Annotated in this window: 58 protein-coding genes (1 of these 58 only partly in view); 34 read left to right on the forward strand and 24 right to left on the reverse strand. The window is 54.9% G+C overall.

Annotated features, from left to right (window positions below; genetic code table 11):
• A protein-coding gene (locus tag INF86_RS00515; protein WP_022649671.1) for a DUF2500 domain-containing protein crosses the window boundary here: on the reverse strand, positions 1-105 show its 5' portion. It extends 255 nt beyond the left edge of the window; only the first 105 of its 360 coding nucleotides appear in the window; its start codon is at positions 103-105; the stop codon falls past the left edge of the window.
• A gap of 129 nt (positions 106-234) precedes the next feature.
• On the opposite strand from INF86_RS00515, the gene INF86_RS00520 reads away from it, so the two are divergent.
• Together INF86_RS00520 and zntA are read left to right on the forward strand one after the other, a co-directional pair.
• Positions 235-861 (forward strand): lysoplasmalogenase, encoded by a 627-nt coding sequence (locus INF86_RS00520; RefSeq protein ID WP_022649672.1) that lies wholly within the window; start codon positions 235-237, stop codon positions 859-861.
• 76 nt (positions 862-937) lie between these two features.
• Positions 938-3109 (forward strand): Zn(II)/Cd(II)/Pb(II) translocating P-type ATPase ZntA, encoded by a 2172-nt coding sequence (gene zntA, locus INF86_RS00525; protein ID WP_193543128.1) that lies wholly within the window; start codon positions 938-940, stop codon positions 3107-3109.
• A gap of 89 nt (positions 3110-3198) precedes the next feature.
• Here the strand turns inward: zntA and INF86_RS00530 are convergent, their stop codons facing one another.
• From INF86_RS00530 to tusA, 4 genes are all read right to left on the reverse strand, one after another.
• Positions 3199-4485, reverse strand: coding sequence for a TRAP transporter large permease (locus INF86_RS00530; RefSeq protein ID WP_022649674.1), 1287 nt, complete (start codon positions 4483-4485; stop codon positions 3199-3201).
• 10 nt (positions 4486-4495) lie between these two features.
• The gene (locus INF86_RS00535; RefSeq protein ID WP_003861278.1) at positions 4496-5005 is read right to left on the reverse strand and encodes a TRAP transporter small permease; all 510 of its coding nucleotides are present in this window, start codon (positions 5003-5005) and stop codon (positions 4496-4498) included.
• Between the two features lie 12 nt (positions 5006-5017).
• Positions 5018-5989, reverse strand: coding sequence for a TRAP transporter substrate-binding protein (locus tag INF86_RS00540; RefSeq protein WP_193543129.1), 972 nt, complete (start codon positions 5987-5989; stop codon positions 5018-5020).
• 234 nt (positions 5990-6223) lie between these two features.
• A complete protein-coding gene (gene tusA, locus INF86_RS00545) occupies positions 6224-6466 on the reverse strand; it encodes a sulfurtransferase TusA (protein WP_023307136.1) in 243 nt (80 codons plus the stop codon).
• 169 nt (positions 6467-6635) lie between these two features.
• Here tusA and INF86_RS00550 point away from each other — a divergent pair, with 169 nt between their 5' ends.
• The 20 genes from INF86_RS00550 to acpT all read left to right on the forward strand — a co-directional run bounded on the left by INF86_RS00550 (position 6636) and on the right by acpT (position 23287).
• Positions 6636-7301, forward strand: coding sequence for a 7-cyano-7-deazaguanine/7-aminomethyl-7-deazaguanine transporter (locus INF86_RS00550; protein ID WP_193543130.1), 666 nt, complete (start codon positions 6636-6638; stop codon positions 7299-7301).
• 72 nt (positions 7302-7373) lie between these two features.
• The gene (locus tag INF86_RS00555; protein ID WP_022649677.1) at positions 7374-7931 is read left to right on the forward strand and encodes a DcrB family lipoprotein; all 558 of its coding nucleotides are present in this window, start codon (positions 7374-7376) and stop codon (positions 7929-7931) included.
• A 135-nt stretch (positions 7932-8066) separates the two neighbouring features.
• Entirely contained in the window at positions 8067-9116 is a 1050-nt protein-coding gene (locus INF86_RS00560) for an AI-2E family transporter (RefSeq protein WP_003861270.1), read from the forward strand.
• Positions 9117-9241: 125 nt separating this feature from the next.
• Positions 9242-9964, forward strand: a complete 723-nt coding sequence (locus INF86_RS00565; RefSeq protein WP_023307137.1) for a beta-ketoacyl synthase chain length factor — start codon at positions 9242-9244, stop codon at positions 9962-9964.
• On the forward strand, positions 9961-10776 hold the full coding sequence (locus INF86_RS00570; protein WP_048966280.1) for a 1-acyl-sn-glycerol-3-phosphate acyltransferase: 816 nt from the start codon (positions 9961-9963) through the stop codon (positions 10774-10776). The genes INF86_RS00565 and INF86_RS00570 overlap by 4 nt, the downstream gene beginning before the upstream one ends.
• Positions 10757-11014, forward strand: a complete 258-nt coding sequence (locus INF86_RS00575; protein WP_193543131.1) for a phosphopantetheine-binding protein — start codon at positions 10757-10759, stop codon at positions 11012-11014. The genes INF86_RS00570 and INF86_RS00575 overlap by 20 nt, the downstream gene beginning before the upstream one ends.
• Before the next feature lie 11 nt (positions 11015-11025).
• Entirely contained in the window at positions 11026-11277 is a 252-nt protein-coding gene (locus INF86_RS00580; RefSeq protein ID WP_022649680.1) for an acyl carrier protein, read from the forward strand.
• Positions 11249-11848 carry a hypothetical protein gene (locus INF86_RS00585; RefSeq protein WP_045622193.1) on the forward strand — a complete coding sequence of 200 codons (600 nt, stop codon included), beginning with the start codon at positions 11249-11251 and terminating at the stop codon, positions 11846-11848. Before INF86_RS00580 ends, INF86_RS00585 begins: the two co-directional genes overlap by 29 nt.
• On the forward strand, positions 11841-13187 hold the full coding sequence (locus INF86_RS00590; protein ID WP_193543132.1) for an AMP-binding protein: 1347 nt from the start codon (positions 11841-11843) through the stop codon (positions 13185-13187). The genes INF86_RS00585 and INF86_RS00590 overlap by 8 nt, the downstream gene beginning before the upstream one ends.
• Positions 13174-13524, forward strand: coding sequence for a (3R)-hydroxymyristoyl-ACP dehydratase (locus INF86_RS00595; protein ID WP_022649683.1), 351 nt, complete (start codon positions 13174-13176; stop codon positions 13522-13524). The genes INF86_RS00590 and INF86_RS00595 overlap by 14 nt, the downstream gene beginning before the upstream one ends.
• Positions 13515-15206, forward strand: coding sequence for a glycosyltransferase (locus INF86_RS00600; RefSeq protein ID WP_022649684.1), 1692 nt, complete (start codon positions 13515-13517; stop codon positions 15204-15206). The genes INF86_RS00595 and INF86_RS00600 overlap by 10 nt, the downstream gene beginning before the upstream one ends.
• 3 nt (positions 15207-15209) lie before the next feature.
• Entirely contained in the window at positions 15210-15632 is a 423-nt protein-coding gene (locus INF86_RS00605; protein WP_006812302.1) for a thioesterase family protein, read from the forward strand.
• Positions 15629-16234 (forward strand): outer membrane lipoprotein carrier protein LolA, encoded by a 606-nt coding sequence (locus tag INF86_RS00610; protein ID WP_108367959.1) that lies wholly within the window; start codon positions 15629-15631, stop codon positions 16232-16234. Before INF86_RS00605 ends, INF86_RS00610 begins: the two co-directional genes overlap by 4 nt.
• Entirely contained in the window at positions 16203-18524 is a 2322-nt protein-coding gene (locus INF86_RS00615; RefSeq protein ID WP_193543133.1) for an MMPL family transporter, read from the forward strand. The genes INF86_RS00610 and INF86_RS00615 overlap by 32 nt, the downstream gene beginning before the upstream one ends.
• Positions 18521-19099: a DUF3261 domain-containing protein gene (locus INF86_RS00620; RefSeq protein WP_063146804.1), complete on the forward strand. Its 579-nt coding sequence runs from the start codon at positions 18521-18523 to the stop codon at positions 19097-19099. Before INF86_RS00615 ends, INF86_RS00620 begins: the two co-directional genes overlap by 4 nt.
• A 1-nt stretch (position 19100) precedes the next feature.
• A complete protein-coding gene (locus INF86_RS00625; RefSeq protein WP_193543134.1) occupies positions 19101-20267 on the forward strand; it encodes a beta-ketoacyl-[acyl-carrier-protein] synthase family protein in 1167 nt (388 codons plus the stop codon).
• Positions 20264-20740, forward strand: coding sequence for a 3-hydroxy-fatty acyl-ACP dehydratase (locus tag INF86_RS00630; protein WP_193543135.1), 477 nt, complete (start codon positions 20264-20266; stop codon positions 20738-20740). The genes INF86_RS00625 and INF86_RS00630 overlap by 4 nt, the downstream gene beginning before the upstream one ends.
• A complete protein-coding gene (locus tag INF86_RS00635; protein ID WP_032626847.1) occupies positions 20734-21465 on the forward strand; it encodes a 3-ketoacyl-ACP reductase FabG2 in 732 nt (243 codons plus the stop codon). Before INF86_RS00630 ends, INF86_RS00635 begins: the two co-directional genes overlap by 7 nt.
• Positions 21462-22691: a beta-ketoacyl-ACP synthase gene (locus INF86_RS00640; RefSeq protein WP_023298820.1), complete on the forward strand. Its 1230-nt coding sequence runs from the start codon at positions 21462-21464 to the stop codon at positions 22689-22691. Before INF86_RS00635 ends, INF86_RS00640 begins: the two co-directional genes overlap by 4 nt.
• Positions 22692-22693: 2 nt before the next feature.
• Positions 22694-23287 (forward strand): 4'-phosphopantetheinyl transferase AcpT, encoded by a 594-nt coding sequence (acpT, locus tag INF86_RS00645; RefSeq protein ID WP_022649693.1) that lies wholly within the window; start codon positions 22694-22696, stop codon positions 23285-23287.
• A gap of 59 nt (positions 23288-23346) precedes the next feature.
• Here the strand turns inward: acpT and INF86_RS00650 are convergent, their stop codons facing one another.
• The gene (locus INF86_RS00650) at positions 23347-23853 is read right to left on the reverse strand and encodes a phenolic acid decarboxylase (protein ID WP_022649694.1); all 507 of its coding nucleotides are present in this window, start codon (positions 23851-23853) and stop codon (positions 23347-23349) included.
• A 99-nt stretch (positions 23854-23952) separates the two neighbouring features.
• On the opposite strand from INF86_RS00650, the gene INF86_RS00655 reads away from it, so the two are divergent.
• From INF86_RS00655 to INF86_RS00665, 3 genes are all read left to right on the forward strand, one after another.
• Positions 23953-24834 carry a LysR family transcriptional regulator gene (locus INF86_RS00655; protein WP_023298821.1) on the forward strand — a complete coding sequence of 294 codons (882 nt, stop codon included), beginning with the start codon at positions 23953-23955 and terminating at the stop codon, positions 24832-24834.
• Positions 24835-24866: 32 nt separating this feature from the next.
• Positions 24867-25661, forward strand: a complete 795-nt coding sequence (locus INF86_RS00660; protein ID WP_022649696.1) for an SDR family NAD(P)-dependent oxidoreductase — start codon at positions 24867-24869, stop codon at positions 25659-25661.
• Positions 25662-25767: 106 nt separating this feature from the next.
• Positions 25768-26430, forward strand: a complete 663-nt coding sequence (locus tag INF86_RS00665; protein WP_063201337.1) for an HAD family hydrolase — start codon at positions 25768-25770, stop codon at positions 26428-26430.
• An 83-nt stretch (positions 26431-26513) separates the two neighbouring features.
• Here INF86_RS00665 and INF86_RS00670 read toward each other — a convergent pair whose 3' ends face one another.
• On the reverse strand, positions 26514-27539 hold the full coding sequence (locus INF86_RS00670; RefSeq protein WP_023298822.1) for a TerC/Alx family metal homeostasis membrane protein: 1026 nt from the start codon (positions 27537-27539) through the stop codon (positions 26514-26516).
• 328 nt (positions 27540-27867) lie between these two features.
• Between INF86_RS00670 and INF86_RS00675 the strand changes: the two genes are divergently transcribed.
• Positions 27868-29202, forward strand: a complete 1335-nt coding sequence (locus INF86_RS00675; protein WP_193543136.1) for an MFS transporter — start codon at positions 27868-27870, stop codon at positions 29200-29202.
• 36 nt (positions 29203-29238) lie between these two features.
• On the opposite strand, the gene INF86_RS00680 is transcribed toward INF86_RS00675, so the two are convergent.
• Entirely contained in the window at positions 29239-29976 is a 738-nt protein-coding gene (locus INF86_RS00680; RefSeq protein ID WP_022649700.1) for an IclR family transcriptional regulator, read from the reverse strand.
• Between the two features lie 169 nt (positions 29977-30145).
• On the opposite strand from INF86_RS00680, the gene INF86_RS00685 reads away from it, so the two are divergent.
• Together INF86_RS00685 and INF86_RS00690 are read left to right on the forward strand one after the other, a co-directional pair.
• Positions 30146-30838 carry an RraA family protein gene (locus INF86_RS00685; RefSeq protein WP_193543137.1) on the forward strand — a complete coding sequence of 231 codons (693 nt, stop codon included), beginning with the start codon at positions 30146-30148 and terminating at the stop codon, positions 30836-30838.
• Positions 30838-31782 carry a hydroxyacid dehydrogenase gene (locus INF86_RS00690; RefSeq protein WP_063152543.1) on the forward strand — a complete coding sequence of 315 codons (945 nt, stop codon included), beginning with the start codon at positions 30838-30840 and terminating at the stop codon, positions 31780-31782. Before INF86_RS00685 ends, INF86_RS00690 begins: the two co-directional genes overlap by 1 nt.
• Before the next feature lie 368 nt (positions 31783-32150).
• Here the strand turns inward: INF86_RS00690 and pcoE are convergent, their stop codons facing one another.
• The 7 genes from pcoE to pcoA all read right to left on the reverse strand — a co-directional run bounded on the left by pcoE (position 32151) and on the right by pcoA (position 39002).
• The gene (pcoE, locus tag INF86_RS00695) at positions 32151-32585 is read right to left on the reverse strand and encodes a copper resistance system metallochaperone PcoE (RefSeq protein WP_000723069.1); all 435 of its coding nucleotides are present in this window, start codon (positions 32583-32585) and stop codon (positions 32151-32153) included.
• 217 nt (positions 32586-32802) lie between these two features.
• Positions 32803-34203, reverse strand: coding sequence for a copper resistance membrane spanning protein PcoS (gene pcoS / locus INF86_RS00700; RefSeq protein WP_193543138.1), 1401 nt, complete (start codon positions 34201-34203; stop codon positions 32803-32805).
• Entirely contained in the window at positions 34200-34880 is a 681-nt protein-coding gene (gene pcoR / locus INF86_RS00705; protein ID WP_001188930.1) for a copper response regulator transcription factor PcoR, read from the reverse strand. Before pcoR ends, pcoS begins: the two co-directional genes overlap by 4 nt.
• A gap of 54 nt (positions 34881-34934) precedes the next feature.
• A complete protein-coding gene (pcoD, locus tag INF86_RS00710) occupies positions 34935-35813 on the reverse strand; it encodes a copper resistance inner membrane protein PcoD (protein WP_229692861.1) in 879 nt (292 codons plus the stop codon).
• Positions 35814-35868: 55 nt separating this feature from the next.
• A complete protein-coding gene (gene pcoC, locus INF86_RS00715; protein ID WP_000025662.1) occupies positions 35869-36249 on the reverse strand; it encodes a copper resistance system metallochaperone PcoC in 381 nt (126 codons plus the stop codon).
• 39 nt (positions 36250-36288) lie between these two features.
• The gene (gene pcoB / locus INF86_RS00720) at positions 36289-37179 is read right to left on the reverse strand and encodes a copper resistance outer membrane transporter PcoB (RefSeq protein WP_001378118.1); all 891 of its coding nucleotides are present in this window, start codon (positions 37177-37179) and stop codon (positions 36289-36291) included.
• Between the two features lie 5 nt (positions 37180-37184).
• Positions 37185-39002, reverse strand: a complete 1818-nt coding sequence (pcoA, locus tag INF86_RS00725) for a multicopper oxidase PcoA (protein WP_000925240.1) — start codon at positions 39000-39002, stop codon at positions 37185-37187.
• 234 nt (positions 39003-39236) lie between these two features.
• On the opposite strand from pcoA, the gene INF86_RS00730 reads away from it, so the two are divergent.
• Together INF86_RS00730 and INF86_RS00735 are read left to right on the forward strand one after the other, a co-directional pair.
• Positions 39237-39686 carry a copper resistance protein gene (locus INF86_RS00730; protein ID WP_001023257.1) on the forward strand — a complete coding sequence of 150 codons (450 nt, stop codon included), beginning with the start codon at positions 39237-39239 and terminating at the stop codon, positions 39684-39686.
• 288 nt (positions 39687-39974) lie between these two features.
• Entirely contained in the window at positions 39975-40712 is a 738-nt protein-coding gene (locus tag INF86_RS00735) for a peptidoglycan DD-metalloendopeptidase family protein (RefSeq protein WP_023314989.1), read from the forward strand.
• Positions 40713-40745: 33 nt separating this feature from the next.
• Here the strand turns inward: INF86_RS00735 and INF86_RS00740 are convergent, their stop codons facing one another.
• The 7 genes from INF86_RS00740 to silC form a co-directional block, all read right to left on the reverse strand.
• The gene (locus INF86_RS00740) at positions 40746-40943 is read right to left on the reverse strand and encodes a DUF2933 domain-containing protein (RefSeq protein WP_000843494.1); all 198 of its coding nucleotides are present in this window, start codon (positions 40941-40943) and stop codon (positions 40746-40748) included.
• Positions 40944-40983: 40 nt separating this feature from the next.
• The gene (gene silP, locus INF86_RS00745) at positions 40984-43431 is read right to left on the reverse strand and encodes an Ag(+)-translocating P-type ATPase SilP (protein WP_023314990.1); all 2448 of its coding nucleotides are present in this window, start codon (positions 43429-43431) and stop codon (positions 40984-40986) included.
• A 126-nt stretch (positions 43432-43557) separates the two neighbouring features.
• On the reverse strand, positions 43558-43998 hold the full coding sequence (locus INF86_RS00750) for a DUF411 domain-containing protein (protein WP_000758225.1): 441 nt from the start codon (positions 43996-43998) through the stop codon (positions 43558-43560).
• Between the two features lie 86 nt (positions 43999-44084).
• The gene (gene silA / locus INF86_RS00755; RefSeq protein ID WP_000574029.1) at positions 44085-47231 is read right to left on the reverse strand and encodes a Cu(+)/Ag(+) efflux RND transporter permease subunit SilA; all 3147 of its coding nucleotides are present in this window, start codon (positions 47229-47231) and stop codon (positions 44085-44087) included.
• A 10-nt stretch (positions 47232-47241) separates the two neighbouring features.
• A complete protein-coding gene (silB, locus tag INF86_RS00760; protein ID WP_000157620.1) occupies positions 47242-48534 on the reverse strand; it encodes a Cu(+)/Ag(+) efflux RND transporter periplasmic adaptor subunit SilB in 1293 nt (430 codons plus the stop codon).
• A 113-nt stretch (positions 48535-48647) separates the two neighbouring features.
• Positions 48648-49001 carry a cation efflux system protein CusF gene (gene cusF, locus INF86_RS00765; protein WP_001246155.1) on the reverse strand — a complete coding sequence of 118 codons (354 nt, stop codon included), beginning with the start codon at positions 48999-49001 and terminating at the stop codon, positions 48648-48650.
• Positions 49002-49028: 27 nt separating this feature from the next.
• Positions 49029-50414, reverse strand: coding sequence for a Cu(+)/Ag(+) efflux RND transporter outer membrane channel SilC (gene silC / locus INF86_RS00770; protein ID WP_000475506.1), 1386 nt, complete (start codon positions 50412-50414; stop codon positions 49029-49031).
• 189 nt (positions 50415-50603) lie between these two features.
• Between silC and silR the strand changes: the two genes are divergently transcribed.
• From silR to INF86_RS00790, 4 genes are all read left to right on the forward strand, one after another.
• Positions 50604-51284, forward strand: coding sequence for a copper/silver response regulator transcription factor SilR (gene silR, locus INF86_RS00775; protein ID WP_000697968.1), 681 nt, complete (start codon positions 50604-50606; stop codon positions 51282-51284).
• The gene (silS, locus tag INF86_RS00780) at positions 51277-52758 is read left to right on the forward strand and encodes a copper/silver sensor histidine kinase SilS (protein WP_000555736.1); all 1482 of its coding nucleotides are present in this window, start codon (positions 51277-51279) and stop codon (positions 52756-52758) included. Before silR ends, silS begins: the two co-directional genes overlap by 8 nt.
• A gap of 244 nt (positions 52759-53002) precedes the next feature.
• On the forward strand, positions 53003-53434 hold the full coding sequence (gene silE, locus INF86_RS00785) for a silver-binding protein SilE (RefSeq protein ID WP_000790485.1): 432 nt from the start codon (positions 53003-53005) through the stop codon (positions 53432-53434).
• A gap of 147 nt (positions 53435-53581) precedes the next feature.
• Positions 53582-53932, forward strand: a complete 351-nt coding sequence (locus INF86_RS00790; protein WP_000647571.1) for a DUF305 domain-containing protein — start codon at positions 53582-53584, stop codon at positions 53930-53932.
• A gap of 168 nt (positions 53933-54100) precedes the next feature.
• Here the strand turns inward: INF86_RS00790 and INF86_RS00795 are convergent, their stop codons facing one another.
• Both INF86_RS00795 and INF86_RS00800 read right to left on the reverse strand, forming a co-directional pair.
• Positions 54101-55927: an AAA family ATPase gene (locus INF86_RS00795; protein ID WP_001239419.1), complete on the reverse strand. Its 1827-nt coding sequence runs from the start codon at positions 55925-55927 to the stop codon at positions 54101-54103.
• A gap of 563 nt (positions 55928-56490) precedes the next feature.
• On the reverse strand, positions 56491-56790 hold the full coding sequence (locus INF86_RS00800; RefSeq protein ID WP_001097216.1) for a helix-turn-helix transcriptional regulator: 300 nt from the start codon (positions 56788-56790) through the stop codon (positions 56491-56493).
• Positions 56791-56804 lie beyond the last annotated feature (14 nt).

Raw genomic sequence — 56804 nt, forward strand, 5'->3', positions numbered from 1 at the left:
GGCATCGTTGTCGGCCTTCTCACGGCGCTGCTGCACGAAGCGAAACGAGGCGGCAATGACGATAATCGCCAGCACGACAATAAAAAACAGCGGCATCTTGCTCATTGAAAAATCCCATCAGATTATGCGGAATTCAGGATACCTCGCCTGCCCCGGCATTGCCAAACGCCCGCTCGCGTCACTACACTGGATCAGAAACTGATCATTCAGCCTCAACAGTTACAGGGAGTTAATATGCTTTGGTCATTTATCGCTGTCTGTTTTTCCGCATGGCTTTACGTCGATGCGTCTTACCGTGGCCCAGCCTGGCAGCGCTGGTTGTTTAAACCCGTCACGCTATTGCTCCTGCTGTTGCTTGCCTGGCAGGCACCGATGTTTAACGCCATCAGCTATCTTGTCCTCGCGGGGCTGTGTGCGTCCCTGATTGGCGATGCCTTAACCCTGCTGCCGCGCCAGCGTCTGCTGTACGCCGTGGGGGCATTCTTCCTGTCGCATCTGCTCTATACCATCTACTTTGCCAGCCAGATGACGCTCTCCATCTTCTGGCCGCTGCCGCTGGTGCTGCTGGTGATTGGCGCCCTGCTGATCGCGGTGATCTGGTCGCGTCTGGAAGAGATGCGTCTGCCGGTGTGTACGTTTATCGCCATGACGCTGGTGATGGTGTGGCTGGCGGGCGAGCTGTGGTTCTTCCGTCCGACAGCGCCTGCGATGTCCGCGTTCTTCGGTGCCGCACTGTTGCTGTTGGGTAACATCGTCTGGTTGGGCAGCCACTATCGCCGCCGCTTCCGTGCGGATAATGCGATTTCTGCCGCCTGTTACTTTGCCGGACACTTCCTGATTGTGCGTTCGCTGTATATCTAAATAACGCTTGACTCTGGAGTCGACTCCAGAGTGTATGCTGCGGTTAATGAGAAAATTATCATTACCGGAGACTGCCATGTCGACTCCAGAAATACCTAAAAAAGTTCCCCAATTCTCGGCACTTAAGCTCAGCCCGGTTCCGCCAAAAGAGGACTGCTGCTGCGAGGGCGCATGCGAAACGCAAACTCAAACGCTGCCTGAAAGCGGCAATCACTACAGCTGGGTCGTCAACGGCATGGACTGCGCGGCCTGCGCCCGCAAAGTGGAAAACGCGGTGAAGCAGGTGCCGGGCGTGAGCCACGTTCAGGTGCTGTTCGCTACCGAAAAGCTGCTGGTCAGCGCCGAAAACGACGTCAGCAGACAGGTTGAAGCCGCCGTCAGCAAAGCGGGTTATACCCTGCGCAGCGAAACGGCGCCCGCAGAAAAAACGTCCCCGCTAAAAGAAAACCTGCCCCTTATCACCCTCATCATGATGATGGCCCTGAGCTGGGGGCTGGAGCAGATCAACCACCCGTTCGGCAACCTGGCGTTTATCGCCACCACGCTGGTTGGCCTGTTCCCGATTGCCCGTCAGGCGCTGCGTCTGATGAGAAGCGGCAGCTGGTTTGCCATCGAAACGCTGATGAGCGTGGCGGCTATCGGGGCGCTGTTTATTGGCGCGACGGCGGAAGCGGCGATGGTGCTGCTGCTGTTCTTAATTGGCGAACGCCTTGAGGGCTGGGCGGCGAGCCGGGCGCGTAAAGGGGTGAGCGCGCTGATGGCGCTAAAGCCGGAAACCGCCACGCGGGTTATTGATGGTCAGCGTGAAACGGTCGCCATCAACACCCTGCGACCGGGTGACGTGATTGAAGTGCCCGCAGGCGGACGTCTGCCAGCCGATGGGGCCCTCGTTACCGCCACCGCAAGTTTTGACGAAAGTGCCCTGACCGGGGAATCCATCCCGGTTGCGCGCGCGGCGGGTGAAAAGGTGCCTGCGGGCGCCACCAGCATCGACCGACTGGTGCAGTTGACGGTCCTTTCCGAACCGGGCGACAGCGCCATCGACCGCATCCTCAGGCTGATTGAAGAGGCCGAGGAGCGCCGCGCGCCGGTAGAACGCTTTATCGATCGCTTCAGCCGGATTTACACCCCCGCCATCATGCTGGTGGCGCTGCTGGTCACCGTCGTCCCGCCGCTGTTCTTCGGCGCGCCGTGGGAGGGCTGGATTTACAAAGGGCTGACGCTGCTGCTGATCGGCTGCCCTTGTGCGCTGGTGATCTCCACCCCGGCGGCGATTACCTCCGGGCTGGCGGCGGCGGCACGTCGCGGGGCGCTGATTAAGGGCGGCGCGGCGCTGGAACAGCTGAGCCAGATTCAGCACATCGCCTTCGATAAAACCGGCACGCTGACCGTCGGCAGGCCGCAGGTGACCGGCGTGTATCCGCAGGACATCAGTGAAGACGCCCTGCTGACGCTGGCCGCTGCCGTGGAGCAGGGTTCCACCCACCCTCTGGCGCAGGCGATTGTGCGTGAAGCACAGCGCCGCGGGCTGAACATCCCTCCGGCAACGGCCCAGCGAGCGCTGGTCGGGTCAGGGATTGAAGCTGTGGTCGAAGGCAAAAAAGTGCTGATCGCCGCGGCGGACGCGCGCTCTACTCCACAGGTTGAGGCGCTGGAGCAGTCCGGGCAGACGGTCATTACCGTGATGCAGGACGGTGTGCCGATGGGCATGCTGGCGCTGCGCGACACCCTGCGTGACGATGCGAAAGACGCCGTCGACGCGCTACACAGGCTGGGAGTACAGGGCGTGATCCTGACCGGCGATAATCCGCGCGCGGCGGCGGCGATTGCAGGCGCGCTGGGGCTGGAGTTTAAGGCCGGATTGTTGCCTGCGGATAAAGTCAGCGCGGTAACCGAGCTGAACAGCAACGCCCCGCTGGCGATGGTCGGGGACGGAATAAACGATGCCCCGGCAATGAAAGCTTCCAGCATCGGCATTGCGATGGGCAGCGGCACCGACGTGGCACTGGAGACCGCCGACGCGGCGCTGACGCACAACCGCCTGACCGGGCTGGCGCAGATGATAGAACTTGCGCGGGCAACGCGCGCCAATATTCGGCAGAACATCGCCATTGCGCTGGGTCTGAAGGGGATTTTCCTGGTCACCACGCTGCTCGGCATGACCGGACTGTGGCTGGCGGTACTGGCGGATACGGGGGCGACGGTGCTGGTTACGGCGAACGCGTTGCGGTTGTTGCGTCAAAGGTAAAAGTGAAACGGCAACCGGGTTGCCGTTTCTCGTGTTTGCCCCCTCTCCCCGCGGGAGAGGGCCGGGGTGAGGGCATCAGGCCGCACGTGTCACTGCATCCCTAACAGCCCCGGCAACCACAATGAAATCGCCGGAATGTACGTCACCATCCCCAGCACGACCAGCAACATACCGTAAAATGGCAGCATCGCCCGCACCACGTGTTCGATCTTCTGCTTACTCACCGCACTCGCCACGAACAGCACCGACCCGACCGGCGGCGTTATCAGCCCAATCCCCAGGTTAACCATCATGATCATCCCAAAATGCACCGGGTCGATACCCAGTGCATTGGTCACCGGCAGCAGCACCGGCGTCAGGATCAGGATGATCGGCGCCATGTCCATCAGCGTGCCAATCAGCAGCAGCATGATGTTGAGGTACATGAGGATCACGTACTTGTTATCGGAGAGCGATGTGAAGAATTCGGTGATGCGCATCGGCAGCTGCATGTAGGTCATCACCGCCCCAAACGCCGCGGCAAAGCCGATTAAAATCATCACGATGGTGACGGTTTTCACCGTGCGGCACATCAGCTTCGGCAGTTCGCTCCACTTGTAGTCGCGGTAGATAAACATGGTGACGAAGAACGCCCACAGGCAGGCCACGGCGGCAGATTCGGTGGCGGTAAAAATCCCGGACAAGATCCCGCCGAGGATAATCACCACCGTCATCAGCCCCCACAGGGCATCGAGCATAATTTTCAGCGCCTGCCTGAACGGGATTTTGTCCCCCTTCGGGTAGCCGCGCTTGCGGGCGAAGCACAGGCAGAGCACCATCAGGCTCACGCCCAGCAGCAGGCCCGGCAGCACGCCCGCGATAAACAGCGTGGCGATGGAGACCGTTCCCCCGGCCGCCAGGGAGTAAATCACCGAGTTGTGGCTGGGCGGGATCAGAATCGCCTGCACCGACCCGCTGGCCGTCACCGCCGCCGCGTATTCGCGCGGATAACCCTTCTTCTCCATCTCCGGGATCATCACGCTGCCGATAGACGCCGTATCCGCCACCGACGAGCCGGAAATCGCGCCGAAGAACGTCGAGGCGACAATGTTCACCAGCGACAGCCCACCGCGGATAAAGCCGACGAACACGTAGGCGAAATTCACCAGCCGTCGGGCAATGCCCCCTTCCGCCATGATCGCCCCGGCAAGAATGAAGAACGGGATCGCCAGCAGGGTAAATTTATTGACCCCGCTGGTGATCTGGATCATCAGCGCCTCCAGCGGCAGGTCAATCCACAGCGCGCCCGCCACGGCGCTTAAGCCGACGGCGAAGGCCACCGGCATCCCCAGCGCCAGCAAAATGGCGAGGGTGAATAACAAAACAAAAGCATCCATTGTTCACCCCTTAACTGTGATTGCCGATCAGCACGACCGGACGGTTTTCCTGCGAGCCAAACAGCAGGCGTTCAAGCACAAACAGGATCAAAATGGCCGACCCGACAGGCAGAGGCAGATAGCTTTCGCCGGAGGTCAGGAGCGGAAACTCCGCCACCGGCTGCTCCCACAGCTCGACGCACAGCCAGTAGCTGTACCAGCACATCAGGCCAGAAATCAGCAGCATCAGCAGATCCACCACTCGCGCGCATACTCTTTGCAGCGACGCGGGCAGGCGGTCGGTGAGCATGTTGACCGCGATATGCGACCCGGCGCGATAGCTCACCGCCGCGCCGATAAAGGTAAACGTCACCATGCAGATAATGGCGATCGGCTCCGGCCAGGATTCGCCGCGATTGAGCACATAGCGAGAGAAGATGCCAATGGGGATCACAATCGTCATCACCAGTAGCGAGAGACCCGCCACCACCATTGCGAGCAGGTACAGACGATCCATCCACTTCAGGTAGAGTTCGGACATACGTACTCCGGATTACTGAACGTCAGCGATGGCTTTCATCAGATCCTGATGCTTGTCGCCATACTGCGCGCGCACCGGCTCAGTGGCTTTGATGAACACCGTTTTATCGATATCGTGGAACTTCACGCCGCCAGCCTTCATTTTTGCCAGCGCCTGGTCGTTATACGCATTCCACAGCTTGCGCTGCTCGAACTGCGCTTCGCGGGCCAGCGTCAGGATCTTTTGCTGTTCGTCAGCGCTGAGCTTGTCCCATTTCACTTTGGAGTAGAGCAGCATTTCCGGAGTGATAAAGTGGCCGCTCAGCGTGTAGTTTTTGGCGATCGGCATGTAGTTGTGGGCGATAAAGGTTGGCGGGTTGTTCTCCGCGCCATCGATCACCCCGGTCTGCATGCCGCTGTAAACCTCGCTGACGCCCATCGCCACCGAGTTCGCCCCCATCGCTTTCAGCGTGGCCAGCGCCACCGGGCTACCCTGAACGCGGATCTTCTTCCCTTTCAGGTCTTCCGGTTTAACGATTGGCTCTTTGGTGATCAGGTTGCGGGTGCCGGAATCCATCCAGCCGAGGAAGACCAAGCGCGATTTCGGGTTGGCGGTCAGCTTGTCGCCAATCTGCTTGCCGATATCCCCGTCGATCACCTTGTGCATGTGGTCTTCATCGCGGAATACGTAGGGCAGCGTAAACACTTCGATATCCGTCAGGATGGCGGCAACCGGCGCCATAGAGACGCGGATCATGTCTATCGCCCCCATCTGCGCCTGCTCAATCATCTGCTTTTCATCCCCCAGCACGCCGCCGGGGAAGACTTTAATCTCCAGCTTGCCATCGGTTTGTTGTTTGAGTTTTTCACCCATCTGCTGAACCGCCACCACGTTCGGGTAGCCTTCAGGATGCACATCGGCGGCTTTGATGGTCTGGGCAGAAACGGTGCAGGTAAAAGCAGACAGGCACAGAGCAGCCAGTAACGGCTTGAGGGTCGTTTTCATTGAGTCAACTCCAGGGTAGTGAAATAAGCGTTAAAACGATGTTTTAGTTTTTGACGTTTAAAAATTAGACTACGGCTGGAAAAAGGAGGGTGAAGCGCCTCACAAAAAGCGCGAAATTTTGAAACGATGGTTCGAAATTGTGATGGGTGCTTGTCGGGTGGCGGCTGCGCCTTACCCGACCTACTACACCCGTAGGCCCGTGCAAGCGAAGCGCCGCCGGGCATCAGGCCGCACTTACCCCTTACGAATCACATACCGGTACGGCAAGGTCTCGGTTTGCTGCGCTACCAGTTCATGTTCCATAAAGGTACAAAAACCGGGAATATCGCGGGTAGTGGCCGGGTCATCGGCGACGATCAGCAGCGTTTCGCCGCTCTGCATGTTACGGACGGTCTTACGCACCATCATTACCGGCTCCGGGCAACGGAGGCCCTGAGCATCAAGCGTGTGGTCTGGGCTGGAAAACAGGTCGGTCATGTTCTTCTCGTTCAGGTAAAAACGGCTGTAGTTTACGCCCCGCTATCGCCAATGCAAACCAGGTTAACGATTGCGTGAAAATTAGCCATTGCAAAGTGTCGTCAAAGCAGTATCATGCGGCGGCTTTATTGGGTTCCCTCACCCCAAATATTAATCAAAAAGGTACAATATGAACTCCTTTACACAATCGCAGCGCGTCAAGGCGTTGTTCTGGCTTTCGCTATTTCATCTGCTGGTGATCATCTCCAGTAACTATCTGGTGCAGCTCCCTATCTCCATTTTGGGTTTCCATACCACCTGGGGCGCGTTCAGTTTCCCGTTTATTTTCCTTGCGACGGATTTAACCGTGCGTATTTTTGGCGCACCGCTGGCGCGGCGGATTATTTTTGCGGTGATGATCCCGGCACTGTTTGTCTCCTACGCCATCTCCTCGCTGTTTTACATGGGAAGCTGGCAGGGCTTCGAAGCCCTGACGCATTTCAACCTGTTCGTCGCGCGTATTGCCACCGCCAGCTTTATGGCCTATGCCCTGGGGCAGATCCTCGATGTCCACGTGTTTAACCGCCTGCGTCAGAACCATCGCTGGTGGATGGCACCAACGGCTTCCACGCTGTTCGGTAACGTGAGCGATACGCTGGCCTTCTTCTTCATTGCCTTCTGGCGCAGCCCGGACGCCTTCATGGCAGAACACTGGATGGAAATCGCTCTGGTGGACTACGCCTTTAAGGTGCTTATCAGCCTGGTCTTCTTCCTGCCGATGTACGGCGTGCTGTTGAATATGCTGCTGAAAAGACTGGCAGATAAATCTGAAATCTCCGCATTGCAGGCAGGTTAAGGGTTCGCTTTATCAGTTGTGATAAGATGAACGAATGAGCCGCTATGGCCGTTTATCGAAAGGAAGAAGTCAATGCGCAATCTGGTTAAATATGTCGGGATTGGCCTGCTGGTTGTTGGCCTTGCAGCCTGTGATAACAGCGACACCAAAACGCCTGCTCAGGGCGCGTCAGCAGAAAGCAACGCCACCGGTCAGCCGGTGAGCCTGATGGATGGCAAACTCAGTTTCTCTCTGCCCGCGGACATGACCGATCAGAGCGGTAAGCTGGGCACCCAGGCGAACAACATGCACGTCTACTCCGATGCCACCGGGCAAAAAGCAGTCATTGTGATTGTCGGTGACGATACCAGCGAAGATCTGGGTGTGCTGTCCAAACGTCTGGAAGATCAGCAGCGCAGCCGCGACCCGCAGCTTCAGGTGGTGACCAATAAGTCTATCGAGCTGAAAGGCCACACGCTGCAACAGCTGGACAGCATCATCTCCGCCAAAGGCCAGACCGCTTACTCCTCCGTGGTTCTCGGCAAGGTAGATAATAAACTGCTGACCATGCAGATCACTCTGCCTGCAGATAATCAGCAAAAAGCGCAGGCAACCGCTGAAAACATCATTAACACCCTCGTGATCCAGTAATCGTTCACCAGGATGACGTGGCCTCCGTCGCTTGCGCCGGGGGCCATTTTTTTTCCATGACTTTAAGACTAACGCTCCAGACGAAGCGAATCCGGCGCACTACAATTAGCAAGCCCCCCGGAAAAAGGAATTCTTATGACTGCCAGCCCGCCCGACAAAGCCGGACTTCATATTTTATTAAAACTCGCCTGCCTGGTGGTTATCCTTGCGGGTATCCATGCGGCGGCGGATATCATTGTTCAGCTTCTGCTGGCGCTGTTTTTCGCCATCGTCCTCAACCCGCTGGTGACGTGGTTTTTACGCCGGGGCATCAGCCGCCCGGTCGCGATTACCATTGTGGTGATGGTGATGCTGGTTGTCCTGACGGCGCTGTTCGGCGTGCTCGCCGCCTCGCTGAGCGAATTTTCCACCATGCTGCCGCAGTACAATAAAGAGCTGACGCGCAAGCTGGTCGATCTCCAGCGCATGTTGCCGTTCGTGAATCTGCATATCTCACCGGAACGGATGCTGCGCCGGATGGATTCCGAGAAGGTGATGACCTACGCCACCACGTTGATGACCGGGCTTTCCGGGGCAATGGCCAGCATTCTGCTGCTGGTGATGACGGTGGTGTTTATGCTGTTCGAAGTGCGCCACGTGCCGTATAAGCTGCGTTTTGCCCTGAACAATCCGCAGATCCACATTGCCGGCTTGCATCGCGCGCTGAAGGGCGTGTCCAAATATCTGGCGCTGAAAACGCTGTTAAGCCTGTGGACCGGCGTGATCGTCTGGCTGGGGCTGGTGCTGCTGGACGTGCAGTTCGCGCTGATGTGGGGCGTGCTGGCGTTTTTACTGAACTACGTGCCCAATATCGGCGCGGTGCTTTCTGCCGTTCCGCCGATGATCCAGGCGTTCCTGTTTAACGGTTTTTATGAGTGCATGCTGGTAGGAGCGCTGTTCCTCGTCGTGCATATGGTGCTGGGCAATATTCTCGAACCGCGCATGATGGGTCACCGTCTGGGCATGTCGACGATGGTGGTGTTTTTATCGTTACTGATCTGGGGATGGCTGCTGGGACCGGTGGGCATGTTGCTCTCCGTGCCGCTCACCAGCGTCTGTAAAATCTGGATGGAAACCACGAAAGGAGGCAGTAAACTCGCCATTCTTCTGGGTCCGGGTCGGCCAAAAAGCCGTTTGCCGGGATAACCGGGTGGAAAGGGTTAAAAGTGACGTTTATTCGCCAGCGCGACGACAACATTGTACGATGTGCGCAGCAAATCGCGCTGGCGAAGAAAAAGTCACAGAAACAGGTTTATCGCGGACGCGCGTAGATGAAATTTACACTTACCCTTATCGACTGGCAGGCAAGAGCGCCAGGACTCAGCGATGCCGACGAATGGCAGGCATGGTCACGCCGGTCTGACGCCATCGATCCTGATGCACCGCTGGCGAAACTGACCGATCTGCCGATGATGACCGCCCGCCGCCTGAATTCAGGCAGCAAGCTGGCCGTTGATCTTGGCCTGATGATGCTGCGCAAACACCGCATCGACGCCGTCGTCTACAGCAGCCGTCACGGGGAGCTGGAACGCAATTTTCGTATTCTCCAGGCCCTGGCGGCAGATCAGCCCGTTTCCCCCACCGATTTTGCCATGTCGGTACACAACTCGGCGGTCGGCAATCTCACTATCGCCGCGCGTCAGCCTGTTGTCTCTTCGTCGGTTTCCGCCGGTATGGATACCTTCCAGCAGAGCTTATGCGAGGTGCTGAGCCTGCTGCATGCGGGCTACTCACGCGTGTTACTGGTAGATTTCGACGGTCTGCTGCCGGAGTTTTATCACGCCGGGCTGCCGCCGCAGATGCCCGTCTGGCCCTACGCGCTGGCGCTGGTAATTGAGGCCGGAAATACGCTCAGCTGTGAAACGCACGCCAATCGCAGGCCTGAAGAGCCCGCGCTGCCGCAAAGCCTGCAGTTCCTGCGCCATTACCTGCGGGACGAGCGCCAGTTTACCCTGCCGGGCGAGCGCCTGCTGTGGCAATGGACGCGCCAATGAGAGGGTTACGTTCCCGCCTCGATCGGGTATGGCGCATGCTGATGACCGGATTGTGCTTCGCCCTGTTCGGCCTCGGCGGGCTGACGCTGTCGCTGGTGTGGTTTAACCTGCTGCTGATTTTCCAGCGTGACCGCACTCAACGTCGCCGCCTGGCACGCCGCACTATTTCTGCCAGTTTCCGCCTGTTCCTCGCGGTGGTACGCGGTGTAGGGGTACTGGATTACCGTTTCAACAACCTGGACGTTTTGCGCGCCGAGCGAGGCTGTCTGGTGATTGCGAACCATCCCTCGCTGCTGGACTACGTTTTGCTGGCGTCGGTGATGAACGAAACTGACTGTCTGGTGAAAAGCGCGTTGCTGCGTAACCCGTTCGTCAGCGGCGTGATCCGCGCGGCGGACTATCTGATTAACAGCGAAGCCGACACGCTGCTTGCCGCAAGCCAGCAGCGTCTGGCCCAGGGCGACACCCTGCTTATCTTCCCTGAAGGCACCCGCACCCGGGTGGGAGAAGCCATGACCCTGCAACGTGGGGCGGCGAATATCGCCGTTCGCTGCAACAGCGCCGTGCGCGTGGTGGTGATCCACTGTAGCGAACGGATGCTGGATAAACAGAGCAGCTGGTATAACGTGCCCCCCAACAAACCTGTTTTCACCGTGGATGTTCGCGAACGCATCAACATTCATGATTTTTATGATGCGAGTCAGCACGAACCCGCGCTGGCGGCAAGGCAGTTAAACCGGCATATGCAGCATCAGTTAACAACTGGTCTTCAATCTTTGTCAGGAACGAAAGATGCAAGCGCTCTATCTTGAAATTAAGAATCTCATTATCTCTACGCTGAATCTGGAAGAACTTACCCCAGAGGATATTGATACAGACGCCGCGCTCTTTGGCGACGGCCTCGGTCTGGACTCAATCGACGCCCTTGAGCTAGGGCTGGCGGTAAAAAATCAGTACGGCGTACTGCTTTCTGCCGAAAGTGACGAGATGCGTCAGCACTTCTATTCCGTTGCCACGCTCGCGGCTTTTATTCATCAACAACGCGCCTGAGAATGACCGCTATGACAGAACAACAAACGATTTATCAGGAAGTCTCTGCGCTTCTTATTACGCTGTTTGAAGTCGCTCCGGAGGATATTACCCCTGAGGCACGTCTTTACGAGGATCTGGATCTCGACAGCATTGATGCCGTCGATATGGTAGTGCACCTGCAAAAGAAGACGGGCCATAAAATCAAGCCCGAAACCTTCAAAGCGGTGCGCACGGTGCAGGACGTCGTGGACGTTGTGGAACAGCTTCAGCGCGACGCGTAACGTGCGTTCGATTCCAGTTCTTCCCGCCCTGACAGGGCTGATGCTGCTGGCATGGCCGTTTTTGATCGGCTTCGGGCTGGCGAATAATAGCCTGCACGGGATACTGCCCGTGATGGCGCTGGTGCTGCTGTTACGCGTCTGCCAGGCCCGTCGGCAGGGCGGTCCACTGCGTTATCTTTTCGTGAGCGTGGCGCTGGCTGGCATAGCGCTTTGCGCGGCGAGCTACGTCCTGCACGCGCACCAGTGGGTGCTGTTTTATCCGGTGGTGGTGAATCTGGTGATGCTGGTGGTGTTTGGTGGTTCGCTGTGGACGGCAATGCCTGTCGTTGAACGGCTGGCGCGCCTGCGTGAACCGGATCTCTCCCCCGTCGGGGTACGTTACACGCGCCGGGTTACCCAGGTCTGGTGCGGCTTTTTTATTATTAACGGGGCGATCGCGCTGTTTACCGTATTACACGCTGATATCCGTCTCTGGACGCTGTGGAACGGGATGATTGCCTATCTCCTGATGGGCACGCTGATGGCCGGCGAGTGGCTGGTGCGACAACGGGTGATGAAAAACGATGCTTAACCCTCTCCCGCTTAGCCAGTGGCTCAGTGCCCCCCGCCCTGACGACACCCCTGTCGCCTGGCAGGACAACCATCTCTGGACACTTGGCGATCTGCGCCACGACGTCACTCAGCTGGTCGACACGCTGCGTGATGAAGAAGGCGAGCGCTGGGCGCTGTGCATCGAAAACGGCTATCTGTTTATTGTCGCGCTGCTGGCGACGCTGCATGCGGGTAAAACGCCGGTCCTCCCTGGGCACAGCCGGGCGGCGCAGCTTAACGAACAGCGGGCGCTGTTCAGCGGCGTCCTGAGCGACACCACGCTCGATTTTCAGGGGCGACAGCTGCGGGTGGCTTCCGTTCAGCGGGCAGGCCATCCCTTTTCACCGCTGCCTGCCATCGATGAGATGCGCACGATCGAGCTTTACACCTCCGGCTCGACCGGCACGCCGCAGCGGGTGAGTAAGCCGGTGGTCAGCCTGGATCGTGAGGCTCGTCTGCTGGCGGAACTTTTTGGCGATCGTCTGGCAGGCTGTCACGTCGTCGCTTCCGTGGTGCTGCACCACCTGTATGGCCTGACGTTTCGTGTCGTCTTACCCATGGCGCTCGGCCTGCCGCTGCACGCCAGCCTGCTCAACTATGCCGAGCAGCTCTCTGCCCTTCCCGACGATAAACGCTATCTTTTCATCAGCAGTCCGGCGTTTCTCAAGCGGCTGGACGCGTCACTGACGCCGCCCCCCGTCAACCTGCTCGTCTCCGCTGGCGGCGCGCTGCCCTGGCAGGAGGTCGCCGCGGTTCAGGCCTGGCTCAACGTCTGGCCGGATGAAATATACGGCAGCACAGAAACGGGGGTTATGGCCTGGCGCTACCGTCAGGAGGAAAGCATCCGCTGGCAGCCTTTCCCCGGCGTGACGTTTCACGGCGATCGCGTGACGTCGCCGCTGATCCCCGAGGCGGAGGGGGTCCTGCTGGATGATATCCTGCACTTCACGGCTGACGGGCAGTTCAGCCTCGTCGGGCGCCGCGGTCGGGTGGTCAAAATTGAAGATAAGCGCATTTCGCTCGATGACATTGAGCGCCGCCTGCTGGCGCTGGACGGCATCCGCGAAGCCGCCGCGCTGACGGTGACGCGCGGCGGGCGTCAGGGTATTGGCGTATTGCTGGTGCTGAATGAAGCGGTGCGTCAGCAACACGAACAGAGCAAAAAAGCGCAGGAGCTCGCCTGGCGACGCGCCCTTCGCCCCTGGCTTGAACCGGTTGCCGTGCCGCGCTACTGGCGGATCGTTGATGAAATTCCGGTCAACAGCATGAACAAGCGCGTAACTGCGCAGCTACAGGAGTTGTTTCATGAAAATCCCTGAAATCGAACGCCGCGAGCCTGGCCCCGGGTATCTGGAGATAACCCTTTATCTTGATCCTGACCTGCTCTGGTTTAAGGGACATTTCGCCGTACAGCCGCTGCTGCCGGGCGTAGCCCAGCTCGACCGGGTGATGCATTACGCCGCCGCGCTGGCGCCGGGCTACCGTTTTCACAGTATTCAGAACGTAAAGTTCGCCGCCCCGCTGTTACCGGAGAACACGGTCACGCTGCTCCTTGCCTGGCAGCCCGAACGCCAGATGCTGACCTTTAGCTACCAGCGCCATGCGGGTAACGAGCGTCACACCGCCAGCAGCGGGAAGATTCGCTTATGTCAGTAACCTTCCGTCCCTGCGTGCTGATCCCGTGCTACAACCACGGGGCGATGATGGCTTCGGTGCTGGCGCGCCTGGCGCCTTTCGATCTGCCCTGTCTGGTGGTGGACGACGGCAGTGATGAAACCACGCGCCGCACGCTTGAAGCGCTGGCGGCGGATCGTCCGCAGGTCACGCTGCTGCGCCTCGCCGAAAACAGCGGCAAAGGCGCGGCGGTGATGCAGGGGCTGAAAGCCTGTGCCGATCGCGGCTTCACCCACGCCGTTCAGGTGGACGCTGACGGCCAGCACGCTATTGAAGACATCCCCAAACTGCTGGCGCTGGCCGAACGCCATCCCGATGCGCTCATTTCCGGTCAGCCCGTTTATGATGACTCGATCCCCCGTTCGCGCCTGTACGGGCGCTGGATAACACACGTCTGGGTCTGGATTGAAACCCTCTCCCTGCAACTAAAAGACAGCATGTGCGGGTTTCGCGTTTACCCGATAGCGCCGGTAATGCGCCTGGCGGCGGGCACGCCGCTTGGCAGGCGGATGGATTTTGATACTGAAGTGATGGTGCGCCTCTACTGGCAGGGCAACACCAGCTATTTTCTGCCCACCCGCGTGACCTATCCGCCGGACGGGGTATCCCATTTCGATGCCCTGAAAGACAACGTGCGCATCTCGTTGATGCATACCCGTCTGTTTCTCGGCATGCTGCCGCGCATTCCTTCCCTGCTGATGCGTCGCCGCTCGCAGCACTGGGCGCAGCAGCAGGAGGTGAAAGGATTATGGGGCATGCGCCTGATGCTGCGCGTCTGGCAGTTGCTGGGGCGAAAGGCGTTTACCATCCTGCTGTGGCCGGTTACGGCCGTCTACTGGCTGACCGCCCGCGCTGCGCGTCAGGCGTCGCAGCAGTGGCTGACGCGGGTTAAAACGGTGATGGCACAGCGGCAAATGCCGCAACCCGTACGGCTTAACAGTTTTTCCCACTTCCTGCGCTTCGGTCATGCCATGCTGAACAAAGTGGCCAGCTGGCGCGGCGAAATGAAGCTTCATCGCGATCTGGTCTTTGCGCCAGGCGCGCAGGAGGCGCTGGGTCTTGACGATCCTCAGGGCAAACTGCTGCTCGCGTCGCATCTTGGCGATGTGGAAGCCTGCCGGGCGCTGGCCCAGCGCGAAGGGGCGAAAACCATCAACGCGCTGGTCTTTAGCGACAATGCTCAGCGTTTTAAACAGGTGATGGAGGAGATGGCGCCGCAGGCGGGCATTCACCTGATGCCGGTCACCGACATTGGCCCGGAGACCGCCATCCTCATTAAAGAGAAGCTGGATCGCGGCGAGTGGGTGGCGATCGTGGGCGATCGCATCGCCGTCACCCCGCAGCGCGGCGGCAGCTGGCGGGTGATATGGAGCGAATTTATGGGCCAGCCCGCGCCGTTCCCGCAGGGACCGTTTATCCTGGCGTCCCTATTGCGCTGCCCGGTGGTGCTGATTTTTGCCCTCTGCCAGCAGGGAAAGCTGACCCTGCACTGCGAGCCGTTTGCCGACCCGCTGCTGCTGCCGCGCGGCGAACGCCAGCAGGCGCTACAGCAGACCGTCGATCGCTATGCGCAGCGGCTGGAGCATTACGCGCTCTTGTCGCCTCTCGACTGGTTTAATTTTTTCGATTTCTGGCAGCTGCCAGAGGTCAACGAGAAGGAGTAAAGGGTGCTGACCGATCCCCGCTTTACGGCTGAAGTTGAAATCACCGTTCCGTTCCACGACGTCGATATGATGGGCGTGGTGTGGCACGGCAACTATTTCCGCTATTTTGAGATTGCCCGCGAAGCGCTGCTCAACCAGTTTGATTACGGCTATCGCCAGATGAAAGCGTCCGGCTACGTCTGGCCGGTGGTGGATACCCGGGTGAAATACCGCGACGCGGTGACCTTCGAGCAGCGCATTCGCGTCCGCGCCCATATTGAAGAGGTTGAAAACCGTCTGCGCATCGCCTATCAAATCTTCGACGCGCAAACCGGGAAACGCACCACCACCGGCTACACCATTCAGGTGGCCGTGGAGGAAGCAAGCCGGGAGATGTGCTTTGTCAGCCCGGCCATTCTGTTCGAACGCATGGGGATCGCGCCATGAAGTGGATAACGCTACTCGCGCTGCTGGTAAGCCCGCTGGTGAACGCGGTCACGCTGGATGAACTGCAACAGCGGTTTGCAGAGCAACCGGTGGTGCGCGCACACTTCGAACAGATCCGCACGATCAAGGACATGCCTCAGCCCCTGCGCTCGCAGGGGGAGATGCTGATCGCCCGTGACAATGGCCTGCTGTGGGATCAAAAAGCGCCGTTCCCGATGACGCTGCTGCTGGATGACAAACGGATGGTGCAAATCGTCAACGGTCAGCCGCCGCAGACCATTACCGCCGACACTAACCCGCAGATGTTCCAGTTCAACCATCTGCTGCGGGCGCTGTTCCAGGCCGACCGCAAGGTGCTGGAAGAGAACTTCCGCATCGATTTCAAAGACCTGGGCGAAGGCCGCTGGTCGCTGGTGCTGACGCCCGTTACCACGCCGCTGGACAAGATTTTCTCCACCCTTGATTTGAAGGGCGCGATCTATCTGGAATCCATTCGCCTGAACGATAAGCAAGGCGACACGACGGATATCGCCCTCTCCCGCCACCAACTGACGCCCGCCCGCCTGACCGATGCAGAACGCCAGCGCTTTGCCGCACCGTAACGCCCTGCGCCCGGCGCTGCTGTGGGCCGCGGTATGCCTGATCCTGCTGGGCGTGCTGCTGTCGCTGCTGCCTGGCGCGCGGCTGAACAGCAGCGTGCTCGCCATGCTGCCGAAACAGACGCTCGGCGCGATCCCTCCCGCCCTCAACGACGGATTTATGCAGCGCCTCGACCGCCAGCTCATCTGGCTGGTCAGCCCTGGTAAACAGCCGGACCCGCGCGTGGCGCAGCAGTGGTTAACCCTGCTGCAACGCAGCCAGGCGCTGAGTGTCGTAAAAGGTCCGCTGGATGCCGCCGGGCAACAGGCCTGGGGAGATTTCTTCTGGCAGCACCGCAATGGCCTGGTCGATCCGGCCACCCGCGCCCGCCTGCAAAACGGCGGTGAAGCGCAGGCTCAGTGGATCCTGTCCCAGCTCTACTCCGCCTTTTCCGGCGTGAGCGGCAAGGAGCTGCAAAACGATCCGCTGATGCTGATGCGCGGCGCGCAGCTCGCGCTGGCGAAGAACAGCCAGAAGATGCAGCTGATGGACGGCTGGCTGGTGACAAAAGATGCGGCCGGGAACTACTGGTATCTGCTGCACGGCGAGCTGGCAGGCTCTTCGTTTGACATGCAGCAAACCCACCAGCTGGTGACCACCCTCAACGCGATGCAGCAGACGCTGAAAAGCCAATATCCACAGGCGCAGCTGCTGTCGCGCGGGACGGTGTTCTACAGCGATTACGCCAGCCAGCAGGCTAAAAAAGATATTTCCACGCTCGGCGTCGCCACGGTGCTTGGGGTGATCCTGCTGATTGTGTCGGTGTTTCGCTCCGTGCGTCCGCTGCTGCTGAGTCTGCTCTCCATTGCCATCGGCGCGCTGGCGGGGACGGTCGTGACGCTCCTGCTGTTCGGTGAGCTGCACCTGATGACGCTGGTGATGAGCATGAGCATCATCGGCATCTCGGCGGACTATACGATTTACTACCTCACGGAGCGGATGGTGCACGGCGCGGAACACTCGCCCTGGCAAAGCCTGGCAAAAGTGCGTAACGCGCTGCTACTGGCGCTGCTGACCACCGTCGTGGCGTATCTCTTCATGATGTTGGCCCCCTTCCCCGGCATTCGTCAGATGGCGGTGTTCGCCGCCGCAGGGCTGAGCGCCTCGTGCCTGACGGTGATTTTCTGGCACCCGTGGTTGTGCCGTGGCATGCCGGTTCGCCCGATCCCCCTGAGAGGGATGATGCAGCGCTGGCTGAACGCCTGGCGCGACAGCAAAGCCCTCTCCTTCGGGCTGCCGGTAGCACTGGCGCTGCTCTCCGCCATCGGGATCGCCAGCCTGCGGGTGGATGACGATATCGCCCGGCTTCAGGCGCTGCCGCAGGACATTCTGGCGCAGGAAAAAACTATCACCGCCCTGACCGGGCAAAATGTCGATCAGAAGTGGTTCGTAGTGTATGGCGCGTCGGCTCAGGAAACGCTGGAGCGGCTGGAGGCGTTTACCCCGGCGCTGGCGCAGGCGCAAAAAGCCGGAGAATTAACCCGCTGGCGCACCCTGCCGCTGAACTCGCTGGCGCGGCAGAACAGCGATCTGCAACTTCTGCGTAACGCCGCGCCGACGGTGACGAAAATGCTGCAAAGCACGGGGCTGAATGCCGTCGCCCCGAATCTGAACGCCATGCCTGTCAGCGTGGAGGCGTGGCTCGCCAGCCCGGCCAGCGAGGGCTGGCGTTTGCTGTGGCTGACGCTGCCGGACGGCAAAAGCGGTGTGCTGGTCCCGGTCGATGGCGTCAGAAACAGCGCTGCGCTCGGTGAGCTGGCCGCCCGCCATCCCGGAGTCGTCTGGGTTGACCGTAAGGCCAGCTTCGACAGCCTGTTTGCACTCTACCGCGCGCTGCTGACGGGGCTGCTGGGCGTGGCGCTGGCGGTGATTGCCTGCGGCGCGGTGGTGCGCCTCGGCTGGCGAAAAGGGCTGGTGGCGCTGGTGCCGTCCGTGCTGTCGCTGGGCGGCGGGCTGGCGGCGCTGGCCGTGACGGGCCATCCGGTGAACCTGTTTTCCCTGCTGGCGCTGGTGCTGGTCCTCGGCATTGGCATCAACTACACGCTGTTTTTCAGCAACCCGCGCGGCACGCCGCTGACCTCCATGCTGGCGATTACCCTCGCCATGATGACCACCCTGCTGACGCTGGGAATGCTGGTGTTCAGCACCACTCAGGCCATCAGCAGCTTTGGCATTGTGCTGGTGAGCGGTATCTTCACCGCGTTCCTGCTCGCCCCGCTGGCGATGCCGACTAACAAAGAGAACTTACCATGACCCGTTTCATTCGCCTGGCGGCAGTGATGATGACCCTGTTGCTGGCGGGGTGTAGCCATACGACGAACCGCGATGACGCGCGCCCTCAGGCCTGGCTCCAGCCCGGCACCCGCGTCACGCTGCCACCGCCGGGCATCACGCCTGCCATCCGCGCGCAGCAGTTGCTTACCGGCAGTTTTAAAGGCCAGACCCAGTCGCTGCTGGTGATGCTGAACGCCGATGGCGATAAAGTGACGCTTGCCGGCCTCTCCTCCGTCGGGATCCGCCTGTTCCTCGCCACCTACGACGACACCGGGATCCACACCGAGCAGACGGTTGTGATGCCGCAGTTGCCGCCAGCCAGCCAGGTGCTGGCCGACGTGATGCTCAGCCACTGGCCCCTCAGCGCCTGGCAGCCGCAGTTGCCGAAAGGCTGGACGCTGAACGATACTGACACCAGACGCGAACTGCGCAACCCCGATGGCAAGCTGGTCACGGAAATTGCCTACCTGAACCGTAACGGCAGGCGCGAACCGATTAGCATTGTGCAGCACGCTTTTCACTACCACATCACCATTCAATATCTGGGTGACTGAGATGATTTACCTTTCTGCCGTTGGCATGGTCAACGCGCTCGGCAACTCGGCTGATGAAATAGCGGCAAACCTGAACGCTGGCGTGGCCCCCGGGATGCGCCAGCGTGCGGGCTGGCTACAGGGCTTACCCGAGGCCGTGCTGGGCGGGGTGGAGGGTGATCTTCCCCCTGTTCCCGGGTCTTTTTCTGCGCATCGAAGTCGCAACAACCAGCTGCTGCTGGCGGCGCTGGCGCAAATCCGGCCCGCCGTCGATGCGGCCATTGCGCGCGTGGGGCGCGACCGCGTGGCGGTGGTGCTGGGCACCAGCACCTCCGGACTGGACGAGGGTGATGAGTACGTGCGCCGCGCGCAGAACGGCGAGCGCAGTCCGCAGTGGCAATATCCGCAGCAGGAGCTGGGCGATCCGTCGCGCTTTCTCGCCAGTTGGCTTGCGCTGGACGGCCCGGCGTATACCATCTCGACCGCCTGCTCCTCCAGCGCACGGGCGATCATCAGCGGCCGTCGCCTGATCGACGCCGGTCTGGTGGACGTCGCCATCGTCGGCGGGGCCGACAGCCTGAGCCGCATGCCGGTCAACGGCTTCAACAGCCTGGAATCCTTCTCCCCGACCCTGTGCGAACCGTTTGGCCGCAACCGTCGGGGGATCACCATTGGCGAAGCGGCAGCACTGATGGTACTGACCCGCGAGCCGGGCGAGATTGTGCTCCTGGGCGCGGGGGAATCCAGCGATGCGTACCATATTTCCGCCCCACATCCGCAGGGCGAAGGGGCGATCCGCGCCATCACCCAGGCGCTGAACGAGGCGGGCATGACGGCGGCGGACGTCGGTTATATCAACCTGCACGGCACCGCCACGCCGCTGAACGATCGCATTGAGGCGCAGGTGATCCACGATCTCTTTGGCGACCGCGTGCCGTGCAGCTCCACGAAACATCTTACCGGCCACACGCTGGGTGCCGCCGGGATCACCGAGGCCGCCCTGAGCTGGCTGATCCTGACCCGAGACCTGCCGCTGCCGCCGCAGGATTTTTCCCGCTACGCGCCGGACGACACCCTGCCCGCCTTCGGCCTACTGCACCAGAGCGCACCGCTGAATAAACCAGTGATCCTGTCAAACTCTTTCGCGTTTGGCGGCAACAACGCCAGCCTTCTGCTGGGGAGAGTATGATGCACTACTTACCTCCCGGGGATTATCTTCCTCACGACACGCCGATGCTGCTGCTTGAGAGCGTGGAAAGCGTCACCGATGACCGCGCCGTTTGCAGCGTGACGGTGAACGAACGGGGCGTTCTGGCGCCGTTTCTGGACGCAGGCGGCAACCTGCCCGGCTGGTTTGCGCTGGAGCTGATGGCTCAGACCGTGGGCGTCTGGTCTGAATGGCACCGGATGCAAAAAGGGCTGCCGCACTGTGCGCTGGGTATGGTGCTGGGCGCGCGCGAGCTGGTGTGCGACGCAGGGCATTTTGCCGCAGGCAGCACGCTGATCATCACCATCGAACGTCTGATGCAGGATGAGCGCTTTGGCAGCTTCGAGTGCACCATTCATGCGGATAATATTTCCCTCGCCACGGGCCGCGTAAACACCTTCCAGCCGAGCGAGGAAGAATTAACCACACTTTTTAACCAGGGAACACCATCATGAGATCCGTACTGGTCACCGGCGCCAGCAAAGGCATTGGCCGCGCTATCGCCCTTCAGCTTGCGGCGGACGGTTTCACCGTCGGCGTGCATTACCATCGTGATGAAGCGGGCGCGCAGGAGACGCTGGAAGCGATTGTCCAGGCAGGCGGCGCGGGCCGTTTACTCACCTTTGACGTGGGCAACCGCGAGCAGTGCCGTACGGTGCTGGAACAGGCGATCGCTGACCACGGCGCGTGGTATGGCGTGGTCAGTAACGCCGGTATTACCCGCGACGGCGCATTTCCGGCGCTCAGCGACGATGACTGGGACAGCGTGATCCACACCAATCTCGACAGTTTTTATAACGTCATTCATCCCTGCATTATGCCGATGATCGGCACCCGCAAGGGCGGGCGGATCATCACCCTGTCGTCGGTGTCAGGCATTATGGGCAACCGTGGGCAGGTGAACTACAGCGCGGCGAAAGCCGGGATCATCGGCGCCACCAAAGCGCTCGCCACCGAGCTGGCAAAACGCAAAATCACCGTCAACTGCATCGCGCCGGGGCTGATTGATACCGGTATGATCGAGATGGATGAAGCCGCGCTGAACGCGGCGATGTCGATGATCCCGATGCAGCGTATGGGCCAGGCCGAGGAAGTGGCCGGGCTGGCGAGCTACCTGATGTCGGATAAAGCAGGCTATGTGACGCGACAGGTGATATCGATCAACGGAGGCATGCTATGACCCGCCGGGTAGTGATTACGGGCATGGGCGGCATCACCGCATTCGGCGAGGACTGGCCGACCATCTCGCGCCGTCTGCGCGAGTATGAAAATGCGGTGCGTACCATGACGGAGTGGCAGGCGTATGACGGCCTGCAAACCCTGCTCGCCGCGCCGATTGAAGATTTCACCCTCCCCGCTCACTATACCCGTAAGCGCATTCGCGCCATGGGCCGCGTGTCGCTGCTCTCAACCCGCGCCACCGAGCTGGCGCTGGAGCAGGCGGGCCTGATCGACGACGCGGTGCTGACCAACGGTCAGACCGGCATCGCCTACGGCTCGTCGACGGGCAGCACCGGACCGGTCAGCGAGTTTGCCTCCATGCTCACCGAAAAGCACACCCACAACATCACCGGCACCACCTACGTGCAGATGATGCCGCACACCACGGCGGTGAATACCGGACTGTTCTTTGGCCTGCGCGGACGGGTGATCCCCACCTCAAGCGCCTGTACCTCTGGCAGCCAGGCGATTGGCTACGCCTGGGAAGCGATTCGTCACGGCTACCAGACCGTGATGGTGGCAGGCGGCGCGGAAGAGCTGTGCCCGTCGGAAGCGGCGGTTTTCGATACCCTGTTTGCCACCAGCCAGCGTAACGACGCGCCCAAAACCACGCCGTCGCCGTTTGACGTTCAGCGCGATGGCCTGGTGATTGGCGAAGGGGCGGGCACGCTGGTGCTGGAAGCGCTGGATCACGCCAGAGCACGCGGGGCGACAATCTATGGTGAGATCGTGGGCTTTGCCACCAACTGCGATGCGGCGCACATCACCCAGCCCCAGCGTGAAACCATGCAGGTGTGTATGGAGCAGTCGCTGGCGATGGCGGGTCTTAGCCCGCAGGACATTGGCTACATTTCTGCCCACGGCACGGCAACCGATCGCGGGGATATCGCCGAGAGTCAGGCGACCGCCGCTATTTTCGGCGACAGCGTGCCCATCTCATCCTTAAAGAGCTATTTCGGCCATACCCTGGGTGCCTGCGGCGCGCTGGAAGCCTTGCTGAGTCTGCATATGATGCGGGAGGGCTGGTTCACGCCGACGCTCAATTTAAGACAACCGGATGAGCAATGCGGCGCTTTAGATTATATTATGGGGGAAACCCGCCCGATTGATTGCGAATTTATTCAGAGCAATAACTTTGCCTTTGGCGGCATTAATACCTCGATAATCATTAAACGCTGGGCGTAACTATGTACCAGTTTGTACTGGGGAAGATCTCCACCCTTAGCGCGGACCCGCTGGCGTCAACGCTCGCAGACATGGCACCTCAGGGTGCGCGATACGCTTCCTGGCTTGCAGGCCGGACGCTGCTCGCCAGAACTTTATCCCCCTCACCGCTTCCCGAGATAATCTACGGCGAGCAGGGAAAACCGGCCTTCGCTAACGGCCATCCGCTGTGGTTTAACCTGAGCCACAGCGGGGACGATATTGCCATGCTGATAAGCGATGAAGGCGAGGTTGGCTGCGATATCGAAGTGATCCGCCCGCGGGAGAACTGGCAGGCGCTGGCGAATGCCGTTTTCAGCCTCACCGAGCATGACGAGCTGGAGCGTGAAGCGCCGGAAGAACAGCTTTCCGCATTCTGGCGCATCTGGACGCGCAAAGAGGCGATCGTCAAACAGCGTGGCGGCAGCGCGTGGCAGATTGTCAGCATTGACAGCACCGCCCAGTCGCTCCCGGTCAGCCAGCTTCGCTTCGGCTCGCTGAGCCTGGCGGTCTGTACTCCTACGCCTTTCACCTTAACGGCGGAATCGGTGACTTACTCCGGTATTTCTGCAGCATAAAAAACGGCCATTCTGGTTAAAACCGAAATGGCCGTTGTGCATTTAACGCGTTGCTAAGCTTATTTTAAATTATCAGGAAAGTTTTTTGGCAACTCGCTGGCAGCACACGCAATAACGCTATCGTCATTCGCACCGCAGTCGCGTACAAAAGTAATCGTCGCAAATTCATCAATCACTTCGGTTGGATACGCTGGCCCGGCATCACGGTAGCTGTTCATCAGCGGAATGTGATCGTTCTGGAAGCAGACGGTTTTTTCCGGATTATTCATGACCCAGCGTGGGAAGAAGATGGTGCCGTGGAACAGGCGGTCGCCCAGGTTCACAATCAGGCTCACGTCGGTACCGGTTGGCTCCGTCCAGGAAATTTTATAGATGCTTTCCCCGACGCGGACAATGTAGGCCTGCTGATCTTTCACCCAACGATTGCCCACCAGACCGCTGTGAATACGGTAGTCGAGCGTGTTCTCGTTTTTAACGTAAATTTCGTAGTTCCAGCCATTGTCGTAGGTATATACCAGATGTTTGCCAACGAAGCCGCTTAAATCATGTTTGTCGAAGGTGCTCATAAGATGTCTCCTTTGTTTTGATGAGACGATCGTACCCCTTCAAAAAATGAATGAATAACGCTATGTTTGAATCAAATTCATCCAAAATTTAGATTAATCATGCACAAGACGACGCTCGAACAGTGGGCCTTGCTGGAAAGAGTCATCGAGGCTGGCAGCTTCGCTAAGGCGGCGGAAGAGACCCATCGCAGCCAGTCCTCGGTCAGCTATAACCTGTCGCTTTTGCAGGAGCGGCTGGGCGTAGCGCTCCTGATGACAGAGGGACGCCGTGCCGTGCTGACCCCGGCGGGTGAGCTGTTGCTGAATCAGGTTAAACCGCTGCTGAAAGCCTTCGCCTACGTTGAAACGCGCGCTGCAACCCTGCGCAGCGGGATGCGAACCCGTATCGACCTGATGGTAGACAGTATTTTTCCGCGCAGTCGGCTGTTCGCGATTTTGCGCCAGTTTCAGCAGCTGTACCCGCAAACGCAGGTGCGGCTTACCGAGGTGCTGGAAAACAGCCGCGCAGATGCGCTCAATGATGAGGCCGACGTGATGGTCTTAACCCGCCGCCAGGACATTACCGGCCTGGGCGAATGGCTGATGAATATCGATTTTGTTGCCGTCGCGCATCACGCGCACCCGCTGTTTGCGCTGGATACACCGCTTAACGACGAGATGCTTCGACCGTGGCCGCGCATTCAGATCGCAGACAGCCAGCCCACCGTTCGCCCCACCGGGGAGTCGTGGACATTCTCCACCATCGATGCCGCGATCGAAGCAGTGATGTATCAGGTTGGATATGGCTGGTTACCGGAAGAACGCATTCAGACCCCGCTCCAGCAGGGCATCCTCAAAATCCTGCCCCTCAGCCACGGTGTTCGACGCGCCACGCCGCTGCACCTCATCGTTAAACGCTCCCTCAGCCCGCTGGACGAGCAGGTTGAGACGCTGTTGCGCCTTTTTAAACAGGAGCCATCATCGTCAACTGCTACGCTTTAAGTTTTGAACCATAAAACGACAAGGAGTGAACGATGAAAATCGATTTAACGGGGAAAGTGGCGCTGGTGACCGCGTCCACCGGCGGTATTGGGTTTGCCATCGCCCGCGGACTGGCGGAGAGCGGTGCGGAAGTGATCGTCAACGGGCGCAGCGTCGACTCGGTGAACAAAGGCATTCAGGCGCTCCAGCAGGTGGTGCCAGGCGTACAGGTCCGTGCCGCCATCGCCGACCTGAGCTCGCAGGAGGGCGTTGACGAACTACTCAGGGTCGCCACGCACGTCGATATTCTGGTGAATAACGCCGGGATCTATGGCCAGCAGGATTTTTATTCCACCGACGACGAGACCTGGGAACGCTACTGGCAAACCAACGTGATGTCCGGCGTGCGCCTCTCCCGTGCCCTGCTGCCCGGTATGGTACAAAAAGGCTGGGGTCGGGTAGTGTTTATCTCGTCAGAATCGGCCTGCAATATTCCTGCGGATATGATCCACTATGGCGTGACAAAAACCGCCCAGCTCTCGCTGGCGCGCGGTCTGGCGAAGTTCGTGGCAGGCAGCGGCGTCACGGTGAACAGCGTGCTGCCGGGCCCGACAATGTCGGACGGTTTTGCCGCAATGATGAAAGACGAGATGGAGAGAACCGGCAAATCGCTGGAGCAGCTGGCGAAAGCGTTCGTGATGGAGAATCGCCCCAGCTCGGTTATTCAGCGCGCCGCAACGGTAGAAGAAGTGGCGAATATGGTGGTGTATGTCTGTTCCATGCAGGCCTCCGCGACTTCCGGCGCGGCGCTGCGCGTTGACGGTGGCGTGGTGGATGACATAGTTTGACCCGTCAGGCCACAGGTTCGAGAAAAAATGAGATCGGATAGAAGGACTGTGAAGGTAAAGCAGGTAAACTAGTGAACAGAATGTGTATTTCAGCTAAGACGTATTTATGACCAATATGATTGCCGACGAAGCCGTGGCGAAGTCCAGCGTGCTCTCTGTCTTTGACTTTGATGGTACGTTGACGCACCACGACAGTTTTATTCCGTTCCTGCGCTTTGCCTTTGGCAAGCGCTACTTTGCGGGTCGCCTGGTGCGCATGGCCCTGCCCACGCTGCACTGCGTGCGTCGCAAGCTGACGCGTGATGAGCTGAAAGAGGTGTTGATCAAAACCTTCCTGACGGGGGTGGATGAGCACTGGTTACGTCAGCAGGCAGAGGCCTTCTGTGAAAAATACTGGAACAAGCTGATGCGCCCGGAAGGGGTCATGGCTGTCGCCAACGAAGTTAATTCCGGTGCGGAAGTGACGATTTGCTCCGCCTCCCCGGCGCTGGTATTGCAGCCGTGGGCCGATAAGCTCGGCATTAAGCTGATTGGCACGCAGCTGGAAGTGAAAGACGGCAAGCTGACCGGGCGGATCACCGGCAACAACTGCCGCTGCGCGCAGAAAGTGGCGAGGCTGGAAAAGGTGTATGGCGATCTGAACGCATATCACCTGCGCGCCTGGGGCGACACGCGTGGCGACCACGAGCTGCTGGCGGCGGCGCAGGATCCGCACTGGCGCCATTTCCATCATCCGCGCAAGCGCCGAAACTCACCGATAATAAAGTAGCCTTTTGCCGGGTGGCGGTTGCACCTTACCCGGCCTACATCCCAATCGTAGGCCCGGTAAGCGAAGCGCCACCGGGCGATACATCAGGCCTCACGTTTCCCCGGGAACATCACGCTCGCAATAATCCCCAGCGCCAGAACCCCCAGCACCACAAACAGGCTTGCCGTGGCACCGATGTTATAACCGTGATGCCAGAAGTGATCGGTCGCATTCAGCCCCAGCTTGAACGCCACGAAGAACAGCAGTAACACTACCGCTTTCTCAAGATGCACCAGATACTGCTTCAGCGCTTCCAGCACGAAGTAGAGGGTACGCAGGCCGAGGATTGCGAACATCATGGCGCTGTAGATAATCAGCGGCTCGCGGCTGACGGCAATGATCGCGGGAACGGAGTCGAAGGCGAACATCACGTCGGACAGCTCTACCACCGCCACGCAGAGCAGCAGCGGCGTCGCGTAGCGCTTCGCCTTCTTCACGCGACCTACCATCACATCCTTGTTTTCAGGCTTCTCCAGCTCGGCGTCCACCTCTTTTTGGGTCAGGATAAACGCGTGGCTGCTGATTTTTGGCCAGACCGGATAGAAGCGTTTTACCAGGCGGTACGCCAGATGGTTGGAGTAATCCTCGACTTCATCACTCTCTTCATTGCGTTTCAGCATCATCACCGCCGTCCAGCCGACGACCAGCGCAAAAATCACCTCAACGTATGGCCCCAGGCTCAGCAGGCTGGTGCCGATGGCAACAAAAATACCGCGGAACACAATCGCCCCCAGCACGCCCCAGTAGAGCACGCGGTGACGATACTTATCCGGCACGCCGAACCAGGCGAAGATCGCCATCATCACAAACAGGTTGTCGACGGAGAGCACCTCTTCCAGTGCATAGCCGGTGAGGAACAGACTGGCCATCTCCGCGCCGTGGTGCACGTATAAGAAGCCAGCAAACGCCATCGCCATCATGACCCAGAAGATGGACCACATGGCCGCGCTTTTCAGCGAGATCGGTTTATCGTGACGGTGCATGAAGAGGTCGATAAACATCGCCCCAACGGCCATCACCACAAAGACAACAACGGTTTCCGTCGGGAAACCGAGATGAGCAGCAGACATAGACAACCCTTTTAAGAAGACAAAACACAACACCATGCAGGCTGGCGTAAACCAGAAGTGAGAATGGGGGAGCGTGTTATTCGCCTATACCCCACAAAACCGCAGCTCTTTGGCTGCGCAAGGTGTGTACTTTACCTCACAACGGGGGGTGGCGCATCTGTCGTTTAGGCTCACGAGGTAAAGCCCGTTAACTGTGAGTCACGTCTTATTTACATCATTTAAACCTTCCATTAACTGGATAAAAAGAAGGCGCCGACGCTATAGTGGTTTTGTTTAATAAAACAGAGTTGTACCTGATAAAACCAAGAACAGACCCTGCGAGGAACACATGACAGAACATATTCGTAATGGCACTGCCGCCACTGAGGACATAGAAAGAGAGACTATGCGCAAGGTGATCTGGCGTATCCTCCCGTTTCTGATAGTCAGTTATCTGGTCTCCATTATCGATCGCGGCAATATCGGCATGGCTTCGCTACAGATGAATGAGGATCTCGGTCTCAGCAAAGCGGCGTTTGGCTTCGCCAGTAGCCTCTATTTCGTGGCGTATTTTCTGTTTGAAGTTCCAAGCAATCTGGCAATGCAGAAAGTTGGCGCACGTCTGTGGATCCCCCGCATTATGATCAGCTGGGGGGTGGTATCCATGTGTATGGCACTGGTACAAAACACGACGTCGCTTTATATCGTGCGTTTTCTGCTGGGTGCCGCGGAGGCGGGCTTCTTCCCCGGCGTCGTACTCTTTCTGACCTGGTGGATCCCTTCCCGCTACCGTGCGCGAATTATCGCGTCCTTTATGGTCGCGATCCCGCTGGCCAATTTTATTGGCTCGCCGCTGTCCGGGTTGATTCTGTCGCTGGATGGATGGCTGGGTCTGCGCGGCTGGCATCTGCTGTTTATCATTGAAGGTTTACCCGCCGTCCTGCTGGGTATTGCCGCCTGGTTTGTTCTTCGCGATCGTCCGCACCAGGCTAACTGGCTTAACGCGGAACAGAAAAAATGGCTGGAAACGACGCTTGAAACCGAGCGTCAACAGCAAAAAAATATCGGACACCAGACGACATGGCAGTTGCTCAGGCATCGTCAAATCTGGCTGCTGGCGCTGATTTACGCAGGCGCGTCATCAGCGGGCACCACCATCAGCGTCTGGTCACCGCAGCTGCTGAAATCGTTCCACCTGGATAATCTGGAGACGGGTCTGTTCAACGCCATTCCTTACGGTCTGGCATCCGTACTGATGATTGTGTGGGGACGCAGTTCGGACCGAACCAACGAACGCCGCTGGCATACCGCTCTGACCCTTTTCATTATTGCCGCAGGCGTATTTGCCGCCTTTGTCAGCGTCTCTCTTTCCGCCACCATTGTTATCCTGAGCATCATGCTGATAGGGGCGTATTCAATGAAGGGGCCTTTCTGGGCGCTGGCGTCAGGCTGGATGAGCAGCACGTCGGCGGCTGCGGGCCTGGCTGCAATTGGCGCCATCGCTAACCTTATCGGCGGTGCGGTGATGGTCAACGCTTACGGTATTATCAACGAACGGACGGGTAACCACACGCTGGCCATGCTTCCTCTGGCGGCGTTATGCGTCACGGGGGGTATCGCGGTATTGGTGATGGGACGCCAGGCCCGCAATGCTCAGTTGCATGAAAAGCAGGTCACCCATTAGACATAACAAAAGCGGGACGCACGTCCCGCTTTATGCTTAGAGACTCTCTTCCGCAGTATCCTGCGTTTCCCCATAAAACTGCTGGCAAAAAGGCTTACTGGCCCCCATTTTCTGTGACAGGCGGCTGGCGGTGGCATGCATTAGCTGGCTGATCCCCTGTTCACGGCGATCTTCAATCAGTCTGGAGATGGGCCCGGTCAACGCCAGCGCCGCAATCAGCTTGTCATTGACGCCGAAGACGGGCATTGCGAACGCCGCAGTATGCGGGTCACGGGCGCCTGCGGTATAGAGCGGAACAGCGGGCTCCCCCTCTGGCAGCGCGTCATTAAGGCCCCAGTGGCGAAGCACTTTACTGATGGCAGAATCGTCCAGCGGAAACTGAGTACCCGGCAGATTGCTGTGACGCAACCCGTGCGATGCTTCTGCCCGGAACAGGCACAGACGTTGCCCGCCTTCTAACACATACCAGCTGGCGCTCTCCTGAGAGGCCTGTGATAAAGCCTGAAGCTCAGGCTGCACCACCCGGGAAAGATGGAAAGATTGTTCATAAAGTTTGCCAAGGTAAAGCAGACGTGGGCCAAGCGCATAATTGCCGTCATCATGCCTGACGACATAGTTCATTCGCTCAAGCGAATTCATTAACCGGTAAACCGTGGTTTTGTGATAACCCGATAGCTGCGCCAGCGCGGTCAGCGTCAGGCTCTCATCGCCGGGACGGAAGCAATCCAGTAAAGCCAGCGCCTTTTCGACCGCTACAACGCCTTCGTTACCCATCATCATCTCCTTTTCTGCTCGGCAGTGAGTGTACCTCAATTTTTGTGAGTCACTTCGTGTTTACATCACAAACGCCATCGCAGATCTGGCTAATGGGAAAGTAACACCGCTATAGTTGTTTTGTATTGTACACCTGCATTGTACACAGTAAAACAATATGGAGGCATATATGTCCGTTTCTGAAAAATCATTGATTAATCGTCAGGTCGAACGCGTATCGGCTGAACAGGTTCACCAGGCTGCCGAGTATCAGGCCGCCATTCTGGCGGATGTTGCCGGTCGCCGCGGTACACTCCATGGTCGTATCAAACCGCTCGCGCCTCACATGGCCGTTGCGGGCCCGGCAGTCACCGTGGAGGTGCGCCCGGGAGATAATCTGGCCATCCATGCCGCAATGGCCGTAGCACAGCCTGGCGATGTGTTGGTTGTTGACGGGAAAGGCGACCTGACCTGTGCGCTGCTCGGTGAGATTATGGCGACGCAGGCCCAGGCAAGCGGTATTGCGGGCATCATCATTGACGGGGCGGTACGTGATGCCGATACCCTGAGTAAAGGGCACTACCCCGTCTTCGCCGCCGGTCTTAACCCCTGTGGCCCGACAAAATCCATTCCTGGCCGGGTTAATCACCCCATCTCTATCGCTGGTGCAACGGTACGAGCCGGAGATCTGGTGGTCGCGGATATCGACGGCGTGGTGGTGATCCCGCGTGATGAAGTGCAGGCCGTTATCGCCATGGCCAAAGGGAAACTCGAAACAGAGACCCGACGTCTTGCTGCTATTCGTGAGGGCGATTTACGTCCACACTGGCTTAACAACGCGCTGCGTAAGGCAGGCATGTTATCTGACGGGGAGACGCTGTAATGGAAGACAAACGCGTTGTACTGGTCACGGGATGCGACCTGGCGGACCAGGCTGTCAACATGCTGCGAGACTTTGACGTGGTGTATGCCGGTCACCAGCCCACAGAAGATCAGCTGGTTACGCTGTGCGAACGGCACAATCCTGTGGCCATCCTGGTGCGTTACGGCAAAATAACCGCAAGGATCATGGATGCAGCCCCTGCATTACAGGTTATATCGAAACACGGAAGCGGCATTGACGTGATAGACCAGCCAGCGGCAGCGGCGCGTAATATCGCCGTTCGTTCCGCCCCCGGCGCCAATGCGGCAGCGGTTGCAGAACATACCTGGGCATTGATTCTTGCCTGTGCCAAATCGGTGGTCACCCTTGATAAACGCCTGCGCGACGGGCACTGGGATAAAGCCACGCACAAATCGATCGAGCTGGAAGGCATGACGCTGGGGCTTATCGGTCTGGGGGCGATTGGCTCGCGGGTTGCGCTGGTGGGGCAGGCATTCGGCATGCAGATTGTGGCGTATGATCCTTACGCTAAAACGATGCCATCTGGTTGTGAACGGGCAAACACCTTACCCGACCTTTTATCCCGTGCCGATGTTATCTCATTGCATTGTCCGCTCACTGACGACAACAGAGGAATGATCAACGCAGACACGCTCGCGCACTGTAAACGTAACGCGATTCTGGTGAACACAGCGCGCGGCGGGTTAATTAACGATGAAGCCCTGTTACACGCGCTGAAGGATGGAACCTTGCACAGCGCGGCACTCGACAGCTTTAACAGCGAGCCACTGACCGCCCCGAACCTGTGGCAGACCGTCGATAACGTCATCATTTCGCCGCATATTGGCGGCGTCAGCGCAGCGTCATACATCAAGATGGGAACCGTGGCCGCCAGCAATATTCTGGACGTTGTACACCTGACTGACGTCGCCGTCAGCCCCTAAAATGCAATGATGAATGACCGCGCCCGCTTGTCATTTACCCTCAGCTGTGTAGAGACATTAAAGTTGTATCCTTTAACCTGAAAAAGACTTTAAAGTTGTAAAGTTTTAAAAAAACACATACAAAACATGATGCTAAGTGTGTATCACACGCTGTTCCAACATTATGCCTTGATGTTCTTGCAGGAACTGCAATTTACAGGAGGAAAAAGGTGTTTTTGTAGTTATCTGGCGTTACGTGACAGTGTTGGTCAGATACTTCCACCTCTTCAGAGTTAAAGTTTGATATATGGGAAAAAAAACGCTCCCGGACGGGAGCGTAAGCCAGTGACTTCGGCGTCAAATGAGGGTCTAACAAGTGGAGCTGCGGGTTAATTCTGGGTGATCTGACTGCGATGCTTATCAGCCTGCTGCTGGTGAACAACGGAAGACTGACCATTATTCGCCTTCTCATGTACAGCTGCGGCCTTCTCATGCTCGCTCATTTCAGAAAATGACTTTGCTGTTTCGTTGGTAGCTCCGGGTTTAGCTTTCATCATTTTTTTATGCATTTCAGCCATGTCCTGGTGGGCAGCAGAATTGCTGTTTTGCATCATGTCATGGGACATTGCGGCCTGATCGTGACTGCTCATATCCATCATTGTCATGCTGTCTCCCTGAATTGCACTTTTTTCAGCAGATGACTGCATCTGGTGGGCAGGTGCCTGTGCATTATTTACCTGGTCATGCATGTTCATTGTCTCTGCAGCCATGGCAGATGAAGCGGCAGCCATAATGGCAACAAATGATACGAGAATCTTTTTCATGGTTGGGTCTCCGGTGTTTACATACCCAAACAATCAATGGCTTATAACAGAGAAAGCAGTTGATCTCAGGGCGGGTTAATCATCACTCCAGGAACCAGGTGATTGTGTTATCACGCTGCTCCTGATTTATGAATAATTATAAAAAACCGCCTCTGTTTATCGCGTGACTGAATGATGACAATTTTGTCACCTTCCAGGTTTCTCCTGAACAACGGGATTAATCCATTAACAGGCGCACTTTGAACACAATTTCACGCCCCTGCTGTTCTGCTGACAGCTCGCCGCCGTGAGCATGAATGATCGACCTTGTAATTGATAATCCCAGCCCCGCGCCTTCCGTGTTGTAGAACCTTGATGAGTCTGCGCGATAGAACCGGTCAAACAAACGTTCCAGATTAGCGGGAACCTGGCCGGACATCGTATTCGTAATCATCACGTTCACACAGTCACTGTCACGCTCAAGGTGTATCGCTGTACAGGTGTTATCGGGAGAATACTTGATTGCATTGGAAAGCAGGTTACTGAAAGCACGTCGGAGCATATCGCTGTCTCCGGCAACAACGCCCTCTCCTTCAACCGTGATTGTCTTTCCTGTTTCGTCTGCCAGGGGCTCGAACAACTCACGTAATTCATTCAGTTCGGCTGCCAGATCCACATCATGTTTATCCAGCCGCAGCAGACCATGCTCTGAACGTGCCAGAAAAAGCATGTCACTGGTCATTCGTGACAACCTTTTCAGTTCTTCCAGGTTAGCGAATAAAATTTCGCGGTAATGCGAAACATCCCTTTCCTTAGCCAGTGCAAACTGCGTCTGCATCATCAGATTACTGACTGGTGTGCGCAGCTCATGCGCGATGTCAGACGAGAAATCTGACAGTTTCCGGAATGCCCCCTCCAGGCGATCAAACATATTATTGAACTCCTGCATGGTCTCAGAGATTTCCGGCGGAGCCAGATCGGGATTTAGACGCTGATCCAGGCTGTGTACGGTCATGGAGGAAGCCAGACTGGTCATTTCCCGTAGCGGTTTCAGACCAATACGTGTGGTCAGCCAGCCCAGAAAAACAGAAATAAAGACCAGACCGATATTGAACCAGAACAGCCAGGTACTGAGTTTGTCCATAAACAGGGTGTGATACCCAGTATCCGTGGCAACCGTAATGATGTCATGTTTGCTTTTACCCTGTTCCGGCGTCACGGCAACCCGCCGCGAGATACTGCGGTACACGGTGTTATTTTCTTCCGTCTGGATCATATAGTCGAGAATATCACCCGACTTATTAAGCAGGACCGCTGGAACAACAGAATTTTTGGCATAGAGTTCAACAATTTTTTCATTTTCCATGTTTTTTATAGAAATGAATAAGCCATTGTGCCCCACCATCGCATCGTTTATTTTTTCTGATAATGACTTAATATCCGTTTTGTTCCTGAACGTCTCTGTTTTAAGAAACTCTTCGGTGAGCTGAAGTTTACCTGTCAGAAAATCGCGGTCCTGATTATCGAAATAGCCATTAAGGGTGCTAATCAGGATAAAACTTGATAACCACCATACCGTAAGCATCACCGCAGAAAAAATCAGGCTCAGGCGTGTGGTCAGGGAAATTTTGAACCTCACTCTTCTCTGATCTCCAGGACATATCCGGCACCGCGAACGGTATGGATCAGTTTTGGCTCAAAGTCATCATCAATTTTACTTCTCAGACGTCTCACGGCGACATCAATCACATTCGTATCACTGTCAAAATTCATGTTCCAGACCAGGGACGAGATAAGACTCCTGGGTAACACTTCTCCGGTGCGTTGCAGCAGCAACTCAAGCAGAACGTATTCTTTACCGGTGAGATGGATCTTCTTCCCCGAACGGATCACGGTCCGGCGCACCATATCAACGGTCATATCGGCGATGGTGCAGACTGTTGCGGCCTGCGAGCGTGCCCGGCGCAGTAGGGTTCTTACACGTGCAACCAGCTCCGTAAAATCAAAGGGCTTAATCAGGTAGTCATCTGCGCCAAGCTCCAGTCCTTTCACTTTGTCCCGCACGTTGTCCTTTGCGGTTAAAAACAGGACCGGTTCTTCGTGCCCGGACTCCCTCAGTGCGCTGATGATTTGCCACCCGTCGAGGAAAGGCAGCATCACGTCCAGTATTATCAAATCATACTGTCCCTTCGACGCGGCCCCGAGACCATCGCGGCCATTATTAAAGAGATCGGCCTGATAGCCTTCCTCAACCAGTCCCTGCTGCAGGTAACGACCTGTTTTTTGTTCGTCTTCAACGATTAAAATACGCTGCATGGTCAACTCGCTGATATGAAAGTAAAAATCTCACGCATGAGCTTTGGCTGTCCCCTAGCTGACCTGAGACGGAGCAAGCATTCCGAGCCACGCTACGGCGCCCAGAATGATAATCGCAACAACGAATTCTGTCAGGATGCTGTTTCGCATCAGGGCAACGCTGCGATCATAATTCCCTTCCCTGACCATAACTTCAAGCCGGGGACCCAGGTGAAACCGGTTTGCTGCAGCCAGAAGAAGCATCAGAACAAACAGAGCCGTCTTGGCAAGCAATATCCTCCCCCAGGAACTGTTGAATAAGGGAGTTAAGTTACCCTCAGCAATATACAGATAGTTGACCAGCGCACTCAGGATCAGGGCTACAACAATCACCGTTCCTGCCGTGGCAAATTTTGCCAGGGAGTCAGATATCACAATGACGCTCTGTGCATTATGCTCGTTTCTGCGCATCAGCAGGATAGCAAATGCAACCAGAGCACCTGTCCAGGCACCTGCAGCGCCGAGATGGGTCAGATCGCTCAGTAAATGGAGATAGTAATGCAGACCGTCATGCATAACGGCGTGTCCTCCCCAGGCAAGTGTAGCCAGCGCCACGCCCCCACTCATCGTCATCAGCAGGCAGGACAATACTCTCTTATTAGTGTAAAGGAACAAAGCACCGAGTGTGGTAAACAGGGCACAGAGCCTGACAATCCAGCTAATACCCACATCAGTTTCTTCTATCACCATCTCGATAACATGGATGGATAATTCTCTGAGGTCAGTTACTCCACTCATGGCATTAGATACCAGGAGCATATTAATGCCAGTAAGAATGATGCCTGTAACAACAGCAAAAGTTATAAACGACCTGAAATTAGTCAGGTTATAGGTTTCATGTCTGACACCGCTTATTCCATATATCTGAAAAAATGGCAATCCAAATATTACCATCAAATCCAGATAAAGAAGAAAACGAATAACAATCATAATCAGGTCGTTCATAATATTACTTCACTGTAAAGGTGTAATTACCGGTAATAGGGTGCGTATCTGAAGAAACCGCGCGCCAGTCAACACGATAAGTGCCAGCGGGTAAAGGCTCTCGCGGAATAATGACCATCGATTTAGGGTCAGCGCCTGGCGCCACTTTTGCCGCGACCGGCATCGGAGAATGTGATGACATGCCTTTCATACCCGTCATCGTTAATTTTGCACCTGAGAATTTCACGGTCAGATTTTCCGAGAAATTAAGCTGAATCTTTTCCGGGGCCGCTACGGCTGAATCAGCCTGTGGCACAGAGCTTTTTAATTCCGGATGGGCCATAGCAGAGAAAGCAACGCCCATAACGAGGCCACCTGTAAGAATGGCTTTATTTAAAATCGACATTTTATTTACCTGTTTAGTTGAGTGTTTTATATCAGTGCGTTAAAACCAGATTCTGGCTCCCGCCAGGAATACTACCTGATGGTCTTTCTCACCTTCTCTTTTCGCCATATCGGATGTTTTCCCGTAAAGTTGATTCCAGGAAACGCCTATATAGGGTGCAAACTCACGGCGTATTTCATAGCGCAGCCGGAGCCCCAGCTCTGTGTCAGTCAGTCCCCTGCCGCGACCCCGCGATTCATCATCCTGACTGTAGAAATTCACCTCATAGGATGGCTGGAGTATGAGCCGGTTAGTCAGTAAAACGTCGTATTCTCCTCCCAGACGAAGGGCTGCTTTTCCGCCATTACTGACAAAACCCGTAATTTCAGACTCAAAATTATAGAGTGCCAGCCCCTGAAAACCGACAGCAGCCCAGGTCCGGGCAGAAGCAGGTCTGAAATCCTGCCTGACACCCGCAACCAAATCCCACCATGGGCCAACCGCATGTCCCCAGAGTAACTGCGCTTCAGCCGCCTCCGTTTCCCCATTGCTTCGTTCACCTTCACTCTTTAGCCAAATCCGATCTGTGTCGCCTCCAATCCAGCTGTTAACACTCCAGCTGAAATTGTTGGTGTTATCCGACCGTTGCCATTCCAGTTGATCCAGCAGAACCAGATAATTAATCGCACTGTCGTGAATCGCATGCCCCTGTAAATTGCCGAATGCAGCCTTCCGGTCGGCATCGGTAACAGGCGGAATTGGCGTTCTGCTCTCAGTTACAATGGGCTCCATTGACGTCATCTCAGTGAAATTCTCATCTGCTGGCATCTGCATGGCAGACATGTCGTGCCCGGCGTGGGGATCTGCAGAGACGGAGCCCGCCGCAATAGAAAGCTGTGAGGTAAACAAACCGGCGACCAGAACAGGTATGGCCTTCAAATTTCTCTTCATTCGCATCATTCCTCCACCCGGACTTCACGAAACATTCCCATTTCCATGTGATAGAGCAAATGGCAGTGATACGCCCAGCGGCCAAGCGCATCTGCTGTCACTCTGTAACTGCGTTTTGTACCAGGGGGAACATCTATTGTGTGTTTACGAACCATGAAATTACCGTTTTCATCTTCCAGATCGCTCCACATACCATGCAGGTGAATGGGGTGAGTCATCATGGTATCGTTGATCAGCGTGATCCTGAGCCGCTCACCGTATTTCAGCAGCACCGGTGCGGCATCTGAAAACTTGATTCCGTTAAATGACCAGGCAAACTTTTCCATGTGGCCGGTTAAATGCAGTTCTATGGTACGGCCAGGTTCACGTCCGTCAGGATCCTCAAAGCGGCTTTTCAAATCCGCGTACGTGAGAACCTTTCTTCCGTTATTTCGAAGACCAATACCCGGATCATTTAACTTCGGAGAGACGCTCATCGCCTGCATATCAACCAGTGGGTTATCCGTTTCTGACGCAGGATGACTTTGCATACCCGGCATTCCGGCCATCCGGGAATGATCCATACCGGCCATGCTGCTGTGATCCATGGGCGCGGAGGATGTCCCGCTATCCGGAAGGTCAGCACCGTCCATAGACATCATCTCTCCGCTGTTATCCATGCCTCCCATCTGGCTGTGGTCCATTCCTGCCATATCATGTCCCATTCCCCCCATACCCATATCTTCCATGGTCAACAGAGGACGGGGATCGAGGGGGGGAACGGCAGCACTTAACCCCTCTCTCGTGGCCAGTGTCCCTCGAGCGTAACCGGTCCTGTCCATGGATTGTGCGAAGATGGTATAGGCCTCACCCTGAGGCTCCACAATGACATCATAGGTTTCGGCAACGGCAATCCTGAATTCGTCAACGGTAACCGGGTTTACATACTGGCCATCTGCAGCCACGACCGTCATTTTCAGCCCGGGGATACGGATATCGAAATAGGTCATTGCCGAGCCGTTGATAAACCGTAAGCGTATCTTTTCACCGGGACGGAACAGTCCGGTCCAGTTTTTCAGCGGGGCCTGCCCGTTCATGAGATAGGTGTAGGTGTAGCCACTGACATCCGCGAGGTCAGTCGGATTCATTTTCATTTCAGCCCACATTTTCCGATCGGCAATGGTGGCTGACAGCCCCCTGGTATTCACGTCGCGGAAAAAAGAGCCAACGGTTGGTTTATTGAAATTGTAGTAATCCGACTGTTTTTTTAATTTTTTCAGCAGGCTGTGAGGATTTTCATCGGTCCAGTCAGACAACATGACCACATGCTCACGATCGTAAGTAAACGGTTCTGGCTCCCCGGCATCGATGATAATGGCACCGTATACCCCCTCCTGTTCCTGCAGACCGGAATGGCTGTGGTACCAGTAAGTCCCGTTCTGCTTAACCTTAAAGGTGTAAACGTAGGTATCATCAGGCTCTATGCCCATAAAACTCAGCCCCGGAACACCATCCATATTGGCCGGAAGAATAATGCCGTGCCAGTGAATGGACGTCTGTTCATTAAGACGGTTTTTGACCTTCAGGGTAATGGTGTCACCTTCTTTCCAGCGAAGAACGGGCCCCGGCAGGCCTCCATTGATTGTTTTGGCCTGACGCTCACTGCCCGTGATATTGACGGCCGTTTCACCAATGGTCAGGTCAAACTGAGTACCCTGCAGGGATGCGGCAACTGGCAGGCTCAGACTGGAACGCGCATTGAAACTCCATACGCCAAGACTTCCGGCTACGCCAGAGAGGGTTAACCCCTTCAGGAAAGTTCGTCGAGACGTTTTCAACAGCATGCGCATTCCCTTATTTAAAGTATGGTTACTGACAGAATTCGAGAACCGATTTAAATTAAATTACTGGTTCATCCACTTACAATGAAATGAATCTAGCACACCTTAAGAAACAAATTCATTACAATCGTGTAATGTACATAGCTGTATTACATTTACGTCATCTTCCCCACAGGTTGATTATTTTTATATATGATCATAAGGACATCTTTTATGTACCTCAGAAGGTAATTACACATGAATATATTAATCACGACCACTGCGTTTACAGCTTTATTTTGTGGGGCAGCTTTTGCTCAGTCCAGTGATATTGCCCATGAAGCACATCGATTTGTTAATAATGCCTCAGCCGTCAGTCATGTGAATTCCTCGACGCATGAAAACTTACCGGACAGGGTTAATAAAAACAACACGCCCTCATTCTCTGAAATGAATGAACATGAAAGGGCCATTGTTGCTCATTCATTTATGAACAACAGCGCGTCCTATGCGCATCAGAAAATGATTGAGGAACATAAAAAAATGCTGTCCGGCAGTGATGCAAATTCAAAGACCTCGTCTTCTTCTTTTAACGAACTGAATGCCGGAGAAAAAGCCGCTCTCGTGCATGAGCAGGTCAATAATGCCGGTGCGGAAGCACATCAGACGCAGGCAAGAAAGCTTCGCGGGCTGTATTCGACCAGGTAACTGCAGGCGGGTTAGTGCTTAGCGTCAGGTGCGCAGCAGGGCTTTACTGACGGGTTACGTAGCAGGACATGAGCCCCATATTGCTCTGCCGTAACCTGTTTCAGTCCCGTTAATCATCACCGTCGGGCTGGTCATACAGTTCCCAGAGCTTCAGGAGCAAACGGGAAACAAGATATGTTACAAAAATGACGACCATCAACGGTGCTCCCGATTAACTGACAGATGACACGCCTCCTGAAAACCCCTAGCATACGCCGCAGTGTTCATGCTAACGGCGAATTCCAGTAAATGTATTCTACCGATGTCGTAAAAGAAAATGCCTACCTTTCAGCCACCCGCTCGGGGCTGGAATCGAACGAGATCGCTACTCTTCAGCGCTCCTTGCCTTCCCGGTTTAATCTGCGGCATTTGAAAAAAAATGAATCATTAAAACTCGTACTGCAAAAGAAAGCGGGAAAATCACGTGTCGTGGCCTATAAATTTACGTCCGGTTCATTTAATTACACGGCGTATCGTATATCAGATAAAAAGTTCTATAACCTTTCCGATACTTCCGGGAAAGGCAGTCTCGATTATCCGTTACCGGCCACAGCAAGACTCAGTTCGCCTTTCAATCCTGCAAGACTTAACCCGGTATCGGGAAAAGTGAGTCCCCATAATGGCATTGATTATTCCATGCCCATGAACACGAAAATAGTCAGCGTCATCGACGGAAAAATCACCCGGGCCGAACACAACAGTACCATGGGATATTTTGTTGAAGTAACGGGAAAAGCCGGTGTTAAAACTCGCTATCTCCACCTCAATAAAATACTCGTTACTAAAGGGGCCAGGGTTACACGGGGAGGTGCTATTGCGTTATCCGGTAACAGCGGACGTTCATCCGGTCCTCATCTGCATTACGAGCTGGTCATCAATAACAACCCTGTTAACTCTCTGGCGTTCCGGGCAGCGGCACCCGCTGATAACAAACTCGAACAGCATGCCTTTGCGCATGCCAGAGACTACGAACGATACCTGGACTGATAACGGGACCGCGACGCGGCCCCGTCTGCCGGATTAATTTTTTTTATCGTTTTCACTTCCGTGATGTTGATGATCTCCATGCCCTCCGTGGCCGTGGAAAAGATGCATTAGCGGGCAGACCAGCAATAACAGATATGGCCAGTAACCTGCCACATGTGACCAGTGTTCGCGCAGGAGGGCAAATGCCGCGATCGCGGCGACAGCAATAAGCGCATAGGTGGTACTTTTCATACTGGACTCCTTCTGTTCGTAACTGACCCTTCACTCAGTGTTATTTCCCGAGCCTGACACTTTTCAGACGCAACGCATTCACAATGACGCTGACGGAGGAAAGAGCCATGGCCGCCGCCGCAATAACTGGCGACAGCAGTATTCCATACACAGGATAAAGCAGACCTGCAGCCACAGGCACGCCAAGTGCGTTGTAGATAAATGCAAAAAACAGATTCTGACGGATATTTTTCATGGTGATCTCTGACAGATGACGGGCCCTGTTCAGTATCATCAAGTCGCCTTTGAGAAGGGTGACTCCGGCACTTTCAATTGCCACATCTGTACCCGTTCCCATGGCTATACCCACGTCAGCCGCTGCCAGCGCCGGGGCATCATTCACACCGTCTCCGGCCATCGCAACCACATGGCCAGACTCTTTCAGTCGGGTTATCACTGCTTTTTTGCCATCCGGCAGAATTCCGGCTTCAACCTCATCTATTCCCAGTTTCCGTGCGACTGCTTCAGCAGTAAGCTGGTTATCCCCGGTGAGCATAACGATGCGGATCCCCGCCTGACGCAAAGCTTTAAGCGCATCCGGCGTGGTTGTTTTCACGGGATCCGAGATAGCTATCAGGCCTGCAAGGTCCCCGTCTGTGGCCACATAGATAACGGTAGCGCCTTCCATCCGCAACGTATCCGCAACGGCCTTTTGATTATCAATAACTATACTGTTTTCCTGCATAGCCAGTTCATTACCAATAACAACCCGTTGACCTTCGACATCGCCTGAGACACCTTTACCCGACGGTGCATCGAAATGAGTGACTGCGGGTATTGCGATCCCCTTTTCCTGTGCTGCTTTAACTACTGCCATACCCAGCGGATGCTGCGAGCCTTTTTCCACTGCGGCTGTTACACGCAAAAGAGATGTTTCCCCACCCGGATTGAGACTGATAATCCCTGTCACCGTAGGCGAACCTTCCGTGAGCGTGCCTGTTTTGTCGACAACCAGCGTGTCCACTTTTTCAAGACGCTCAAGGGCTTCGGCATTCCTGATTAACACCCCGGCCTGGGCTCCTTTGCCCACCCCCACCATTATCGACATCGGCGTGGCCAGCCCCAGCGCGCAGGGACAGGCAATAATCAGGACCGACACAGCCGCAATGAGACCGTGCGCCATCCTGGGCTCGGGCCCCCAGACAGACCAGATCACGAAAGCAACAACCGCGATAAGTATCACCAGAGGAACAAACCAGCCTGAAACGCTGTCAGCCATTCTCTGGATGGGGGCACGCGAACGCTGTGCATCAGCGACCATCTGAACAATTCGTGAGAGCATTGTTTCATCACCGACTTTCTCTGCACGGATGATGAGACTCCCTGTCTGATTAATGGTCCCCCCGATGACAGGGTCACCCTCCGTTTTGGTAACCGGCATAGATTCCCCGGTCACCATCGATTCATCAACGGTTGTTTTGCCTTCGATCACGATACCGTCGACCGGAATACTCTCTCCAGATCTGATGCGGAGCTTATCGCCAGGCAGGACATCTTCCGCATTAATATCCGTTTCATGACCGTCATGATCCAGCCGTCTGGCGGTTTTGGGGGCAAGGTTCAGAAGCGCAGTAATGGCGCCTGAGGTTTGTTCCCGTGCCCGCAGCTCAAGAACCTGTCCCAGCAGAACAAGCACCGTAATAACTGCTGCGGCTTCAAAATAAACGGCCACCAGGCCATCCATGTTTCTGAACGATGCAGGAAACCAGGAGGGGAAGACGGTTGCAATGACGCTGTAAACCCAGGCTACGCCGGTCCCCATTGCAACAAGGGTAAACATATTCAGGGAGCGGTTACGTAACGACATTCCGGCCCGGGCGAAGAATGGCCAGCCACACCACAACACGACAGGGGAGGCCAGAAGCAGCTGCAGCCATGTGTTGTACTGTGGCGGTACTGTATTCCTCAACTCGGGAAACAGATGAGATCCCATTTCGAGTACCAGAACCGGAAACGCCAGCAACAACCCCAGCCAGAAGCGTCTTGTCATGTCGTGAAGTTCATCACTCGGCCCCGTGGATGCCGTAGCTACGAGCGGCTCCAGTGCCATTCCACAGACAGGACAGCTTCCGGGACCACTGCGGCGTATCTCCGGGTGCATCGGACATGTCCACACACCTTCAGAATTCTCTTTTTCCGCCTGGTGGTGAGGCTGTTTTATCTGATCAGGGCTGACTTCGTGATGATCGTGGTGATGGTGATGGGAATGTTCACTGGCATCTTCGGTAAGATAACGATCGGGATGGGCTTTAAATTTACTCTCACAGCTGGCGGAGCAGAAATAAAGTTGATGGTCCTGGTATCGAATGCTGCTGTGCGCCCTGTCGGGCAGGATGGCCATCCCGCACACGGGATCTCTCACCTTATGCAATACGTGGCCCTCGTCCGGGGATAATGTCTGCTCAGAAGCAGTCTGGTTGTTGTGTTGCACTGCATTGTCATTTTTCACAGTAACTCTCCTTATGCATACCGAAGCATCTTCTGTCTTCAGGGTATGTCATGGATGCGATTACCACGAATATCGCCGGCACAGGAGTGCCTGCTACCGGCGTCCCGTTATCAGCCGTTCCGCTGACTATTCGATTCGCTGGAAGACTTTTTTACTTCCATCCGGTGAGAATGCGATAACATCGTAAGCCTCTTTTCGGGCTCCCATCTCCATTCCAGGACTTCCTGCTGGCATACCGGGGGTGGCGAGACCGTATATACCTGAACCAGACTGCATTGCCTTATGTATCGTTGTCGCAGGCACATGGCCTTCAATGATCAAATTACCGGCAACCGCGGAATGACAACTTCGCAGTCCTGCAGGAATAGCATGCTTTTCTTTCAGGGCTGACAGCGCCTGATCATTCATGACGTGAGTTCGTACTTCAAACCCGTCTTTTTCCATCGCCTTGCCCCACAGGGAACAACAGCCACAGTTTTCAGATTTGTACATATCAATCACTTTTTCACTCGCCATCGCGGGCAGTGAAAGGCCGAGAGCCAGCGCCATCAGAACCACTTTTTTCATACTCACCTCTGTATATTATCGATTTAAACCCTGACGTCAGGGTGAATCAGTAAAGAAGGACACCCACAGGGGGTGCCCTTTCAGGTTCAGGACACGCTTTTTTTATGTCTGCGCAGCCAGATTAATTTGTAGGCGGCAGGAATAATGAACAGGGACAGCAGCGGAGCCGTGATCATCCCACCAATCATGGGTGCCGCGATACGGCTCATGACTTCTGAACCTGCACCGGTTCCCCAGAGTATTGGCAGCAGACCCGCAATGATCACCGCCACGGTCATGGCTTTCGGCCGGACACGCAGTACGGCACCATGATAGAGGGCTTCATCAAGGCCTTCCGGTGTGAACGTCTCTTTACGGGACAATTCCGGGTGCGCTTCAATGGCATGACGCAGATACATCAGCATGACCACGCCAAACTCTGCTGCCACCCCGGCCAGAGCGATAAACCCCGTTCCGGTTGCGACAGACATATGGAAGCCCTGCCAGTACAGGAACCATATCCCGCCAACCAGGGCGAACGGCAGGCTCATCAGGATCAGCAGGGCTTCATCAACCCGGCGGAATGCCAGATACAACAGGATGAAGATGATCATCACCGTCATCGGCACCATCAGCTTCAGTTTCTTGTTGGCATGCTCAAGCAGTTCAAACTGTCCGGAGAATGACACGCTGGTACCCGGTCTCAGTTTCACTTTCTGACTGATCGCCGTTTTAATGTCATTAACCACCGACACCATATCCCTGCCGCGCGCGTCAATGTAAATCCAGCTGGCTGGACGGGCATTTTCCGTTTTCAGCATAGTCGGCCCGGAAACGACCTTAATATCCGCAACATCGCCCAGCGTGATCTGCTGCTTCATCGGGGTCAGGATCGGCATCTGTTTCAGGGCCTGCGGGCTGTTCCGGTAATCCTGCGGATAGCGGATATTAATCGGGTACCGGGCCACGCCTTCAACCGTTTCCCCTACCGTCGCGCCGCCGATGGCTGATGAGATGAACAGCTGCACATCGCCCACCGTCATTCCGTAGCGGGAGGCTTTTTCCCGGTTGATATCCACATCAATGTAGCGCCCGCCTTCCAGTCGCTCTGCGAGAGCAGACACTACGCCGGGTACGGTTTTGGCGACCGCTTCGATACTCTGCGCCGTTGCATCGATATCGGACAGAACCGTTCCGGACACCTTGATACCTATCGGGCTTTTGATCCCGGTTGAGAGCATATCAATACGGTTACGGATTGGCGGCACCCAGAGGTTTGCCAGCCCCGGTAAACGGACAGTCCTGTCGAGTTCTTCAATAATCTTGTCAATCGTCATGCCTGGACGCCACTGATCCTCAGGTTTGAGCTGGATCGTGGTTTCAACCATTTCGAGCGGTGCGGAATCCGTGGCGGTCTCTGCTTTACCGGTCTTGCCAAATACAGAGGCCACTTCAGGAACGCTTTTGATTAACTTGTCCGTCGTCTGCAGGAGCGCTGCAGCTTCAGCCGGAGAGACACCCGGCAGGGTCGACGGCATATACAACAGGTCGCCCTCGTTAATCTTCGGCAGAAACTCACCGCCCACCTGGCTCAGCGGCCAGATAACGGTGAAAATGGACAAGGCCGCAACCAGCAGGGTTGTTTTTGGCCAGTGGAGAACCCGCAACAGCAATGGATGATACGCTTTGATCAGTACCCGGTTCAGGGGGTTACTGGTCTCTGCAGGAATTTTCCCCCGGATCCAGAATCCCATCAGAATCGGAATGACGATGATGGCCAGCGCGGCCGCGCCCGCCATGGAGTACGTTTTCGTGAATGCCAGCGGGCCAAACAGACGTCCTTCCTGACCTTCCAGGGTAAAGATAGGAATAAAGGACAGGGTGATGATCAGCAGGCTGATAAACAGTGCGGGTCCCACTTCAACGGAGGCATCGGTAATCACCTTCCAGCGGGTGGCGTTGTCAATCTGCTCACCCGGATGCTGATGATCCCACTCCTCAAGCCGCTTATGCGCATTCTCAATCATCACAATGGCGGCATCCACCATCGCACCGACGGCAATCGCTATCCCTCCCAGCGACATGATATTGGCGTTCAGTCCCTGGAAGTGCATGACGATAAAGGCGATACACAGACCAAGCGGCAGAGAGATAATCGCCACCAGGGCAGAACGTACGTGCCACAGGAACAGGGCACAGACGATGGCCACCACGATAAACTCTTCCAGAAGTTTGGAACTGAGGTTATCAATCGCCCGGTCGATGAGCTGGCTGCGATCGTAGGTGGTCACGATTTCAACGCCTTCCGGCAGGCTGGCCTTCAGCGTCTCAAGTTTATCCCTCACTGCCGTGATAACGTCGCGTGCATTTTTACCCGACCGCAGGATCACCACGCCGCCAGCGACTTCGCCCTGGCCGTTCAGCTCGGCAATACCACGCCGCATTTCAGGCCCGGTCTGCACGCGGGCAACATCCCGCAGATAAACCGGCACGCCGTTCTCGCCTGTTTTCAGGACGATGTTATTAAAATCATCAATGCTCTGAAGATAACCGCTGGCACGGACCATATACTCAGCTTCGGCCATTTCAACGGATGAGCCACCGGCCTCCTGGTTAGACGATTCAAGGGCCTGTTTCACTTCGGGCAGGCTGATACCATACTGAGACAATTTTACCGGATTGACCTGAATCTGGTACTGTTTCACCACGCCGCCAACCGAAGCGACCTCAGCCACGTTCGGGATGGTTTTCAGCTCAAATTTCAGGAACCAGTCCTGCAGAGAACGCAGTTCTGAAAGGTCGTGTTTTCCGCTGCGATCGACAAGGGCATATTCAAATATCCAGCCCACCCCCGTGGCGTCCGGACCGATTTCAGAACTCACACCGGCGGGCAGTTTTCCCTGTACCTGGTTCAGGTACTCCAGCACGCGGGAACGGGCCCAGTACAGATCGGTGCCGTCTTCAAAAATGACATACACATACGAATCACCGAACTGTGAAAAACCACGCACGGTTTTTGCGCCAGGCACGGACAGCATGGTGGTGGTAAGTGGATAGGTGACCTGGTTTTCTACAATCTGCGGGGCCTGGCCGGGATAGCTGGTTTTGATAATGACCTGCACATCTGACAGGTCAGGCAAGGCATCGACAGGCGTGTTAATAATCGTCCATGTGCCCCAGATGCTGAGAAACAGGGCCCCCATCATGACCAGGAAACGGTTGGCGACAGAGCGCCGGATAATCCATTCAATCATCGTCGTCTCCTCAGTGCCCTGAATGCATATTTACAGGCTGGTCAGACATTGCTGGCATACTGCTTTCTGTTTTTTCAGGGTGGCGCATACGTTCCAGTGCGCCCGTAATATTGGCTTCAGAGTCAATGAGGAACAGGCCACTGACCACCACGGTATCGCCTTCATTCAGGCCGGAGCCGATGCCGGACTGTTGCTGTGACTCATGCAGAACGTGGATCTGTTTCGGCACAAACTTGCCTTCATCATCAACAGTAATCACGCGCTGTTCTTTGCCGGTATCGATAACGGCCTGGCTTGGTATCAGCAGCATCTCCTGGCTTCTGGTATTCAGTTTCAGATAGGCATTCATGCCCGGCTTGAGAAACTCATCCTTATTAGAAACCTGGAGACGGACCTGAAGCGTACGGGTTGTCTGATCCACGCTGGGAAGAATATTCCATTTTTCGACATGGAATGTTTTATCCGGATAAGCCGGTACCGAAATTTCAAACTGCGACGTATCTTTCAGCAGATAGGCGATAGATTCTGGCACTGCAGCGCTGATCCAGACCGGGTCCATTCCCTGAATCTGAGCCACCACCTTATCTTTCGAAATATTCATGCCGGTGCGCAGGTCAAATGCAGTAATGACACCATCAATAGGTGCTTTAATGGTAAAACGGGTCTGAATGCTCCGGGTAGAACGCAGTCTCTGAATATCCTCTTCCGGCATACCTGCCAGGCGAAGCCGTTCCAGAACGCCTTTAATTTGCGTGGAAGTACCACCGGTGCTGGATAACAGAAGGAATTCACTCTGTGCTTCCACCCAGTCCGGAATGGTAATATCGATAAGTGGCGTCCCCTTCTTCACATGATCGCCAATCGTCATGGGGTAGACTTTTTCGACAAACCCGTCAGAACGCGCCTGCACAATAACAAACTGATACTCGTTATAGCTGACATTAGCCGGGATTGTCTGAGAATAATTCAGCATTCCTCGCGTGACTTTTTGCGTTTTTAATCCCAGATTCTGAACCTGGGTTGGGTCGATACGGATCCCGCCACTGCTTTTATCGCCACTGTCATCAGCATATTTTGGCACCAGGTCCATATCCATAAAGGGCGATTTTCCGGGTTTATCAAATTTGGTATCCGGTTTCATTGGGTCATACCAGAAAAGCACCTTTCGTTCCGGTGCCTTTTGTTCTGTTTTTTCTGTCTTTTGTGCTGAGTTTACATACTGCCAGGCAGTAACCGATATCAGCCCCCCTGCTATGAGGCTGCTGATAATTATTGCAGCATATTTTATCTTTAAAGAAGCCATACAATTTTCCGCTAAAAAATCAAAACACCTGGCATATGCGCCTGACGGTTAACTCACACATATACCTATGTGAATGTACAGGCGCACAGGATGTAATCGCTCCGGACAGCCAATCAGGACTGCGTCACGTTAATGCTTTTGAGTAAGGAGATATTGCCCTGCTGAATAAACGAGAAATCGACATGGTTGCCTGTTTTCAGGGCATTAATAGCATCGTCTGCATTAACAAAAGTAAAGCGCATGGTCATTGCAGGCCAGCCCACCGCTGGAATTGCTTCATGCGAAATGGTGATTTTCTTAGTATTCATATCAATGTCTTTAACGACACCGGTGCCCTTGATAACTTGCTGTACCGAAGCATCACTGGCAGTATTCATATCGCCATGCTGATGTGTTTCAGCATGAAGACCGGCAGAAAACATGACAGAGAAGGCACCAAATAAAACGGCTTTAAGTGAATTACGCATTTTAATTTCCTGATTAATTAAATAAATTTACTCTACCCAACCGCCACCCAGCGCGGTAAACAGATTAATTTCGTTAACCTGCCGGGAATAGGTAAGATCGAGAATGGTTTGCTGGGTAGCGAAGAGGGAACGTTCTGCATCCAGCACTTCGATGTAACTGACAGCACCACTTGCATACAATCCTCTGGCACGCTGGAGAGTTATCTGAAGTGAATCAAGATAACGCTGCTGTGACTCAAGTTGCTGGCTAAGGCTGTCGCGCAGCGCAAGCGTGTCGGAAACATCCTTAAAGGCTGACTGAATTTTTTGTTCGTAATTAACCACCGACTGTTGCTGGCGAATTTCAGCCAGCTTCAGATTGGCTTTATTCCTGCCAGCATTAAATATAGGAATTTCAATTTTAGGGATAAAATTCCACATTCCACTTCCTGACGTAAACAGGCTGGACAGCTCCGTACTGCTTGCGGAAAGACCACTGGTCAGGGTAATTGAGGGGAAAAAGGCCGCTCGCGCTGCGCCAATATTGGCATCAGCCGCTTTCAGCTGATATTCCGCTTCCATAATATCCGGTCGCTGCAGCAAAATTTGTGAAGACAGATTTGGTGGCAATTTTACTGGGGCTATCTCCCCGCCTTTCATCCCTTTTTCTGACGGAAGTGCGCGGTACGTTCCCAGCACCAGTTGCAGGGCATTGTTTGCCTGAGCCAGATCGCCTTCTCGTTTGGCTATTTCGGCGCGGGTACTTTCGATTTGTCCTCGCGCCTGTTCAAGTGCCAGAACGTTCGTACTCCCGGTCACGAGCTGCTGCTCAACGAAAGCATAGGACTGTTGATAATTTTTCAGCGTTTCCCGCGCAATACGAAGTTGTTCGTACGCCAGTTGCTGGCTGAAATAGCTTTGTGAAACGTTGGATACCAGCAGGATGTGTACGGCCCGACGGGCTTCTTCGCTGGCAAAGTAGTTCTGGCGATCAGCATCACTCATGTTCTTAAGTTTGCCGAAAAAATCGAGCTCATAGCTGAGCTCCAGTCTCGCGTCGTACTCCTGTGTGGTCGGCTTGTCACCTTTCAGACCACCGCTGTATGTTATCCCGGATGAGGCATTCAGCTGGGGATAACGATCTGCATCCGTGACGTTGAACTGGGCTCGGGCCTCTTCAACCTTCAGGGCAGCCATTCTCAAATCACGGTTATTAGTCAGAGCTTCACCGATCAACCGGGTAACCTGGGGATCGACAAAAAAGTTACGCCAGCCCGTATCCTGATAGCCATTTACCGCTGGCGTCAGGCTGTTATGGGACAGTGAAAACTGCTGGGGTACCGGTGCTGCGGGCCGCTGATATTCAGGCGCAAGCGACACGCAGCCTGCCAGGATGAATATCGTGCTAATGCTGAGTAATTTTAATTTGAACATAACGCTTCTCGTCCAGGCAGACCTGGTAAATGGTTCAAATGAAGTCCAGAGTATTGATAGGGGTACTTTACCTAACGCTCTCTGTTTGCCGGGTGACAGGATAATGACAATGTTGTCATTTTTGCTGTAATCCGTTGATAACGATCGTGGGCGCAATAGAATGACATTAGCAGCCAGCCGGGGAGCAAGATGAAAATATTGATCGTCGAAGACGAAATTAAAACAGGTGAATATCTCAGCAAAGGGCTTACAGAGGCAGGGTTCGTAGTGGATCACGCTGATAATGGTCTTACCGGATATCATCTCGCCATGACAGCCGAGTATGATTTAGTCATTCTGGATATCATGCTACCTGATGTGAACGGCTGGGATATCATCCGCATGCTGCGCACTGCCGGAAAGGGTATGCCGGTCTTACTGCTGACAGCCCTCGGCACGATCGAACATAGGGTCAAAGGACTGGAACTGGGTGCGGACGATTATCTGGTTAAACCCTTTGCGTTTGCCGAACTGCTCGCCCGGGTGAGAACCCTTCTGAGGCGGGGAAACACGATGATCACGGAAAGCCAGTTTAAGGTGGCTGACCTCTCGATTGATCTCGTATCCAGAAAAGTCAGTCGCGCCGGAAACCGCATTGTGCTCACCAGTAAAGAGTTCAGCCTGCTGGAATTCTTCATTCGCCATCAGGGAGAGGTTCTTCCCCGCTCCCTGATTGCCTCTCAGGTCTGGGACATGAATTTTGACAGCGACACTAATGCGATCGATGTCGCAGTAAAGCGACTCCGCGCTAAAATAGACAACGATTACGAGACAAAGCTGATCCAGACAGTCCGGGGCGTGGGCTACATGCTGGAGGTCCCGGATGCATAGCAAACCTTCCAGACGCCCTTTCTCACTCGCTCTGCGGCTGACCTTTTTTATCAGCCTGTCCACGATACTGGCTTTTATCGCATTCACCTGGTTTATGCTGCATTCTGTTGAAAATCATTTTGCCGAGCAGGATGTCAGCGATCTTCAACAAATCAGCACCACACTGAACCGTATACTGCAGTCCCCGGTGGATCCGGATGATAAAAAAATAAGCAAAATAAAGGAATCAATTGCCAGCTACCGCAACGTTGCCCTTTTGCTCCTCAATCCCAGGGGGGAAGTGCTCTTTAGCTCAGCTCAGGGGGCGGCACTACGCCCGGCAGTGAATTCAGCAGATTTTAGCGAGCACAGCCGCGCACGGGATGTCTTTCTCTGGACGGTGGAGGATCCTGCGGGACCGATGGATACCGGGTCCGAAATGAAGATGGAAACATACAGGATTATCGCCTCCTCTGGTCAGGCGATATTTCAGGGCAAACAGCAGAACTATGTCATGCTGACTGGCCTATCCATTAATTTCCATCTCCATTACCTCGATGCGCTGAAAAAGAACCTGATTGCGATTGCCGTCGTGATAAGCCTGTTGATTGTTCTGATCATTCGAATCGCTGTCCGTCAGGGGCACCTGCCCCTTCGTAATGTCAGCAATGCCATTAAAAACATCACCTCCGAGAATCTTGATGCGCGACTGGAACCGACACGCGTTCCCATTGAGCTGGAGCAACTGGTTATCTCGTTCAATCATATGATTGGAAAGATTGAGGATGTCTTTACCCGCCAGGCCAATTTCTCTGCCGATATCGCGCATGAGATCAGAACGCCCATCACCAATCTGGTGACGCAGACTGAAATCGCACTGAGTCAGGATCGAACACAGAGGGAACTTGAGGATGTCCTCTATTCCAGTCTTGAAGAGTATAACCGGATGACCAAAATGGTCAGCGATATGCTGTTCCTGGCACAGGCAGATAATAATCAGCTGATACCTGACAGGGTCATGTTTGACCTCAGAGCGGAAGTCATGAAAGTCTTCGAGTTTTTCGAAGCCTGGGCCGAAGAACGCAATATCACGCTCAAATTTAACGGGATGCCCTGCCTGGTTGAGGGAGATCCACAAATGTTCAGAAGGGCGATCAATAATCTGTTATCCAATGCCCTGCGTTATACCCCGGAGGGACAGGCAATCACCGTCTCAATAAGAGAGCAGGAGAGCTTTTTTGACCTTGTGATTGAAAATCCGGGGAAACCAATCCCTGAAGAGCATTTATCAAGGTTGTTTGACCGTTTTTATCGGGTGGATCCGTCCAGACAACGAAAAGGAGAAGGCAGCGGCATCGGCCTTGCGATTGTGAAGTCAATCGTGGAAGCACATCACGGAAGAGTGCAGGTGGAATCGGACGTACACTCAACGCGTTTTATCTTATCCGTGCCCAGACTGGAGAAAATGATTCCGGACACCCAGTGCTGGGAATAAAGATTTAAATGACAAAGATGTCATTAGCCTGTCATGCAGCAAACAGAAGCCATTCGATATAATTAGTGCAACTTATCAGGAAGGCTGGATTGCTTTATCAATATCCGGCGTCAGTGGACGCCAGGAAATGAATATCCAGTCCCCTCCCGGAGAAATAAACACTTCCGAACCTGTTTCAGTTATGGAACTGAAAACACCGGTTGTACTCCCCCGGACATCACTAATTAAGAAATGGAGAGTTATCATGAAAAATATCGTATTAGCATCCTTGCTGGGCTTTGGCTTAATTTCTTCGGCCTGGGCCACTGAAACCGTGAATATCCATGAGCGGGTCAACAATGCACAGGCACCTGCTCACCAGATGCAGTCTGCTGCGGCTCCTGTCGGGATCCAGGGGACTGCACCTCGTATGGCCGGTATGGACCAGCATGAACAGGCCATTATTGCTCATGAAACCATGACGAACGGGTCGGCGGATGCGCACCAGAAAATGGTGGAAAGTCATCAGAGGATGATGGGAAGTCAGACCGTTTCCCCTACCGGGCCGTCGAAGTCATTAGCGGCAATGAATGAGCATGAAAGAGCTGCAGTTGCCCATGAATTTATGAATAACGGTCAGTCTGGCCCACATCAGGCCATGGCCGAAGCGCATCGTCGCATGCTCAGTGCAGGCTGACGGCGAGGGAAGTATCTGTGCTGTCCTTATTTCCTTGATAGATTTTTCCGTAACCGGATATATGGCAACATCTTTGCCCCCTACAGGGGGCATTTTTATCAGATTCTGCTACAGTTAACGGGCATCAACGCTAAAAGGATATTTTTTATGAAAGCCAGAAACACTTTATTTGCAGTATTAATGTTATCCCTGCCAGCGATTTCAGCAGAACATTCAGAAATGAAAATGACTGATATGTCTACCTCGGCTTCGTCACAGGAATATATGGCTGGCATGAAAGACATGCATGACAAAATGATGGCTGCCGTAAATGAGTCCGATCCCGACAAGGCTTTTGCGAAAGGCATGGTAGCGCACCATGAAGGGGCAATAGCAATGGCTGAGACCGAGCTCAAATACGGAAAAGATCCGAAAATGAGAAAGCTCGCGCAGGACATCATTAAAGCTCAAAAAGGTGAAATTGAGCAGATGAATAAATGGCTTGATAGTCAAAAGTAAACATTGTAGAAATGTCACGACAAGCGTGATTTTACATCGTTCCTGGGCGCGGGAGTCGGTTAATCTTTATATAATTCAAACCCGATTAATTTCGGGTTTTTACTACTCTGTACTCCGGTCCTTTGTTGAGGACCGGAATATATGCACCTGAGATGCTTATTTAATACATTATCTCGTCATGGATACAATGTCGCTCAGGATCTCAACCAGCTCGCTTCTCTCCTGCGTTCCGTCATGATAGGTTGATCTTGAGATGATTCTTTCTGATGTCATCTGAGGCCAGAATTTATCTAGTACATTATCGGGTTTCATTCCCACAGCCCGGCCGATTATTTTTTTAGCGTCACAGGTGTCCGTAAACGTGACGGCTACACCAGTAATTTCCTCGATAAGATCCGGGCACAGATAGTTTTCTATCTCACGTTTGCGCGTAGCGAAAAATACCTTACCGGCCTCCTCTACTTCTTTTTTACGCTTCTGGATGGACAGAACCTGTGCAGGGTCTCCCCCAATATCGGAGTCCAGAAATACGCACCAGGGAAGCCCCAGATCTTTGGCCAGATTCAATGTAACCCAGTGTTTGACGCTACCACACCCTCCTATGAGGACTGGCACTATTTTCACGTCCTCCAGAGAGGCTGGCAGCGCACCTGACTGTTTTAATGAACTGGCCGCATGCCTCAGGAAAGTAACATCCGACTTTCCCTCTACCAGAACAATCCCCTGCGCCCTTTCCATACCGGTCTCTGGCAGCACCCCCAGGCTTTCAGTGGCTTCCTTCAGCACTGCGTCATCCGGCATTTTTACTACGGGTTCACCCGCCTCATTTCGGGTAACATAACGTACGCCTTCGACAGGGATTAATCCTGCCAGCGCCGGGACATGGGTGGTGACGATAATCTGACGGTGCGGCTGGCCTGCCAGTGCCAGTAACGCTTTCATCAGCATCATCTGATAGTTCGGATGCTGTGACGTTTCAGGCTCCTCTATGGCATAAATCACATTTCTGGGCGTCCCCGCGACATTCTTTTCAGCCTCAGCCCGAAAAAAATTCAACAGGATAAGCCTCCTTATCCCGCTGCCGCGCTTATTGATGGGGATGCCATTTTCCCCGTCCAGGGTGAAATTGAAGGTCCACTTGGGTTTCTCCTTAAATCGTGGAGTCAGTTCACTGGCGAGTTCGGGGGCCATTTCACGTAATTTATCCAGCGTTCTCTGTGCGACATCCAGGACGCTGTCCTGAATCTCATTTTCCAGCGCTGTAATTTTGTCCTGCAGCGCAGCCTGAGCGTCTTTTACGGCCTGCTGTAAGGGGTTTTTAGCTTCGGAATCCCCGTCGCTGCTTTCCCTGTCGGCTTTGAAAATCGCATACGTGGGCAGCAAATCGAGGATCTTACCCCATAATGATTTTGTGTCGGTTCCGAACTCTTTATCGACATCCAGCATAATTTCCGAACAGGTATAGGGGGCTGCGGCTTCCCTGATGGCCTGACGCCATAACGATGCAGTGCGTTTATCCGCCACATTTTTTTCAACTTCTTTTCCCACCGCCTTGAGCTCAGAAATTTTCATGCCCAGTAAATTTCTCAGGGGCTCCTCATCCGGGTGGATGCAGCGGATGCAGGTCTGCTCCGGTTTTCCTGAGGTCGTTGCTTTAAACGTTTTGACGATTTCAAAATTGCCGTCCTCATTCAGCAGATGTTCTGAGGCGAGCGTGGTCTGCACCCTGTCGTCGATCATGATAAAATCGGGCAGGTCATCAAATTCACAGGCTATTTCAAAACGGCCGTCCCCTTCTCTTAGGCTGAAACAGTTCATGTCATTCTTGTCAGCCTTCATTCCTTCTGTTTCAAAAAAAATAGCCAGCGCTTCCAGAAGCGTTGATTTCCCAAAGTCATTACGACCGACAATACCCGTCATGCTTTCATCAATAATGATTTCAGTAGAGTTTCTGTAGCCTCTGAAGTTTTTCAGTTTTAATTTTCTGAGCCGCATATGAAGTCCTGTGTGTAAGAAAGCGTTTTGCTGCAACCTGAATACAAAATATATTTTCAAATGCCTGCCAACAAGCAGGGATAACCGTTATTCAGAATATCTTAACGACATTTCGGGATTATGATCTGGTCGCGCTTTCAGAACTTTACTGCCCCTCAAAACACCGGAAACTAACTTGTGGTTGGTTACATGGCAAAGTTAAAACTCCAGAATCACGGGTAATGATTTCAATGCTTATTATATTTTTTGGAATTGACTCATGAGCTTTATAATTTAAATGATAATAATAACCATTCTTTTATGCGTAATATTTGCTACTGACACTGATGAATTTAAAAGAAGATAGATTTTCATTTACGGATTATTTCCTAAATTCATCGATAATGTGATCGACATAAAATTTTCACTGAAGAATGAAGAGATAATTTAAGGCCGAGCGAAATAGCTCAAAATGGTGTATTTAACATAACAGAAGAAATGAAAGGCTCTATCGCAACCTGATACTTCAGGCCGCTAAGGGGTTAATCTTGTTGAAGAAAAATTAGACCGGGAAGCGCCAGGCGTCACCATTTCTCCCGCCTGGCTGGAAGTGAAGAATAATTGTGCATAGCTCCGTATTCGGGCTTTGCATCTGACAATGGTTCCCTGGATGAAAGTACGATCTCCACTCCAAGGACGCTGAACACCCTAAACAAACGCTCAAAACCCGCACTTGCAGGGTTGGCCTCTAGTCGGGCATAAGTTTGCTGTGTTATACCCAAACGTTCAGAAACATCTTTTTGCGTCAGTCCATTGGCTTTGCGAAAGCCGATTAAAACAGGACGTAACTGATTCAAAGTCTTCAAAGCGTATTGAGTGTTCATAAGTGACCTTCCGT

The sequence above is a fragment of the Enterobacter cloacae complex sp. I1M genome, assembly GCF_014982425.1.
GTDB classification, from domain to species: domain Bacteria; phylum Pseudomonadota; class Gammaproteobacteria; order Enterobacterales; family Enterobacteriaceae; genus Enterobacter; species Enterobacter intestinihominis.

Excerpts from the sequence above, each read along its gene's own strand:
- pcoB (WP_001378118.1), bottom strand. The coding sequence starts at position 37,179 with ATGAAGAGAAATTTGAAGGCCATACCTGTTCTGGTCGCCGGTTTGTTT.
- silS (WP_000555736.1), top strand. The coding sequence starts at position 51,277 with ATGCATAGCAAACCTTCCAGACGCCCTTTCTCACTCGCTCTGCGGCTG.
- INF86_RS00740 (WP_000843494.1), bottom strand. The coding sequence starts at position 40,943 with ATGAAAAGTACCACCTATGCGCTTATTGCTGTCGCCGCGATCGCGGCA.
- silE (WP_000790485.1), top strand. The coding sequence starts at position 53,003 with ATGAAAAATATCGTATTAGCATCCTTGCTGGGCTTTGGCTTAATTTCT.
- silR (WP_000697968.1), top strand. The coding sequence starts at position 50,604 with ATGAAAATATTGATCGTCGAAGACGAAATTAAAACAGGTGAATATCTC.
- INF86_RS00680 (WP_022649700.1), bottom strand. The coding sequence starts at position 29,976 with ATGGGTAACGAAGGCGTTGTAGCGGTCGAAAAGGCGCTGGCTTTACTG.
- INF86_RS00655 (WP_023298821.1), top strand. The coding sequence starts at position 23,953 with ATGCACAAGACGACGCTCGAACAGTGGGCCTTGCTGGAAAGAGTCATC.
- pcoC (WP_000025662.1), bottom strand. The coding sequence starts at position 36,249 with ATGTCGATTTTAAATAAAGCCATTCTTACAGGTGGCCTCGTTATGGGC.
- INF86_RS00670 (WP_023298822.1), bottom strand. The coding sequence starts at position 27,539 with ATGTCTGCTGCTCATCTCGGTTTCCCGACGGAAACCGTTGTTGTCTTT.
- INF86_RS00535 (WP_003861278.1), bottom strand. The coding sequence starts at position 5,005 with ATGTCCGAACTCTACCTGAAGTGGATGGATCGTCTGTACCTGCTCGCA.
- INF86_RS00750 (WP_000758225.1), bottom strand. The coding sequence starts at position 43,998 with ATGAAAAAAGTGGTTCTGATGGCGCTGGCTCTCGGCCTTTCACTGCCC.
- INF86_RS00590 (WP_193543132.1), top strand. The coding sequence starts at position 11,841 with ATGCTTAACCCTCTCCCGCTTAGCCAGTGGCTCAGTGCCCCCCGCCCT.
- INF86_RS00650 (WP_022649694.1), bottom strand. The coding sequence starts at position 23,853 with ATGAGCACCTTCGACAAACATGATTTAAGCGGCTTCGTTGGCAAACAT.
- INF86_RS00675 (WP_193543136.1), top strand. The coding sequence starts at position 27,868 with ATGACAGAACATATTCGTAATGGCACTGCCGCCACTGAGGACATAGAA.
- cusF (WP_001246155.1), bottom strand. The coding sequence starts at position 49,001 with ATGCGTAATTCACTTAAAGCCGTTTTATTTGGTGCCTTCTCTGTCATG.
- silC (WP_000475506.1), bottom strand. The coding sequence starts at position 50,414 with ATGTTCAAATTAAAATTACTCAGCATTAGCACGATATTCATCCTGGCA.
- silA (WP_000574029.1), bottom strand. The coding sequence starts at position 47,231 with ATGATTGAATGGATTATCCGGCGCTCTGTCGCCAACCGTTTCCTGGTC.
- INF86_RS00555 (WP_022649677.1), top strand. The coding sequence starts at position 7,374 with ATGCGCAATCTGGTTAAATATGTCGGGATTGGCCTGCTGGTTGTTGGC.
- pcoA (WP_000925240.1), bottom strand. The coding sequence starts at position 39,002 with ATGCTGTTGAAAACGTCTCGACGAACTTTCCTGAAGGGGTTAACCCTC.
- INF86_RS00610 (WP_108367959.1), top strand. The coding sequence starts at position 15,629 with ATGAAGTGGATAACGCTACTCGCGCTGCTGGTAAGCCCGCTGGTGAAC.
- INF86_RS00690 (WP_063152543.1), top strand. The coding sequence starts at position 30,838 with ATGGAAGACAAACGCGTTGTACTGGTCACGGGATGCGACCTGGCGGAC.
- INF86_RS00625 (WP_193543134.1), top strand. The coding sequence starts at position 19,101 with ATGATTTACCTTTCTGCCGTTGGCATGGTCAACGCGCTCGGCAACTCG.
- INF86_RS00615 (WP_193543133.1), top strand. The coding sequence starts at position 16,203 with ATGCAGAACGCCAGCGCTTTGCCGCACCGTAACGCCCTGCGCCCGGCG.
- INF86_RS00520 (WP_022649672.1), top strand. The coding sequence starts at position 235 with ATGCTTTGGTCATTTATCGCTGTCTGTTTTTCCGCATGGCTTTACGTC.
- INF86_RS00735 (WP_023314989.1), top strand. The coding sequence starts at position 39,975 with ATGTATTCTACCGATGTCGTAAAAGAAAATGCCTACCTTTCAGCCACC.
- pcoR (WP_001188930.1), bottom strand. The coding sequence starts at position 34,880 with ATGCAGCGTATTTTAATCGTTGAAGACGAACAAAAAACAGGTCGTTAC.
- INF86_RS00800 (WP_001097216.1), bottom strand. The coding sequence starts at position 56,790 with ATGAACACTCAATACGCTTTGAAGACTTTGAATCAGTTACGTCCTGTT.
- INF86_RS00600 (WP_022649684.1), top strand. The coding sequence starts at position 13,515 with ATGTCAGTAACCTTCCGTCCCTGCGTGCTGATCCCGTGCTACAACCAC.
- INF86_RS00795 (WP_001239419.1), bottom strand. The coding sequence starts at position 55,927 with ATGCGGCTCAGAAAATTAAAACTGAAAAACTTCAGAGGCTACAGAAAC.
- INF86_RS00575 (WP_193543131.1), top strand. The coding sequence starts at position 10,757 with ATGCAAGCGCTCTATCTTGAAATTAAGAATCTCATTATCTCTACGCTG.
- INF86_RS00550 (WP_193543130.1), top strand. The coding sequence starts at position 6,636 with ATGAACTCCTTTACACAATCGCAGCGCGTCAAGGCGTTGTTCTGGCTT.
- INF86_RS00640 (WP_023298820.1), top strand. The coding sequence starts at position 21,462 with ATGACCCGCCGGGTAGTGATTACGGGCATGGGCGGCATCACCGCATTC.
- INF86_RS00665 (WP_063201337.1), top strand. The coding sequence starts at position 25,768 with ATGACCAATATGATTGCCGACGAAGCCGTGGCGAAGTCCAGCGTGCTC.
- INF86_RS00660 (WP_022649696.1), top strand. The coding sequence starts at position 24,867 with ATGAAAATCGATTTAACGGGGAAAGTGGCGCTGGTGACCGCGTCCACC.
- INF86_RS00790 (WP_000647571.1), top strand. The coding sequence starts at position 53,582 with ATGAAAGCCAGAAACACTTTATTTGCAGTATTAATGTTATCCCTGCCA.
- INF86_RS00565 (WP_023307137.1), top strand. The coding sequence starts at position 9,242 with ATGAAATTTACACTTACCCTTATCGACTGGCAGGCAAGAGCGCCAGGA.
- INF86_RS00730 (WP_001023257.1), top strand. The coding sequence starts at position 39,237 with ATGAATATATTAATCACGACCACTGCGTTTACAGCTTTATTTTGTGGG.
- INF86_RS00570 (WP_048966280.1), top strand. The coding sequence starts at position 9,961 with ATGAGAGGGTTACGTTCCCGCCTCGATCGGGTATGGCGCATGCTGATG.
- tusA (WP_023307136.1), bottom strand. The coding sequence starts at position 6,466 with ATGACCGACCTGTTTTCCAGCCCAGACCACACGCTTGATGCTCAGGGC.
- INF86_RS00595 (WP_022649683.1), top strand. The coding sequence starts at position 13,174 with ATGAAAATCCCTGAAATCGAACGCCGCGAGCCTGGCCCCGGGTATCTG.
- INF86_RS00530 (WP_022649674.1), bottom strand. The coding sequence starts at position 4,485 with ATGGATGCTTTTGTTTTGTTATTCACCCTCGCCATTTTGCTGGCGCTG.
- acpT (WP_022649693.1), top strand. The coding sequence starts at position 22,694 with ATGTACCAGTTTGTACTGGGGAAGATCTCCACCCTTAGCGCGGACCCG.
- zntA (WP_193543128.1), top strand. The coding sequence starts at position 938 with ATGTCGACTCCAGAAATACCTAAAAAAGTTCCCCAATTCTCGGCACTT.
- INF86_RS00560 (WP_003861270.1), top strand. The coding sequence starts at position 8,067 with ATGACTGCCAGCCCGCCCGACAAAGCCGGACTTCATATTTTATTAAAA.
- silB (WP_000157620.1), bottom strand. The coding sequence starts at position 48,534 with ATGGCTTCTTTAAAGATAAAATATGCTGCAATAATTATCAGCAGCCTC.
- INF86_RS00630 (WP_193543135.1), top strand. The coding sequence starts at position 20,264 with ATGATGCACTACTTACCTCCCGGGGATTATCTTCCTCACGACACGCCG.
- INF86_RS00540 (WP_193543129.1), bottom strand. The coding sequence starts at position 5,989 with ATGAAAACGACCCTCAAGCCGTTACTGGCTGCTCTGTGCCTGTCTGCT.
- INF86_RS00685 (WP_193543137.1), top strand. The coding sequence starts at position 30,146 with ATGTCCGTTTCTGAAAAATCATTGATTAATCGTCAGGTCGAACGCGTA.
- INF86_RS00620 (WP_063146804.1), top strand. The coding sequence starts at position 18,521 with ATGACCCGTTTCATTCGCCTGGCGGCAGTGATGATGACCCTGTTGCTG.
- INF86_RS00580 (WP_022649680.1), top strand. The coding sequence starts at position 11,026 with ATGACAGAACAACAAACGATTTATCAGGAAGTCTCTGCGCTTCTTATT.
- pcoE (WP_000723069.1), bottom strand. The coding sequence starts at position 32,585 with ATGAAAAAGATTCTCGTATCATTTGTTGCCATTATGGCTGCCGCTTCA.
- pcoD (WP_229692861.1), bottom strand. The coding sequence starts at position 35,813 with ATGGTAATATTTGGATTGCCATTTTTTCAGATATATGGAATAAGCGGT.